Source organism: Polynucleobacter sp. MWH-Jannik1A5, assembly GCF_018881795.1.
Lineage (GTDB): Bacteria > Pseudomonadota > Gammaproteobacteria > Burkholderiales > Burkholderiaceae > Polynucleobacter.
The window spans coordinates 1710963-1768633 of the sequence record NZ_JACVPQ010000001.1; the positions used below are offsets into that span (position 1 = coordinate 1710963).

37 protein-coding genes, 2 tRNA genes and 1 riboswitch (1 of these 40 only partly in view) are annotated in these 57671 nt (G+C 45.7%); of the genes, 16 read left to right on the top strand and 23 right to left on the bottom strand.

Annotated elements, in window-relative coordinates; all coding sequences use genetic code 11:
• Positions 1-90: 90 nt before the first annotated feature.
• Genes ICN23_RS08760 through ICN23_RS08770 form a run of 3 tightly spaced genes read left to right on the top strand, consistent with a single transcriptional unit; the run spans position 91 to position 19072 of the window.
• Entirely contained in the window at positions 91-18198 is an 18108-nt protein-coding gene (locus ICN23_RS08760; protein ID WP_216231761.1) for a YDG domain-containing protein, read from the top strand.
• Positions 18199-18215: 17 nt separating this feature from the next.
• The gene (locus tag ICN23_RS08765; RefSeq protein WP_216231762.1) at positions 18216-18512 is read left to right on the top strand and encodes a RodZ family helix-turn-helix domain-containing protein; all 297 of its coding nucleotides are present in this window, start codon (positions 18216-18218) and stop codon (positions 18510-18512) included.
• The gene (locus ICN23_RS08770) at positions 18512-19072 is read left to right on the top strand and encodes a hypothetical protein (RefSeq protein ID WP_216231763.1); all 561 of its coding nucleotides are present in this window, start codon (positions 18512-18514) and stop codon (positions 19070-19072) included. Before ICN23_RS08765 ends, ICN23_RS08770 begins: the two co-directional genes overlap by 1 nt.
• Before the next feature lie 10 nt (positions 19073-19082).
• On the opposite strand, the gene ICN23_RS08775 is transcribed toward ICN23_RS08770, so the two are convergent.
• Both ICN23_RS08775 and ICN23_RS08780 read right to left on the bottom strand, forming a co-directional pair.
• Complete coding sequence (locus ICN23_RS08775) at positions 19083-19913, bottom strand: peptidylprolyl isomerase (RefSeq protein ID WP_216231764.1); 831 nt, start codon at positions 19911-19913, stop codon at positions 19083-19085.
• Between the two features lie 347 nt (positions 19914-20260).
• Positions 20261-21748, bottom strand: coding sequence for a DUF2075 domain-containing protein (locus tag ICN23_RS08780; RefSeq protein ID WP_216231765.1), 1488 nt, complete (start codon positions 21746-21748; stop codon positions 20261-20263).
• A 642-nt stretch (positions 21749-22390) separates the two neighbouring features.
• On the opposite strand from ICN23_RS08780, the gene ICN23_RS08785 reads away from it, so the two are divergent.
• The gene (locus tag ICN23_RS08785) at positions 22391-23170 is read left to right on the top strand and encodes a DUF3800 domain-containing protein (RefSeq protein WP_216231766.1); all 780 of its coding nucleotides are present in this window, start codon (positions 22391-22393) and stop codon (positions 23168-23170) included.
• Positions 23171-23544: 374 nt separating this feature from the next.
• Here ICN23_RS08785 and ICN23_RS08790 read toward each other — a convergent pair whose 3' ends face one another.
• The 7 genes from ICN23_RS08790 to ICN23_RS08820 all read right to left on the bottom strand — a co-directional run bounded on the left by ICN23_RS08790 (position 23545) and on the right by ICN23_RS08820 (position 29827).
• On the bottom strand, positions 23545-23925 hold the full coding sequence (locus tag ICN23_RS08790) for a hypothetical protein (RefSeq protein ID WP_216231767.1): 381 nt from the start codon (positions 23923-23925) through the stop codon (positions 23545-23547).
• A complete protein-coding gene (locus tag ICN23_RS08795) occupies positions 23922-24530 on the bottom strand; it encodes a hypothetical protein (protein ID WP_216231768.1) in 609 nt (202 codons plus the stop codon). The genes ICN23_RS08790 and ICN23_RS08795 overlap by 4 nt, the downstream gene beginning before the upstream one ends.
• A 221-nt stretch (positions 24531-24751) precedes the next feature.
• The gene (locus ICN23_RS08800; protein WP_216231769.1) at positions 24752-26245 is read right to left on the bottom strand and encodes a DUF5906 domain-containing protein; all 1494 of its coding nucleotides are present in this window, start codon (positions 26243-26245) and stop codon (positions 24752-24754) included.
• Positions 26232-27263, bottom strand: a complete 1032-nt coding sequence (locus ICN23_RS08805; RefSeq protein WP_216231770.1) for a DNA-primase RepB domain-containing protein — start codon at positions 27261-27263, stop codon at positions 26232-26234. Before ICN23_RS08805 ends, ICN23_RS08800 begins: the two co-directional genes overlap by 14 nt.
• A gap of 186 nt (positions 27264-27449) precedes the next feature.
• Positions 27450-28091, bottom strand: a complete 642-nt coding sequence (locus ICN23_RS08810; RefSeq protein ID WP_216231771.1) for a hypothetical protein — start codon at positions 28089-28091, stop codon at positions 27450-27452.
• 186 nt (positions 28092-28277) lie between these two features.
• Positions 28278-29525, bottom strand: a complete 1248-nt coding sequence (locus ICN23_RS08815) for an integrase family protein (protein WP_216231772.1) — start codon at positions 29523-29525, stop codon at positions 28278-28280.
• Positions 29526-29751: 226 nt separating this feature from the next.
• Positions 29752-29827 (bottom strand) — tRNA-Asn (locus ICN23_RS08820).
• 21 nt (positions 29828-29848) lie between these two features.
• Here ICN23_RS08820 and thiD point away from each other — a divergent pair.
• Positions 29849-30733 (top strand): bifunctional hydroxymethylpyrimidine kinase/phosphomethylpyrimidine kinase, encoded by an 885-nt coding sequence (thiD, locus tag ICN23_RS08825; RefSeq protein WP_216231773.1) that lies wholly within the window; start codon positions 29849-29851, stop codon positions 30731-30733.
• 25 nt (positions 30734-30758) lie between these two features.
• Here thiD and thiE read toward each other — a convergent pair whose 3' ends face one another.
• The 9 genes from thiE to ICN23_RS08870 form a co-directional block, all read right to left on the bottom strand.
• Complete coding sequence (gene thiE / locus ICN23_RS08830; protein WP_216231774.1) at positions 30759-31685, bottom strand: thiamine phosphate synthase; 927 nt, start codon at positions 31683-31685, stop codon at positions 30759-30761.
• Positions 31686-31707: 22 nt separating this feature from the next.
• Positions 31708-32526: a thiazole synthase gene (locus ICN23_RS08835; RefSeq protein WP_216231775.1), complete on the bottom strand. Its 819-nt coding sequence runs from the start codon at positions 32524-32526 to the stop codon at positions 31708-31710.
• Positions 32527-32548: 22 nt separating this feature from the next.
• The gene (thiS, locus tag ICN23_RS08840) at positions 32549-32746 is read right to left on the bottom strand and encodes a sulfur carrier protein ThiS (RefSeq protein WP_216231776.1); all 198 of its coding nucleotides are present in this window, start codon (positions 32744-32746) and stop codon (positions 32549-32551) included.
• Positions 32737-33888, bottom strand: a complete 1152-nt coding sequence (locus ICN23_RS08845; RefSeq protein ID WP_216231777.1) for an FAD-dependent oxidoreductase — start codon at positions 33886-33888, stop codon at positions 32737-32739. The genes thiS and ICN23_RS08845 overlap by 10 nt, the downstream gene beginning before the upstream one ends.
• A gap of 15 nt (positions 33889-33903) precedes the next feature.
• The gene (thiC, locus tag ICN23_RS08850; protein WP_255532740.1) at positions 33904-35844 is read right to left on the bottom strand and encodes a phosphomethylpyrimidine synthase ThiC; all 1941 of its coding nucleotides are present in this window, start codon (positions 35842-35844) and stop codon (positions 33904-33906) included.
• Positions 35845-35881: 37 nt separating this feature from the next.
• Positions 35882-35989: riboswitch (TPP riboswitch) on the bottom strand.
• Positions 35990-36074: 85 nt separating this feature from the next.
• Complete coding sequence (locus tag ICN23_RS08855) at positions 36075-36908, bottom strand: NUDIX hydrolase family protein (protein ID WP_216231778.1); 834 nt, start codon at positions 36906-36908, stop codon at positions 36075-36077.
• A gap of 201 nt (positions 36909-37109) precedes the next feature.
• A tRNA-Arg gene (locus ICN23_RS08860) sits at positions 37110-37184 on the bottom strand.
• A 191-nt stretch (positions 37185-37375) separates the two neighbouring features.
• On the bottom strand, positions 37376-38608 hold the full coding sequence (locus tag ICN23_RS08865) for an MFS transporter (RefSeq protein ID WP_216231779.1): 1233 nt from the start codon (positions 38606-38608) through the stop codon (positions 37376-37378).
• Positions 38609-38613: 5 nt separating this feature from the next.
• Positions 38614-39834, bottom strand: a complete 1221-nt coding sequence (locus ICN23_RS08870) for a CaiB/BaiF CoA-transferase family protein (protein WP_216231780.1) — start codon at positions 39832-39834, stop codon at positions 38614-38616.
• A gap of 79 nt (positions 39835-39913) precedes the next feature.
• Here ICN23_RS08870 and ICN23_RS08875 point away from each other — a divergent pair, with 79 nt between their 5' ends.
• Both ICN23_RS08875 and parC read left to right on the top strand, forming a co-directional pair.
• Positions 39914-41902 carry a DNA topoisomerase IV subunit B gene (locus ICN23_RS08875; RefSeq protein ID WP_216231781.1) on the top strand — a complete coding sequence of 663 codons (1989 nt, stop codon included), beginning with the start codon at positions 39914-39916 and terminating at the stop codon, positions 41900-41902.
• 71 nt (positions 41903-41973) lie between these two features.
• Complete coding sequence (gene parC, locus ICN23_RS08880) at positions 41974-44349, top strand: DNA topoisomerase IV subunit A (RefSeq protein WP_216231987.1); 2376 nt, start codon at positions 41974-41976, stop codon at positions 44347-44349.
• A 4-nt stretch (positions 44350-44353) separates the two neighbouring features.
• On the opposite strand, the gene ICN23_RS08885 is transcribed toward parC, so the two are convergent.
• Positions 44354-45313: an XdhC family protein gene (locus ICN23_RS08885; RefSeq protein WP_216231782.1), complete on the bottom strand. Its 960-nt coding sequence runs from the start codon at positions 45311-45313 to the stop codon at positions 44354-44356.
• 87 nt (positions 45314-45400) lie between these two features.
• Between ICN23_RS08885 and ICN23_RS08890 the strand changes: the two genes are divergently transcribed.
• Positions 45401-46018 carry an NTP transferase domain-containing protein gene (locus ICN23_RS08890; protein ID WP_255532741.1) on the top strand — a complete coding sequence of 206 codons (618 nt, stop codon included), beginning with the start codon at positions 45401-45403 and terminating at the stop codon, positions 46016-46018.
• An 11-nt stretch (positions 46019-46029) separates the two neighbouring features.
• On the opposite strand, the gene ICN23_RS08895 is transcribed toward ICN23_RS08890, so the two are convergent.
• Genes ICN23_RS08895 through ICN23_RS08905 form a run of 3 tightly spaced genes read right to left on the bottom strand, consistent with a single transcriptional unit; the run spans position 46030 to position 48616 of the window.
• Positions 46030-46488 (bottom strand): RidA family protein, encoded by a 459-nt coding sequence (locus ICN23_RS08895; RefSeq protein WP_370624771.1) that lies wholly within the window; start codon positions 46486-46488, stop codon positions 46030-46032.
• Positions 46489-46543: 55 nt separating this feature from the next.
• Positions 46544-47719 (bottom strand): VWA domain-containing protein, encoded by a 1176-nt coding sequence (locus ICN23_RS08900; RefSeq protein ID WP_216231785.1) that lies wholly within the window; start codon positions 47717-47719, stop codon positions 46544-46546.
• 27 nt (positions 47720-47746) lie between these two features.
• Complete coding sequence (locus ICN23_RS08905; RefSeq protein WP_216231786.1) at positions 47747-48616, bottom strand: MoxR family ATPase; 870 nt, start codon at positions 48614-48616, stop codon at positions 47747-47749.
• 161 nt (positions 48617-48777) lie between these two features.
• Between ICN23_RS08905 and ICN23_RS08910 the strand changes: the two genes are divergently transcribed.
• Both ICN23_RS08910 and ICN23_RS08915 read left to right on the top strand, forming a co-directional pair.
• A complete protein-coding gene (locus tag ICN23_RS08910) occupies positions 48778-49143 on the top strand; it encodes a cytochrome c (RefSeq protein ID WP_251374473.1) in 366 nt (121 codons plus the stop codon).
• Positions 49144-49175: 32 nt separating this feature from the next.
• Positions 49176-49529: a cytochrome c gene (locus ICN23_RS08915; protein ID WP_216231787.1), complete on the top strand. Its 354-nt coding sequence runs from the start codon at positions 49176-49178 to the stop codon at positions 49527-49529.
• Positions 49530-49607: 78 nt separating this feature from the next.
• On the opposite strand, the gene ICN23_RS08920 is transcribed toward ICN23_RS08915, so the two are convergent.
• Positions 49608-50246: a GntR family transcriptional regulator gene (locus ICN23_RS08920; RefSeq protein WP_216231788.1), complete on the bottom strand. Its 639-nt coding sequence runs from the start codon at positions 50244-50246 to the stop codon at positions 49608-49610.
• A gap of 94 nt (positions 50247-50340) precedes the next feature.
• On the opposite strand from ICN23_RS08920, the gene scpA reads away from it, so the two are divergent.
• The 6 genes in view from scpA to tsaB are tightly spaced (at most 33 nt apart) and all read left to right on the top strand, a layout consistent with a single transcriptional unit that may run on beyond the window.
• Entirely contained in the window at positions 50341-52515 is a 2175-nt protein-coding gene (scpA, locus tag ICN23_RS08925; RefSeq protein WP_216231789.1) for a methylmalonyl-CoA mutase, read from the top strand.
• Between the two features lie 14 nt (positions 52516-52529).
• Positions 52530-53555: a methylmalonyl Co-A mutase-associated GTPase MeaB gene (gene meaB / locus ICN23_RS08930; RefSeq protein ID WP_216231790.1), complete on the top strand. Its 1026-nt coding sequence runs from the start codon at positions 52530-52532 to the stop codon at positions 53553-53555.
• Between the two features lie 10 nt (positions 53556-53565).
• The gene (locus ICN23_RS08935; RefSeq protein ID WP_216231791.1) at positions 53566-55098 is read left to right on the top strand and encodes an acyl-CoA carboxylase subunit beta; all 1533 of its coding nucleotides are present in this window, start codon (positions 53566-53568) and stop codon (positions 55096-55098) included.
• 27 nt (positions 55099-55125) lie between these two features.
• Positions 55126-57150, top strand: coding sequence for an acetyl-CoA carboxylase biotin carboxylase subunit (gene accC / locus ICN23_RS08940; RefSeq protein ID WP_216231988.1), 2025 nt, complete (start codon positions 55126-55128; stop codon positions 57148-57150).
• A gap of 14 nt (positions 57151-57164) precedes the next feature.
• Positions 57165-57632 (top strand): VOC family protein, encoded by a 468-nt coding sequence (locus ICN23_RS08945; protein WP_216231792.1) that lies wholly within the window; start codon positions 57165-57167, stop codon positions 57630-57632.
• Positions 57633-57665: 33 nt separating this feature from the next.
• Positions 57666-57671, top strand: the beginning of a protein-coding gene (gene tsaB / locus ICN23_RS08950) for a tRNA (adenosine(37)-N6)-threonylcarbamoyltransferase complex dimerization subunit type 1 TsaB (RefSeq protein WP_216231793.1). It continues 699 nt past the right edge of the window; only the first 6 of its 705 coding nucleotides appear in the window; the start codon lies at positions 57666-57668; the stop codon falls past the right edge of the window.

Consider the following 57671-nt stretch of genomic DNA (forward strand, 5'->3'; position numbering starts at 1 on the left):
GGTGGTCACATCGAGACTAGCTCTAAGGGCAATGTTGCTATTGCAGCAAGCGCTGCTGTGGATACCTCTGCTCCTAAAGGCAGAAGCGGTATGTGGGTTATAGACCCAATAACGTTGATCATCGATAGTGCAGCAGCATCCGCTATTAGCAATGCATTGAACACCACTAGCGTTACCTTAGATGCTACTGGTAGTGCCTGCGCATTTGGTTCTTGCACTAATAGCCAGTCTGCATTGATTCGTATCATGGCTGGTGCCGACATCTATTCAAGCAATACAGCAACCTCATTGAACTTGATTGCTACTGGTGGCCAGATTGATATCCATAGCAACATCACTGCTGGATCTGTTTACGCAGTTGCGCAATCAATCAATGTGTATGGTTCTGTAAATACGAATGGTGGATCTAATTCCAATATCTATTTAGCTGGTGCGATTATTAATATTCTTGGAAATATTAATTCCAATGGTAATAATCAAAATAATTCCAGCTCAAGCAATTTAAATTCTGCAAATACTATTACTGGTGCAAATCGTCGCAATGGCCAAAATGGATTAACTGCAGATTCAAATACATATTCAAGCAATGGTGGATTAATTAACATTCTTGCAACAGGCGATATTACCGTTGATACAAATAGTTATATTTCTAGCAACGGTGTAAATGGTGGAGTAGTTACGATTACTTCAACAGCCGGTAAAGTAACTATTAACGGTATTGTTGATTCAATCGGAAAATCAAATACTGCTGGCAATATCATGATTGCTGGCAAAACTGAAACCAATCTCATTGGTTCATTAATTAGTGTAGAAGGTTTGAATGTTGGCGGCATGATCAATCTTGGTCAGATCAACAACCTCGGTAACGGCACAATCCTCGCGCCACCTGCAACTGCACCTCCAGCACTTATTACTTTTGTACATGATTCAGTAGCAGCAGCAACAAGCAACAACGCAACAAGTATCACTAGCAGCAACATCAATATTGATAGCCAAACTGGCATCAACGCACCAAACGGCAACATCGTCGTATTCGGTGACCAAATTCAAGTAAACAATTCCAGTATCACAGCGACAAATGGCACGATTGCTATTGGCCGTGAGGCATATTCAGCTGGTGCATTAGCAGCGCTTGCTGTAGTGAGCAATTCCACATTGATTGCTAATCGAGTGGAAACATCTGGTGCTTGGTTGGGTACGGAAAACAACACGATTCGAGCGCTTGAGTGGTTATTAGATCCAAATAACGTCACCATTACAGCGGCGGCGACTACTGGCGGTACATTGCCAAACTACAACGCATCACTCACCACGTCAAACGTTAATACTGTTCAAATTCAAAATGCCATTAATGCTGGCACTAGCGTCACCATTGTTGCTAACGGAACCATCACACAGTCTGCGGCATTAGCATTCGCACCAGCAACTGGCGTAAGCGCTACTTTGACCTTGGATAACAGAACATCTGCAGCCTCGGTAATGACCATCAGTGCGGCCACGACCAATTCTGGAGCGGGCACTGTAAGCCTCGTTTACTTGAGTAGCGGCGCTATTACTTTGGGCGCAATCACCTCAACAAACGGCAAGATTAATGTAACGGCGCAAAGTACTAAGCAAATTGCAGTTTCGTCCAATATCAATGTGAACGGCAATATCACTACCCGTGGAGGCGATATTGTTCTGGATGGTACTGGTGGAACTATTAATGGAACCACTATTACTCGCGCTCCAAATCTTCCTAGTGGTGCGAGCGGTGCTGGCGGTGGAGTGGTTTTTGATTCAACCGCTACGGTTGCTGTCACTATCAACACAACGACAGATGGTGGTGCTGTAGGCGCAGCAACAACTGGTGGCGTTTTAAATATTGCATCGTCAGGCACACTTGGTATGAACTTAGCTACGCTGAATATTGGCGGTAGCGTGGATATGAATATTGTTGGTGGTAACAATGGTACAACCGGTGCTTATGGCTTCTTGTCTGATGTAAATACATCGCCCATGATCGCTAAGGGCAATATCAATATCTACCTCAATTCGATCAACGTAAATACCAATTTCTGGGCACGTTCACCAATTACCTCCTATTCAGGTAGCGTCACAATCTACGCAACTGAAATCCAGGCAGGAAATCCTAGTATTAACTTGGAGGGCGCAATCAGCGGGTATGCCGGTGTAAGTCTTACCTCCGTAGCTGGAGCATTAACGGCTAAGGCCATTATCACAACCGCCCTAGGCACGCTCACCAGCGCAACCGGAACGGTCACGGTGTCTGGCACTACCCAACAAGTGGCAAATAATCAATATGCCGTCAATCTCGGGGGTGCAATAAGCGCCCCGAAGGTAGTCATTACGGGTGCGAATACCAGTACAGCTGGTAAGGCAGTTAATAGCACCGCACCAATTACGATCACAGCTGATCCAAGTATCTCCTTCCTGACAACGCCTGGTGATGCGCTCACTATTACAGGTAACGTCGCAACAACAGGTATCGCTGGTGGCATCAATCTTTCTGCTGCAGCAACCATTACAAATAATTCCAATGGTGGCAATGTAACGATGGTGACTGCCGGTGATCTCACTGCCTTGGGCGCTGTGAATTTTGCTACCGCCAACACAACCAATCATTCTCAAACTATTACGTATGACACTAGAACAGGTAATACAACTAGCCTAATCACTACCGGCGCATTTACTTACAATGCGACTGGCGCAACAGAGAAGGTTAACTATGTAGTTGAATCCAATGGCTCAAATCTTACTGTTGGCGCAACTGCAGTATCTGGTTATATCAATATCGATAACACTTGCCCATCTTGCATAACACCATTAACCCCCGCATCAGCTGCAGCCTCAATGACGACATCCGCTGCGATCACTGTAAGCGGGGCGCTGAGTTCTGGCGACTATATTTACTTAAATGGATTGAATAACAGTGCAACACTGAATGCAGTAGTTTTAGGTGCAAGTACTCTTACTATTACCAGTGCATCAACAGCAACAGACGCAATTACAGTCATCGGTAATCACAATGCCGCAAATAAGGGAAATGTTGGCATCGCTTCATCTGGGGCAATTGTTAATCAATCATCTGCTGGTGGAAATATATCTTTTACCTCTAACGGTGACATTACTCAATCGGGCGCTCTAACTCTCTCAGCCAATAACTCTGGCCATTCACAGACGGTTACTTACGATACAACCACTGGAAACTTAAATAGTTCGATTACAGCTGGCGTGCTCACGGCAGCCACTGGAACATCGCCATTAAATTACATAGAAAGATCTAGTGGTTCTGGCATTACTGCTGGGGCGCTAACAATTTCTGGCTTTGTAAATTTAGACAATACCTACGGCTGTGCTGGTGTGGGGTGTACCCCAGTTAGTGGATATATCAACACAAATACCGAGGCATCTACATTGGCAGTTCAAGCTGAAAATGGAATTTATATTAGTGGATCTATTAGTGCTGATAGTTTTACGGCAAACGCCATCAACTATCCAACAAGCACAAGCGTTACATACCCTGCATTTGCGTTGGGCAAACTCGGGAATACAACGCCTGTAATTACCACTGTAGGTGATATCTTAATCACGGGAATTGGTGCTGGCACATCTTTGAATTCGGGTGTCGATATTCGTGGTGGGATGATTTCGACCGCAGGTGACATTACTTTAACCGGTACCAATTACAGCCCGATTTACGGTTCACTTAACATATGGAATGGTCCAATAAGAGCTGCCGGCGCTTTAACTATGACGGCTAACGCTTACAATACCAGTAACTTCCCCCTCTACATTGATGGAAAGAGTACAAGCGCTATACAAGGCGCCTCTGTCACCTTGACTGCGAATGAATATTCAACCGCAGCAAATGCTTCAACTACTGCTGGAGCAATCTTCTCTGCAAATGCCATCCAGCCAATTATTGCTACAAATGGTGATATTACTATCACGACAAACGTTGCCAATAAGGCAAACGACGGCATTAATTTATCTGGCCCAATCATTCAAAATACAAGTGGTGGAGATATCACGTTCTCCGCAAATTCAACGATCTCTCAGACTGGACCAGTTACCCTGGTAGGCAATACGAGCGGTGCAGTATCAAGCGTTACGTACGACACAACTAGGGGTAATAATGTTTCAACTATTACTTCTGGACCCCTAACGGTTAATAGCGCATCTACTGATGCTATTAACTTTATTGAAAAGTCTACTGGAGCTGCATTAACTGTTGGTGCAATTTCTATTCCCGGTTACATTTCTCTAGACAATACTTACGGCGGAACTGCTGGTGCAGGCGGTACTCCGACCTCTGGATTTATTACTTACGCCAATGCGTCAACCTTAGCTACCGTAGCCACTGGTATCTCTATTAATGGCGCACTTTCTACCGGCGCGTTCTCGGGTCCACAGGCTATTACTGTATTTGGTGTTTCTGCTGGCCCAACCGTTACTAACGGTGTGTCGGTTGGCGCCACTACCAATACTAGCGCTTCACTGACAGCTGCTACAGGCAGTATTAATGTGACGGGTATTACTAAAACTGGCGATAAAGGCATTGTTGCTTACGCCCCAATGACCGCGACCAACGGCAATATTAATTTGATTGGTATTACTGGTTCCACTTCCACAACTGCTGCCCTTGCAGAGGGCGTGGCTATCATGCCGGCTGCAAACTTGACAGCTAGTGGAGTGGGGGCTGGAAATATCACGATTGCTGGTAGCGTGCTTTCTACAGCTAACACAGGTAACGGTATTCGTGTCGACGGTTTAGCTACTGGCGGACCAACCATCATTAATGCAAGTGGTACTTTGACCTTTGCCGGTTACGATGCAGCTACTGGTGCTACTGCAGCTCACTCAGTCTATATCGCTCGAGCATCTAAGGTTTATCTCAAGTCTGGTCTTGACACTATTATTGCCGGCTCCATTCCAGGTGGTACAGGCGGCTCTACTGGCGCGAACATCTCCTTGGGCGTTAATTCTGGAACAATCGGTGTTGTTATCAATGCTGGCCGCGATTTAATTATTGAAGGCGCTGTTTTAACAACGCAGACCAATTCTTCAGGAGCAAGCATTCCGAACGTGGCTACTCCTTCAGCTAACTCAGCTGCTTTAGCAGGCGCAACTGGTGGCATTGCAATTGAAATCCTTAATCAACAGTCTTATGTTGATGGGGGAGTGAACTATACAGGCTTTAATGCGGTTCGTAATATTTGGATGCATGGTATTGGTGGTGAGGGTGGTATTGCGGATAACGGCGTACCACTAACATCCACCACTGGAAACATCACCTTGCTCGGTACGGCGCAAGTTACCTCAAAAACAGCCATCAAAATATCCTCTAGCGGTTCTCCTGCTGGAACTGGCGCAATTTTAGCCAAAGACGGTGTTGTTACTATCACTGGTAACTCTATTGCCGGTGCCAGTGGTTACGCCGTATGGGATGCAGCCCCTATTACTGGTAACGCAATTATTGTTACTGGCAACGCATCAGGATTACCTACAACTATCGTTAGCTTGGGTGTAATGACTATCAATGCTTGCGCGGCAGGGGTTGATTGCACATCACATGATCTAGAGGTATATGCGTGGGGTGGTGGCGCTCAGACTTCTGTTACAAACACAGGCAGTACGACTGGTATTACGCAAACTGGAGCAATTGCTGCCAACGCTAACGGTGGAAGCATTCTTTTCAAATCCAATAACGTCATTACTCAAGGTGGGGCAATTACGATTGCTCAAAATACCAGCGGGACTGATTCTTTAATTAGTTACGACACCACATTTGGCACACGTTTATCGTCCATTGATACAGGCCCACTGACCTTTAATGGCACATCAACTAATTACATCAACTACAACAATATTGCGAGCGGTGCGCCGATTATCGTTAATGCTGCCTTGACTGTGCCCGGCTCAATCACTTTTGACAATACCTACCTCAATGGGGTGCAGGGCGGCATCAATACCAATAATGCATGGCAGTATGCAACGATTGCACCAGCAGCCAAAGGGATTTACGTCAGTGCCAGTTTGACAGCTAGTGATGGCATCTACATTCGTGGAGCTATTGGAGCAAGTACGGCATTAGTAGCATCTTGCTGTAATGCAGTTTCATTGGATGGCACATTCACATTGCAAACTGTAGGTAGCTTTGCTACTGGTAATACAGAAAGTGCTATTGAAATTATTGGTATTCAGCCTATAGCGAATATGACTGCGACAACAATTCAAAATGCAATTGAATTGCGCTCTAACGTCAGCCTTATTAACAACTCAATTAACGGAAAAATCAATATTGTGGCCATCTCTGGTCACTATAAGGATATTGTCTCTATTACGAGCGCATCAACTGCTGGTTCTATTGATGTCAGCGCTATTGGCCTAAATGCTCAGGTTTATACAGTTGCTGGAACATTGTTTACGCAAAATTCTAACGCTGGTATTTTTATTGCCACCTCTGAAAACGGTAACGTTTTGCCGCCCAAGATTGTCAATAATGGAACGGGTCCTGTGGTTATTGCGGCCGGTACATATTTTCCAGTAGGTACAGTGAATACTTCCTGTTCTGTCGGCGGACCAGGGTCTTGCGGTCAGATTTACACAGTTAGCGGAAACAACATTACTTCACCTAACGGCAATGTATTTCTGTATGCGGGCTCGCCTGGAACGGGAACTATTAACTCCCTAACATCGCAGTCGATGTTGTCTTATTTAGATAGCAGATTAGGTAACTTAACTTTTGCCAATACCTTATTCGGTCAAGCTTATGCGGTAGGCAATGTGCCGGCAACATTAATTCCGATTGATGCCATTGCAGCCCTTAATACAGCCAATGCTGCACCGGGTACGGGCTATACAAGCTATACAACTTCAGCTACAACGTCAACCAATGGCGGTCCAGTTATTCAATTCCGTATTCAACCATCTGTTCAAGCGAACTTGAGTGGAAACGTAACCAAGGTTTATGGAGCGGATGACCCATTAGCCACCTCTGGTAACTTAGCTACCGTAGGCTCATTGGATTACCAGTTAAATGCACTCTTCGTTAAAAATGCTACCGTTAATCCAGGGTATGTAGCCAATGGTGCAACTGGTTGCTTGAATCAACCATCTGGTTGCATGAAGACAACCGTAAACGGCTTGAATTTCTTCCTGCCAATGGATGATTTCATTAATTCATTGCAAGCAACTTTGCCAACTCCACGCGCTTCATATGGCACTGTTCCTGGTGAGCAGGTGAACGGTACAAGTTCTACTGCCTTCACTTCAAGCTATGCCTATAACCTTTCCAGTACGCATGGCGTCATGGTAAGTTCTGGAATCTCCGTTAACTTACAGCCGGCTAGCGGTTCAGTCGGCCTGGTAATTACTCCTGCACCATTAACGATTACTGCGTCTAACCAAACGATCCAAGCGGGTGATGCCTTTACTGCTGGAACTACTGCATTCACAACAAGTGGATTGGCACTAGCGCCAAACGGAGTTGTGTTGGCCGACGCGATTTCCGGCGTAACTTTAGCTGCCCCAACTTACACCGGGCAAACAACAGCTGGCGCTTATGCAATTAATGCAAGCGCCCCGGTATTTAGTACTGGCTCTGCAAGTAACTACACCATTACCTATGCGCCTGGTACTTTAACAACGACAACCAATCTCATTATTACGATTACTGCATTGGCTGAATCAAAGATCTACGGATCAAGCGCTATTAGCTCACCATCCTCAATTACATACAACGGATCCGGCGTAGCAGTTGTCAGTGGGCCAGCGTCTGCTCTTTATACGATTACAGGATTGCCGGTAGGTGGTACTTACACCATTGATAGTTTGACATTCACGAGCGCCGGCGGAATTGCCTCTGCCAGTGTTGGAGGTAGTCCTTACACTGTTACACCATCTGCAGTATCTATTACAACTGCAAGTGGCTCACCTTCAATAGCTGGCGCAAGCTATATTTATCAGCCCGGCCTAATGACGGTGACTCCTCGTCCGATCACGATTACCGCAACACCAGTTACTACTACTTACGGTAGCGCTACACCAATTACTCAAACTGGCTATACCGCATCTAACAACTTGGTAGCAGGGGACACGATTACAGGCGCAACTGTAAATTATGTTGGTGCATCTACTTCTACGACTGTTCCTGGTACATTGGGTGCTGGTACTTACAGCTCTGCAATTGTGCCAAGCGCTGCAACTGGTACTGGTGGATTTAACTCAACTAACTATGCGATTACCTATGCTCCAGCTGATTTAGTTGTCAATAAATTGGCCGTGATAGTTACTGCTAATGCGCAATCTACTGTTTACGGTACTGCTTTAGCTCTTGGCACAACAGCTTTTACTAATAGCATTGGCACATTACCGAATGGCGATGCTATTACTGCTGCAACACTTCAATACAATGGCTTACCTAGTGTCCCAGCCACGACCAATGCTGGTAGCTACACCATCGCGGCAAGCGCAGCTACCGGAACGGGTGGTTTTGGCAGCGCCAATTACGATGTTACCTACGCAACAGGTCCGCTGACTGTTACACCTGCCCCTATAACCATTAGCGCGACAGCACCTACACAGTCTGTTGTCTACAGTGGTTCTGCTCAAACCTTCAATGCAGCAACTGGATTGACTATCAGCGGCCTGAAAAATGGAGAAACTGCGGTTTTAGGAACCACTGGCTTGGGTTCTGGAACCAACGTAGGCGTGTATACAAACACGGTTGATGCCAATTTAATTACCAGCATTACTGGTGGCAATGCGCTTCTATCAAATTACACGGTTACTTATTCTGGTGCACAAGCAGCATTGAATATTATTCCAGCGCCGTTGTCGATTACTGGCGCATTTACATCGGCTGTATATGATGCTGCCGCCCATACTAATGCTGCTCCTACTGTTAGCGGCTTAAAGGGTAGTGACGCAGTTGCATTGCCAATGGGCGTTCTTGGCATGGGCACTAATGCTGGTACATATGCGGATGTATTAGCCCCAGTATTTACTACTGGGTCAGCAAATAACTACACCATCACCACTACTAATGGTGCTTTAACAATTACTCCAAAAGCCGCAACCGTTACCGGTAATACAATCGTTAATCAATATAGCGGGGCTTTACAAACCAACACGTACACCACTACCGGAATTATTACTGGGGATGCTGTGACAGTGGGTGGGGTAGCTACCGCCACTCACGTATCACAAGGTACTGTCCCTGATGTCTTTACTGTTAGTGGTCCTTCCGCTGGTAACTACACTTTCACTTATGCTCCGGGCTCAATCACCATTACGCCTGCGCCATTAACTGTGACTGGCGCCATTACGACGGCCGTTTACAACAAGACTACACAAACTAATACTGCCGCAAACGTTACTGGATTACTGGGATCCGATACAGCCACCATTGGCGGTACATATGGTTCTGGTATCAATGCAGGTGTTTATACAGATAGCCTCTCTGTAGGCCTGTCAAACCCAAGCGACTATTCCGTCAGCATCACCAACGGTACCCATACGATTACTCCAGCAATTATTACCGTTAATGGTATTACTGCCCAGAACAAGGTGTATGACGCCACTACAGCAGCCACTCTGAATGTAGGCACTATTACTACAACTGGTGTATTGCCAGGTGATACTGTCACACTCCAAACCAGCACTTTATCTGGTGTGTTTACAGATAAGAATGTCGGTAATGGCAAAACCGTACTTATTAGTGGTGTTGTTTTAGCCGGCACAGATTCTGCAAACTATCAGCTATCTGGAGGTGCTAACACCGCAACGACTGCGAACATTACTCCAGCACCATTGACTATTACTGGAGCGGATTTAACAACCACTTATAACGCTTCAGTACAGTCTTTGGCGGCGCCTACCGTTGCTGGGTTGATTGCTGGCGATAACGTCACTGTCGCTGGGAATGCTACCGGCACTAATGTAGGTAGCTATTCTGCTACTTATACAGCGAGTGGTGTCGATGCAGGTAATTACACCGTTACAGCTAATACGCCAGTGTTGACGATTAATAAAGCCAATTTGGTAGTAACAGCAAATAACGCAGGTAAGTTCTATGGACAAGCAGATCCAGCATTTACTGCGACTATTGCTGGATTGCAGGGATCTGATACGGCTACAGTTAACGCTGTAACTAGTAGCGTTACTGGAACTACTGCAGCAACAGGTACATACCCAACAGCAATTAATGCAAGTGGGGTCACTAGCACTAATTTGGCAAATTACAACGTAACTTATGTTCCAGGTGCATATACAATCACACCAGCAGGTGTTCTTGTAATCACCATGAACGCGGCAACAACGACCTATGGAACTGCAGCATCGCCAACTGTTGCTACTATCCAATTTGCTACTGGTACAGGTATAAATACAACCGTAGTGACTTTGACTAAGTCTGGGGATACTTATACTGATGGCGCATACTCAATTACCGTTACTCCAGCGATTACCGACCAGGGCGTAACGCCAGTAGTTACTGGCGCAAGTACTACATGGAATGTAGGTGCATACACGAATGCTGTAAGCAATACAAATAATTACAACCAAACTGGTAGTCCATTTACTGGTGTAACAACTATTACCAACACCTTAACGATTACGCCAGCACCACTAGCGATCATTGTTGCAAGCACATCAAAAACTTATAACGCTAGCGCATTTACAGCTGCACAAGCATCTCTGTCTTCCGTTACCGGTTTGTTAAATGGCGATACGATATCTGGATATTCAGGGGTTACAGCTGGTAATTTGGGTGGTGTAACTTTTAGTGGTTCGTCCATTGGAGCCATTAATGCAAGTGCTACAACATATCCAATTAATGGATCTGTAGGATCAGGATTCTCAAACTACAACGTCACAATCACTAACGGTGCTTTAACTATTAACCAAGCTCCGTTGGTTGTTAATGGCGCAGTAACAACTACACAATATAACGGTGCCACTCAAACCAATGCTGCTGCAACCGTAACTGGCTTGCAGGGTAGTGATAGCGTAGTAGTTTCTGGTTATGCGACTGCAACGCATGTGAGCCAAGGTATTGTTCCTGATGTGTTAGTGGCTAGCGGGGCGTCTGCAAGCAATTACAGTATCACTTATAACAATGGCTCAATTGCCATTACACCTGCCTCCCTTTTGGTAACAGGTGTAGCCAATCAGTATGCCTATAACGGCGCATTGCAAACCAATACAGGTGCATCCGTAAGCGGTCTTAAAGGAACTGATACTGCAACCGTTGCGGGTTATGCGACAGCAACTCATGTGAGCCAAGGTATTGTTCCGGATGCGTTAGTAGCTACCTTGCAGTCCGCTAATACAGCTGATTACACAGTGACATATGTCCAGGGTAGCCTGCAAATTACACCTATCGTTATTACTGCAGTAGTAAATTCCGCCACCGTAATGTACAACGCCAATTCACAAACCACTGGCTTTGTTGTAACTGGCCTGAAGGGTAGCGATATTGCAGCTGCAGCTTCTGGTACGGCTACTGGTACCAACGCAGGTACTTACACTAGCAACTTGGTATTGACCACCTCTAGTGACTATACCGTTGGCGCTATTACTAACGGCACTTTGACTATTACCCCAGCACCACTAACCATCAGCGCTGGCTTGACAGCCAACAACAAGGTATATGACACCACTACAGCAGCAACCATTGCAGTAACTGGTAATCAAGTGCTCGAGGGTGTTCTAGGTGTTGATGCTGTAACTGTGTCTTCAACCGGTCCTTATACAGGCGCAACATTTAGCCAATCTAACGTAGGCTCAGGTTTAACAGTAACCCCAGGTACTTCATCTACCGTGATTAATGGTGTGACTTACACCACTATGGCTGGCGTAACTTTGACTGGCGCTGCAGCGGGTAACTACTATGTTGCTGGAGTAGGGCCACAGACTTTAACTGGCAACATTACGCCTAGGCCAATTACGATTGCTACTGGTTTGACTGCTAGCGATAAGGTGTACGACGCAACAACTGCAGCGACAATTACATCTGCAACACAAACATTGTCTGGCGTACTGCCATCTGATTCTGCTAATGTTTCTGTAAGCTCAAACGGCCCTTATACTGGGACCTTTAGCCAGTCAAACGTGGGCGCTGGTTTGACGGTCACCCCAACGTCTACAGCAACAACTATCGCGGGTGCTAGCTATGATGCAATGACTGGCGTAACTTTAAGTGGATCAGCAGCGGGTAACTATTACGTAACTGGAACAACTTCACCAATCACAGCAAGCATTACGCCTTACATCATCAACTTTGGTGCGGGTGGTACAGGCCCTAATATCACCGCAGTAGCAAATAACAAGGTCTATACATCCACGACTTCTGCCAATGGAACCTTGGCGATGGTGAACTTATTCGGAACTGATTCTGTGGACGTTACATTCACAAGTGCATCTTTTGCCAATCCGAATGTTGCCAATAGCATTCCAGTAACCTTCAGTGGCGTTACATTGTCAGGTGCTTCTGCGGGCAACTATGCACTTGGTAATACTCCGATAACCTCCAGTGCAAATATCACCCAAGCACCGCTTACGATTACGGCTATTGATAAGGCATCTTTCTATACCCAAGCTACCGCTGATTTAACCCAGGCTTATGCACCAGCAGTTGGTCTCTTGGGTGCTGATGTCGTAACTGGAGCAACCGTCACAACAACTGCTACAAATACATCCGCAGTGGGCACCTATCCAATCTCTATTGGTTCAGCTACAGGTACAGGCCTATCGAATTACTCAATTACATATGTACCAGCAACATATACGATTGTTGGCCCAGGTGGATTGTTGATTTCCACTACTGGAGTAACAACACCTTACGGTACCGGTACCTCTGGAAATATCATTGCGCCAGCATTGCCAACAGCATCCTATATTCTCGGCGGCTCAAACAGCTCTTTAACATATGTCAGCTCGTCAACGACTGGCAATGTCACTAGATATGTATTCAAGGATGTGGCAAACGTAACCGTTACTTTTGACCTTACGCCATCTAATACGTCTACTAGTGGTTCTGGCAATATCAATATTGGTAGCTACCCATATGCAACATCGAATTTATCTGCTGGCAGTACCGGTTTAACTTCGGCAATTCCATCTGGTAACTTCACTGTTACTCCGCTAGCTATTACCATTACAGCATCTCCAGAAACCCACGCATACAACGGTAGCGTGCAAATCCAGGCTTCTGCTACATCCTCACCAGCGATCAAAACGAATGACATAGTCACCATTACTGGCTCGGCTTTGGGTAAAAATGTTGGTACCTACGGCTCAAGTCTATCGGCAACTGGCGCTGATATTGCTAACTACAGCATTACTTATGTCAATGCTGATCTAACTATCACACCATATATCTTGGGCTCCGGCGGGGCGGGTACGCCAGCTATTACAGCAACAGCCAATAACAAGGTATACGAGACAACTACAGTGGCTACCGGCAGCTTGGCAATGGCCAATCTATTCGCGGGTGATACCGTAGCAGCGAATTATGCAAACGCTAACTTTGCCACTCCAAACGTTGCTAACGGTCTGACCGTAACCTTTGGTGGTGTAACTCTATCTGGCCCGGATGCCGCAAACTACGCCGTAGGATCTTCACCGATTACCGCAACTGCCAACATTACCCCAGCACCACTAACCATCAGCGCTGGCTTGACAGCCAACAACAAGGTATATGACACCACTACAGCAGCAACCATTGCAGTAACTGGTAATCAAGTGCTCGAGGGTGTTCTAGGTGTTGATGCTGTAACTGTGTCTTCAACCGGTCCTTATACAGGCGCAACATTTAGCCAATCTAACGTAGGCTCAGGTTTAACAGTAACCCCAGGTACTTCATCTACCGTGATTAATGGTGTGACTTACACCACTATGGCTGGCGTAACTTTGACTGGCGCTGCAGCGGGTAACTACTATGTTGCTGGAGTAGGGCCACAGACTTTAACTGCGAACATTACGCCTGCACCTCTGACAATCAGCGCTGGATTAACTGCTAACAATAAGGCCTATGACGGCACTACTGCCGCAACCATAACTGCTGTTGCCGGAGCTCAAACACTCGTTGGTCTGGTGGGAAGTGATATCAGCACAACCAATGTAGTAGTGAGCTCTTCCGGAGCCTATACAGGCAACTTTAGCCAGTCTAATGTTGGCAATAATTTGGTGGTAACGCCAACGACTACTGCAACTGTGATTGCTGGCGCTAGTTATAACGCTATGGCGGATGTCACTTTATCTGGCATCTCTGCTGGCAACTATTACGTTACAGGCACCACATCCCCAATTAGAGCTAACATCACGCCATATATCATCGTGCCTGGCGTTACAACCGGCCCTGCTATTACTGCGGTAGCAAATAACAAGGTTTACACCTCTACCGATGGAGCCAATGGCACATTGGCAATGGTGAACTTATTTGGTACGGATTCAGTGTCGATAAGCTATACCGGCGCTACATTTGCAAGTCCTAACGTAGCCAATGGCATTACAGTGACATTTACTGGTGCCGCATTGTCTGGACCGTCTGCAGCAAACTACTCCATAGGTGCTGGCGCTATTACTGCAACAGCTAACATCACGCCTGCACCTCTAACAGTGACTGCCAATGACCAGGCATCCCTGTATACACAGCCATTAGTTACATTGTCAGTGGCTTCTGCTATCGGATTATTAGGCGGACAACAAGTCACTGGCGCAACCTTAGCAACTACGGCAGCCACTAGTGGTCCGAATTCTTCTGCTGGTGCATACCCAATTTCAATTAGCGCTGCAACTGGAGCAAGTGGATTTATTGCCAATAACTACACCATTAGCTATGTTCCAGCTACCTACACCATTGTTCCGGCAGGGCAGCTATTGGTATCTACCTCTGGATTGACCACTATTTACGGTAGCACTGTGGTTTCTGGAAATATTGTTACACCATCAATAAACCCAACACTTTCTTACTTAACTACTGGCGGTGCTGTGATTAGCAACCTGACCTATGTAAGCAAGACGGTTACAGGCAATGTAGTTACTTATAACTATGTAGATGGCTCAAGCCATACAGTCAGCTTTAACCTGACCCCAACTGGCACAAGCACCAGCACATCAGGAAATATTAATGTTGGTTCTTACTCCTACGCAGCAACCAATGTATCTGCTCCTGGTACAGGTTTAAGCTCAACATCAGGTGTAGCTACCGGTGATTTAGTGGTGACACCTTTGGCTTTGACAATTACTGCGCCAATTACAGGCCCATTAACTTATAACGGCACGAATCAAAATCAAGGAGCTGTTACCTATTCAACACCAATTCTGTCGACTACTGGCGTTGGTACAGATCAAGTCAATGTAAGCGGTTTAGCATCTGGCAAGAATGTCGGTATCTATGGTTCTAATCTAGCTGTGAGTGGGGCAGATACCTCTAACTACGCAATCACATTGGTTAACAACAATCTGACAATCACTCCGTTTGTCATAACCCCTGGATCAACTTCACCTACTGATCCACGTTTAACAACCGCAGCTAACAACAAGGTATACGACACCACTACTGCAGCAACAGGTAGCTTGGCGATGATTAATCTGTTTGCTGGTGATTCTGTTGCCGTAAATTACGCCAGCGCCGCTTTTGCTAGCGCCAATGTCAATTCACCATCAAGTCCTCAAACCGTTACATTTAGTGGCGTTACCTTGTCGGGGGCATCGGCGAATAACTACACCATTGGTAGTGGGGCGATTACTGCCACTGCAAACATTACACCAGCGCCTGTAACTATTAGTGGTTTAGTAGCGCAAAACAAGGTTTACACCTCCACTAGCAATGCTGTAATTACTGGCACCCCAATTGTGACTGGCCTCTTGGGTTCTGATGCCTCAACAGCTACTGGCACTGCTGTAGGAACATTCGTATCGCCCAATGTTGCCAATAGTATTTCAGTAGCAGCTGATTTAAGTGGAATGACATTAAGTAATCCTAACTATGTGATTACAGGTTTGACAGCGCCTTTAGCGGCTAATATCACCCCAGCACCATTGACGATTAGCTCTGGTTTGTTTGCTCAGAATAAGGTGTACGACATCACAACTGTGGCAACGATTGCAGCAATTGGCGCACAAACATTGGAAGGTGTCCTTGGCTCTGATGCAGCGAATTTAGCCGTAAGCTCATCCGGTCCATACACGGGTAGCTTTAGTCAGGCAAACGTTGGCAACGGATTAACAGTTTCTCAAGCTACAGCCACAGCTGTTATCAACGGCAAAAGTTATACGACCATGGCAGGCGCAACCTTGTCTGGTTCAGCTGCAGGTAATTACTATGTGACTGGCCCAACCAGTGCATTAACAGCAAATATCACAAAAGCGCCGTTAACCATTACCGCCATTAATCAAGCTTCATTTGTAACTCAGCCAATTGGCGCTTTAACATATGCATCTATTGGCTTGTTAGGTAGTGATGCGATTTCTGCTGTAACTCTGGCAACGGCTGCATCAAATACCCAACCAGCGGGCCAATATGCTATTACCGCCTCTAATGCAACTGGAGCGGCAATTGGTAACTACCAAGTAACCTACGTGCCAGGCACTTACACTATTGTTCCTGCTGGTCAACTTCTGATTCATAGCAGTGGGGCGGTGACGCCTTATACAACTGCACCTACTTTTGCTAATCCAACAGTGGCTTATGCAACCTCTGGTGGCGCCATTATTAACAATCTTTACCTCACTGCAAGTAGTACTGTGAATGGCATTACAACTTACACCTATTCTGATGGGGCAGGCGCAAGCTTGATCTTTAACTTTGCGCCGACTAATCCAGTCATGAGTGGTTCAAATAACGTGAGCGTTGGGACCTATGGCCTATCGGCTGCTAACTTTGCCATTACTGGTAATAACATTACTAATATTTCACCAGTGGTTACTGGTGACTTAACGGTAACCCCACGTGCAATCACAATTACTGCAACACCTGCCACTTATGTATACAACGGTACTGTTAGAGTGTTAGCTAATACCACTTCTACGCCAGGGATTGTTGCTGGAGATTTGGTAACAGTCGTGGATACAACGGCCGGTAAGAATGTCGGTAATTATTTCTCCGCATTGGCTACGACTGGGGCAGATTCTATAAACTATCAAACAAGCTTTATCAACGCAAATCTGTCGATTACTCCATACGTATTGGGATCCATTGTGGGTGGCCCAGCAATCAGCCCTTCTGCAAATAATAGGGTCTACAACACGACTACTGGCGCAACAGGTAGCTTGGCGATGACTGGTTTATTCCCCGGTGATGTTGTTACGGCCGATTTCACAAATGCATCATTTGCTAGTCCTAATGCTAATAACGGCATAACAGTGACCTTTAATAGTGTGACCTTGTCTGGTGCTGCAGCAGCAAACTATGTCTTAGGGGCGGCACCGGTATCAACGACAGCCAACATTACTAAAGCGCCCGTGACGATTAGCGGTTTGCTTGCTCAGAATAAGGTATTTGATGGCACTCCGGCGGCCGTCATCACTGGTAACCCTGTAATTGCAGGGCTATTGGGATCTGATGTTTCTACTCTATCGGGAGCTGTGCTTGCTGGTTTGTTTGCTAGTTCGAATCCGGCGGATAGAATTTTGGTTAAAGCGATCTTAGATGCCTTAATTTTAGGTAACCCTAACTATTACATTGCGGGTGTGACTTTCCCATTAGTCGCGGATATTACGTCCCCACCACAAACCATCAATAATATGGCGATTGTGCAGCAGCAAGTTGCTCAAGATTTTGTGCAAGATCGTCCAACAGATCACATCAAAAAAGGCGAGTTGATCTATGTTCGCGATAAAGACAACTTGCCTGAGTACCTGCAAGCGATTGAAGTTCCCTCAACTGGTGCTTTCAAATTCCCGGTACCAGATTCAATTATTCAAGACTTGATTAACCTGTCAGGTGAGAATGCTGAATTGGCTAAACAGGCTGGTAGCTATAAGTTGCTATTGCTGCCTAAGGGAAGTAAATTGGTTGTAACCCTGCCAGATGGCGCAGCATTACCGGCCGGCATTATGTACGATACGGGAACTAACACTTTTGTAGTGCCCAAGCTTGGCAACATTACATTACCACTATCGGTAAAAGTAACCTTGATGCGCGGTAAACAGACGTTGAGCCAGAAGATCATGGTGGTTACTAAGTAACCATCCGGCGTGATTTCATGGTTTCAGTTAACACCCCGAAGCATGGACGCAATCTAGGTAGACTGCTCAAAGAAGCCCGAGAATCTCAAGGTCATAACTTAGCCATACTTGCTAGGCAATGCGATCTTTCAGTTGTGCAATTAACAGCGATAGAGCGCGGTGACACATTGGCTTTTGCGCGCTCACAATCCAATCTCCTTGTGGCAATTCAAACTTATGCCCAAGTGCTGGGGGTTAGCTTTGAGCATATTGAGGGGCTTAATAATAGTCCGGATGACGATATCTACATTCCTGAATTTCTGAGAAAGAAGTAATGAAGTCTTTCTTAAGAAGGCTTTATCTTGCCTTTCTACTGACTTTCTTTAGTGGATATCTATGGGCAATTGAGAGGGTAGTTATCGGCAATTGGATTGTTCAAACCTCCCCTGGGTCTATTGAGGCCTCAACAAGTGCGGGCTCAACCTCTTTTGGAATTTACTGTCAGGCAGACCAGTGCATGTTCTACCTTCATGACAGCTTAAGATGCCATCCGGGGAGTAAATCGCCTATCTTGATGAGTGGGTTGGGTAATGCAGCGTCTCTTAATATGCAGTGCGCTCAAATAAACGGGGTACTCTTTCAGATCCTCGAACCATTTAATGTGGTACTAGATGAGGTTAAGCGCGGTGGTTTGGTGAGCTTTGCAGTACCGCTTCAAAACGGTTCTTTTGGCGTCTCTCGCTATAGCTTGAATGGCGGCTTTGAGGCGGTGAGGAAAGCATTGCAAGAAGCGGGCAACGCAAAAAGGACGCTACCAAAACCGGTAGATCCTTTGCCGGCACAGCCGCTTCAGCCTGTGCCAGGATCAAGACGTCTTCAGGACATCATGATCTAGGCTATCTTGTTTACTGGGTAATTCTAGCGCGTCCACGAAGGTCTTTAACAGTCTCAACTAAGTATTGCTGTACAAAGGCTTGACGTAATTGAGGTTTGGATTCTTCATACCCTGGTAGCTTGAAGTTGCGCTTATCGTCTAGTTTGATGATAGCCCAGCCACCTTGTACTTGAATAGGGGCGCCATAGATTGCCCCTTTATTCAATTTGGATACTAGCTGCTGCAGTTCCGGGCTAAGTTGTCCTGGGAATAGCCAACCCAATTGTCCACCATTACTCTTAGCGCCATCGGCAATAGAGTATTGCTGGGCTAATTTACCAAAAAGTTCACTCTTATTGATGCGATTGATAAGGTCTATAGCATCGGATTCATTAACAACAATGATCTGGCTAACTCGGTATTGAAAACCAGTAGTGGCATCGCCAGTTAATTTTCGTTGGCGGTCGTATTCTTCGCGTAACTGGGCGTCGGTAATAGGGGACTTCTTAAAGTGCGCTTCCACTAATGCCTGAATGAGTAGGGTTTGGCGTAATTGGGTGTATTGATCATCTAAATCAATGCCTTTTTCCAGATCCATGCGCTCAGCCTGTTGGGCTAAAAGCTCACGATTAATTAACTCATCTTTTAAGGTTTTTTGGAGCTCGGGAGTATTTTTCTGGCCCTGTGCAACAGCTGCTTTGATATTGAGATCCAGCAAGCCTTTTGTGAGCATGGTGCTATTCACTGTAGCAAAGAAGTTGATATTTGAGGCGCTGGAGCTACTAGCTTCTGGGGCGGCAATGACGCCGTAGGAAATGCTTAATAGAGTAGAGAAGAGGAGTGCAAAAACATGTTTTTTCATCTTCCAATTATAAAGCGTGAAACCTTTAAATCTCCATGGAGTTTCTGGTATGGGAGCCTCTAGAACGTCTATCAAGTTGACAAAAATTAAAACTGTTTAAATTGTGGGGGGTATCAAAATTCGCACAGCCCGTTGACTCGACATAACATGGAGGGCTATTTTTGGATGCTCGGCAAATCATCAATCTACTGGATAGATCTGCGAGCAATGGACTATAGATCCGATGAAAATACTTGCATCTAGAGGCACTTGAAATCGAATTCAAAAATTTCTAAACCGTTCATATATCAGGCTGCTCGGAAATCGGATACCCCCCACGTCGGTTTGATACCCCCTGGGGTCTATAGCTATAACTCTTTTATTCCGCACGCCTTTAAATAGTTAAAGGTCTCATCGTAGAATTCGGGAGGTCGCGTATGGTCCGATACCTCGCCTTTAGGCACATATATGGCAATCCCTTGCCGTGCTCGAGTTAAAAGCACTCTATATGCATTCTTGAGGTACAGCTTGCGCTGCATCTTATGCACACCTTGCCAGCTTGTTCCTCTAAAGTTGTAATGATTCCATGCGTTATTCTTATAGCGGAAATCAGCGTCCCAGCCGACAATAATCCAATCCAACTCCAGCCCTTGAACGTCAAACTCAGTTGCAACTTCTTCCAAATAAAACGATGTTCGTATATCTGATTGGTCATTCAGGAACCATACTGAAGCATCAATCTTGTCTTTTACGTTGATACCATCGGGCCGAAGTCTTATAGCCCCTGAAGAGGCAACTAAACCATATCTCTCCGTACCCCTTGCTTGGGATTGCACCCACGTTTTTGCTGCGCCCATATCCCTGGTTAATACGATAGGGTACCGATCAGCAATACGCAAATAGGCTTCTTTTGCTCTCTCGGGTTGATTCTCAATTACATGGCTAGCAAACTCAGAAAGAGCATCCGCTCTAAACGAGCGCATTGAAACAGATAGATGTAATTCTGGTTCATATTGACAAGCGATTTTGGAGATCGATTCACTGAGTTCAGGATCCCAGAAGTAATCTCTATCATTTAGTCTATTGGATACATATATATCCCAGTCCTTATATTGTTCTTTAAGGGCGATTAACCATTCGGAGATACCGGCTTCCCCTGTATTGATTTCTTGACCGCCACCAATAAGGCAAACAATGGTGCACCAGTCGTGATGCCTATCCATTGCGCCTATGAGAAATGCGGGTTCAGACATATTGAAATCAGGATACCCACGTTTTTGTTGCATAAATTTACTGGCTTGTTCTTTGCCCCAGGCTCTTTGTGCCTCGTCAAAAATAACTACTTTTTCATATGGGGCAAGCTCCGACTTGAGGGCCTCATCACGAAAGTGATGGATATTTTGAATAAAACTCGCAACCTTACGATGCGCATCTTTCTTGGGGATACCCTCTCTTATGGATTCATCTCTAGCTAGAGCCTCTCTTAACACTTCAACTAAAGGGCCATTTCCAGACAAGAAGACTGCATGTTCGTCGTTGTGTTCCTTGGCGCGCACTGTCGCTATATTGAGCCCGGCAAGTGTTTTCCCTGCCCCTGGAACTCCCGTAACAAAGCAAATTGATTTTTTATTGTTTTTCTTTGAGACTTCAATAATTTGGGAAATCTTATTTGTAGTAACCGTTAGATTATGTGCGCTAGCATCTGATCTAGTGATTTCTTCCACTTGATGGTCTCGATATAGCGCCTGCGCAGCTTCAATAATGGTGGGTGTAGGGTGGTAACCTGACTGTGACCATTTGTCTGGATCGATTTCAGTGCGAGGGAGCACTTGTAGGGCGCTTGAAATAAACTCCATTAACTCATTTGACGTTAGGCATATCGGGGTGGCAACCAAATCATTAGCTAATTTAATAGACGGCAATCCCTTAGGAGTTGAGTTGGTAGCAATGAGGATGGGGATGACGTAAGTGCTGTGTGACCCTTTATGAAAGTTTTTCAGATCCAAAGCATAGTCATGAACTTGGTCTATGGCAGCTCTATCATGCTCGGATGCCCCAACCTTAAACTCAATGACAAAAATAACTCCCGAGATAATTAGGACAACATCAGCCCTTTTCCCATGCGCGGGGTTGAGAATTCGAAGTAAATTGACCCCACTTCGAGGTCCCGAAGTGAATGCTTAAGAAGTCTAATTTGCTCTTGCCAGGCAACTCTTTGTTGGATCTCTAATGCAAACCCATGCTTTTCAGTTAATTGCCCAAGGATCTCTGCTGCATTAGTTGAGCAGAAGTGAGGGATAGGGGAGCTGTAGTAGGCAATATGAACATGTATTAATTATGACTTAATGTCATTTTTACCAACCCTTTTTTTGATAGCCAAATTACCAACGGTGCGCCACTCCGATGGTTGATGATGATTCAATCTTAAGATAAATAATCTTTGCTTTGTTGTAAGTGAATTCATGAATTATTATTGACTGAATATATAAAGGGTATCAATGAGTCTAAGTGAATACATGGTTTTTGTTGATGAGAGCGGCTCTCCATCTATGGGTAATATAGACCCCAATTACCCACTCTTTGTACTTGCATTTCTAATTGTTAAAAAAGATGAATATGTCAGCTCATTGACACCAGCAATACAGAGGTTCAAATTCAAACACTTTGGTCATGACCAAGTTATCTTGCATGAGCGTGATATTCGTAAGGATATTGGCGCCTTTTCAGGTCTTAAAAATCCTGCTATCAAAGTATCATTCTTGGATGAATTGACCACAATTATTGCTGGACTTCCATTTCATTTGGCATGCGTCGTAATTGATAAAGATGGGCATAAAAAGAGGTATTCTTCTCCCATAAACCCCTATCATTTAGGCCTTGAATTTGGGCTTGAAAGGGTAAGAAACTTTCTGATTCAACAAAAAGAATGGATTGAGCCAAGTGTTGCCGTTCATCTTGGTCAGGTTGAGCATTTCAATCCAAAATTACATGTCATTGTTGAAAAAAGAGGCAAAGCTGAGGATGATGACCTGGAGTTAGAATTTCGCCGAATCTGTGATGGTTCAAATTTCCATGGTGAGAAATTTAATTTTGAAGTTGTGTTCTCGGATAAAAAGTCTAATGCCGCTGGATTGCAAATTGCTGATTTAGTCGCAAGACCAATTGGAATATCTGTACTCAGGCCTGGTCAATCTAACAGAGCTGTAGATGTTTTGCAGTCGAAGCTACTTAAGAAGAATGGGAAGACTGATGGTTACGGTCTTAAGAAATTTCCGTAGACCATAAAAACAAAAAGCCCCGGTAAACCGGAGCTAGTTGTCGACCGAGAATCCCCAGTCCTTGTCGTTATTCTATCAGGTCTTAAACCAACCCTCAAGCAGTTGCTTTACCCTTAAATTTACTATGTTTAGTGCATTTTGAGGCCTAGTTACGATATTTAATAGGGCGCGAATCAGGGCTGCCAACGGTTTGGTTATCCGTTTAGCATACAGAATTATTTAAATCAGACTCCTCTTATCAGGCTGACATCACTTTGAGGCTTAGTGCTTTTATAGTAGTACTCTTGCGGATTTTGTACCTAATCTTGTACACGATAAGCCCGGGTATCATCTTTACCCTCATGTATATGCCTTTAGGGCTCTCAACCTACGGATTACAAATCCGTAGGTGCTAATTCTCTCCATTCCTTGAATGCTGCATTCAGTGCGGGGCTAAACCTGTAAAGGCAACCTTCTGGCTTGTCGATTCCCTCAGACTTGTACCATTTCCATCCAGGGACATTTCTATCTGATTCCGGTGTTGATACTAGGATGATGTCACTTCTTCCTTCAGGTGACCTATGAAAAGTAATGAGGGTCTCCGTAGCGCTAAAGTTTTGAGCTGCGAGCATTTGTACCAATTCGCATTTAGAGGGCCTAGGACCGAAGATGGGGATAAAAACTAGGGCTGTTTTAAACGACCCTCCTTGAGCCTGTTGCAGGGCTGCCTGCATCGAATCTAGCAGCTTAGTAAGCTCCTCAAGTTTCGAGCTCATGGGAGCGTGCTCACGATGTCAATTTGAGCGATGTTGTTCTGTGCCTCTCTCGAAGAAATTTCTTCAATTTGCTTTTGGAGTGAGTATATGCGGTCTACTATCGCACCGCTTAGAGATACAGAGCCAGCTTTTTCAAGCAGAGCCATAGCTTTTGAGGCACCATCAGCATCCATTTGGCCTGTTGCAGCAGCCGTAACAATTGAGTGAGCTGTTTGATCGACGGTAGGTTGGATGCTAAATTTTAGGAGTTGCTTTCTCTCGGGAAGGAATCGATTTATTAAAAGTTGAGAGGCTTGAATATCCCCACTGAGAGCTTTATCAACAAGGGCTTGCGTAATCCCTTCAGCATTATTAATTACGATTTCTAGAGCTCTTTGAGCCTTTGAGTGGGCATTTTCTAGTGCCGATTCAGGTAAGTCTTTGGGAGCGATGCTCTTTAGCTGATATACAAGCGCTTCTTGAGCAATTTCAGTCGCCACAGATTCAAAGCGTTTCCGCTCCTGAAATGCACGTGTTCTTAAGGTACTCTCACCTAGGGGCTGTCCGTCTGCCTTTCTTTTTCGCCCACCTTTTTTCTTCGGTGGCGGCAGGGTAGTTGGTTGCATTGTTCGATACCGTTCTATTCAGATGCTTTAACTATATGGAATACGCACCACATTTGGAAGTAATAATCGGTACACAAGTACACGTGTGTACTGAAGTTTTATAGAAAGTATTTATTCAATTTTTAAGAAAAAGATAGTCCCTAAAAACAAGTGTCCCCATGTGTACTGGTGTCCCGATCATCATCCTGCAGATAAAAAAAGGGGGGGGTGGACCCCCCCATCTATTCACCATTTGTTTCAATAGATTTTTCACCTAGACTCTCTTTATCAGCGACATACAAGTCAAGCTTTTCACGGCTATTAATTTTGCGTTTGATATCTTGGAGTCGGTCCAATTCAGTTTTGAGTTCAAAGGGCCTGCGACCATTCCATTTTTCATGTTCTCTAATTACGTAAACGGTTACAGCTTCTCTTTCTGACACCTTAACCCTTTTTAAATATCTTCTGATATTGGCTCGATGAAGCGAGTGATGCTGCGCTGCAGTTGGCCTCCCGTTATCCTCATACCCCGAAAAAATCGTTTTGATGTCTTTGACGTCGATGAGGTCGCTAGGCCAATGCTCTGCTATGAGACGAGCATACTCATCGGAATCAGAGAGACTGACCTCGATTGCTTGCTGTTTTGCATCGGTCATGGAAGCCTTTTGACCTGGATTGAAATCCTTAATTTCGCGCATCCGAAGATAGTGCCCGACACTTCTTATAAAAAGTGGATCCTCCAAGGCCTTATAAAGAGCAATATAGTACTGAGCTTCTTTAGGCTCCTTTTCCGTATAGACCACCTCAAACCTCCTGTCACCTTGGTCAATAGGAATGGCAGCAATATGGTTGCTAAACATCAGCCATCTACATGAGTTGTACTCAATTGATTGGCGCCCATATTTTGGGTTTATAACCCGAGTTTCTTCTGTAATGAGAGATTTCATTTTCTCGGCATGCCGCCATCTAGCCTCTCCACCTCCTTCCCGAATTTCGTCGACGATAGCCAATATCTTTCTCGAAAGGTGACCGTTGTAGCCGCTATTAAGTAGGGCAGGCAAGTCAACGTTAGCGGCAACATTGCCTTTCCACAGTCTAACTAGAACAGATGCCACCCAGTTTCTCCCCAATCCGAACGATCGAGAGATATGGAGCCAGGCTGTATGGGGCAAAATTTCTGGTTGTTGCTCGATATGAGCCAACCAGTCCAGAAATCTTGGCGCCTGTGAGTCAAAGAGAAAGTTTATATGCTCAAGAAAAATCTGGATCCGCGCTTCCCAATCACTAGGATTGTCCTCTCTCCATGGCATTCGCCAGGAATTCAGAGCGGGTCGCCCCTGAGGGTCGTTTATGAAAACCGGACCTCCTGCTTTAAATGAGTGCGTTTGAACAGTCTTTCTCTCTGGTGAAAAAAGCCATAGCTTAGAGATCTGAACAACATCAAATTGAGACACATTCCGCTTGGAGGGTACTTCATCACTTGATGCCAGCATTGCATTAACCCAATCCTGTTTGCTAGTAACAAAATTTGGGGAATTTAAATCTCCTATGAAAGACCCATCCGAAATGAAGACAAATCGCCTTAGTGCCTCCTCAAGATCGATCAACTCAGCCAAGGGTACTACGTCCCCCTCGCCGATAAGCTGATTCTCAAGTTTTTGATCTGATCTGCGTTTAGCCTTCAATGCCTTTGTAATTTCAGCTGCTTGTTCTTCGAGGTTGTCATTTGCAGGCATTTATGCCTCCTTGACCTATAAATGCAAAAAGATCCTTGAGATTCTTATCCCGGCATGACCTGTGGAAGCAGTGAAAAGCGCCAATCCAGCCATTACGTATATTTGGAGAAGCTAGCCCAGCTATTCGTGCGGCTTTGTCAGTGTGATTTTCTGACCATGGGCATTCGACTGTTATCCATTCGTTGTTTAAATTTACACCTTCGATAAGATTTTTTGATTCAACTTTTGAAAGTAAGTTTTCCCAATATTGATCTACATCTTGTTTTAACTGAACCCCGATATCTATCTGTTTTATCCGGCGATTTCCAAATGGTCTCAAGCTCAAGTTGTAATGGGAGATCAATTCATCCAGGGCATAAATCTTTTTTGGCTCCCAGTGAATAAGTCTCGTTTGAAAATATTGACCATTTTTTTCAGTAAGATGTTTTTTACTATTCGAGCCCACGGGAAGTCTCATGAATCGATTTAAGCCCTTAGCTCCACCATCGGTAAGGCCTGCATCGGCTAGACCATTTATTACCTTCTCACACTTCGTTCTGTTGTATGTGTCGTCACCAGCGAGAAAGTAGTGGGCCTGATAGTTTCCAGGGCTTGTTTCGATAATCGCCGAAGGAGGAAGGGTAACTGAATTTAAATTAACTTTTTTCCCAAGGTCATCCAGCGAGATACATTTCATTTGATGGAAAAACTCACTTTTTCTGCTCCAAAGTGCTGTTTTATGCTCCAGGCCGTCAATACCGACAATTTTGCTCATTTCGCTCGGCAAAAACGAGCTAATGCAGAAATAGTTATTTGAATCTGGAGAAGAGGGAATCTGGGATAAATTGCTAATGGGGATACCCCGAATCCCGGCTGCCTTCACTCTGGCTTCAAAACTCCCCAGGACTTTCCCGCAAATCATTCTGGCAGGGTACTTTCCCATCGGGAATTTATCGCCACATACGGCGCTTAAAAAGTCAGCATTACTAACTCCCATGCTACTTTTTGTTTGTGATGCTTCAATTATTTTTTTTAACATATCGGTTCCTAAATAAAAGTTATGGAACCATCACCATTTGTCACGCAGCTTGTGCGTCGAGATGGGTGTCGAATTTACTAACCGGGGGTGCTAATTACATCTGTGGCTTCGACGGTATGTGGTCTAGTCTGTCAAGTCGGTCAAGTTGGGCATATGTTTTTATTTCCAGCTGAAATAAAAGGGTGGCTACAAATCGTTATATAGATAGAGTTCCTCCTCCTCGGATTTTGGTTGAGTTGAGGTTGGATCGTATAGAGCCACTATTTTTTTCCTGTATATCGGTATTGCCTCCATAGTTTCTTTCATAACAGCTGCTTTTGCATGAATGAGCGTGGGAAATTTATGAGGCAAGAATCCGCTAGGATTACGAGCCCAAAATAGTTTGGAGCTCCCTTTATAAGGACCCACGTTATAAAAGCCGCCTTCAATATTTACCCATTCAGATTTTCTTGAATAGCTTTCGGTCCAAATTTCACCCGATAAAAGGCCCGAACTTTGCTTGTCGATTCTATTCAACATGTAACTCACTTCTTCATTCGGAAATTTACATAATGGGATGGCGCAGCCAAAACACATGTTCATGTAAACGTACCTTACTTCTCCGATGCTCCTTTTGTATTTTTGGCCGATCGACATCAGCCCCTCACCAGTTTTCTTGCACTTCTCGCATAAATATTTAGAGGTATAGCCAGAAATGCCAAATGGACTCATCCGATCATAAATACTCACCCATTCGCGAGAATCTTTTTCAATTTTCGGAATTAATCCATTTTCAAAATCATCCGATGAATATCTTTTAAAACCGCAGCCGTGGTTCCAGTTGATCATTTGGAGATCCTCCGTTTTGATACCCAAGAAATAACATCGCTCCTTAAGTAGACGGGGGTCCTTTTGTCAATCCAAGAGCATGGTATTGGGTCCATGCTCACTCTGTTGCGATCTACCCATCTCTTGGTTTTGCCGAGCATGGACCCAACTTCATGCGAACGCATGGGTTGGTCAGTTAAGTTAACTTCAGTTTTCATCTTTACTACCTTTCATAGGTGTTGTCTGATCCGCAATTTCTTCAACAAGATTTGCTAGGGTTTGCCATGCTTCGGCTACGGATTCAGGATCTACCGAATAATGGCGGTCCATTGTTGAAGTCTGTGAGTGGTCCAGCATTGCTTGGACCAAATGGGAGGGGATGTTCTTATAACGAGCAATCGACGCTGAGCATTTCCGCATATCTTTTGGTCTATATGCGTATTCACCTTCGCGTCCAAGCTCTTTATTGATCTGAGTAAGTACAACCCGCCCCTCGTTTACTTGGAATATCTTTTCAGTTGGACTCCTGCCAGCACATTGCTCTTGAATGATTGCTAATGCTTGTTTGGACAAATAAATTACGTGAGGCGTCCTAGATTTCATTTCCCTAATGGTTAATGTTTTCATTTTGGGATTGAAGTCAGATACCGTAGGGCGAAGTGGCTCTTCAGATCTTTTCGCCGTCAATAGCAAGAACTTTATGTAATTAACAGCGTCTCGGTATTGATCTTTAAGTCCGTTAAGCTGCGCCCAAAATTCAGGTAGTCCAGATCTCCATAGCCGGCCTTCATCCGAGGAAGACTTGTTAAGGGTCACATAGCTTTCATGACCTTTTACGAATATATTTTTGGCTATGGGAAATTTGGAGTTAGATAGCACAGCCTTTAACCATGCTGCATCAGACGCAGATCTTATTGGGGCTTTATTTGAATAGTCCTTGTACCATTCAAGTAGCTCTTGTGCGCCGAGGTCCTTAAGTTTCGTATTGGTGAATTCAAATAGAGGGCCGGGTTTTCTTGCCTTTTTGGCATTTCCAAATGCTGCTCGGGACTGATCAGCTGTAATGCCTGGGGCAATCAAGCCCAATATTTGTTTTTTAGAGCGGTCTGAAAGGTTAAGCACTTCACCTTTTCTATTTTTTCTGGTGTGCTCATTTGCATAACGCTTAAAGGCTTCTCCAAGCGTAATGCCAAGTTTGGCATCTTCTTGATTGTTGGCGGTGAAATCTAAGCCCTCAACCTCGTTACCAAGCTCTAGATTTGCATTGATTCGCTTTACCCAGCTCCTAGCTTCTGTAATGGGGTGTGCATCTGGATTAAGCCCCGATGTTAGAAAGCAGGCCTTACCTTTGAAGGTTCTTCTGTATACCCACGATTTAGCGCCACTCTTCAGGGAGCGGAGAAAGAGGTGAGGCTCCTTATCGTCTTTTCTATATTGGCTAGATTGTGGGTTCATTGATGTGCCTTTTTGGTAAGCACATCCGATAGTATGGAATTCGGGGTCGATTTCCAAGAAATAGTCGTAGATAGCCAGATTTGGACTAACGACCTATGCGTTTGATTCATTCATTTCTCCTTGTACAAAAATTGGACAAAGAGGTAGAACAAAAGACTTTTTAGGCTGGGCAGGGTGCCCACCAAAGAAAAAACCCTGTAGCTATTAGGCATACAGGGTTTTAATTTGGCTCCTCGACCTGGGCTCGAACCAGGGACCTACGGATTAACAGTCCGGCGCTCTACCGACTGAGCTATCGAGGAATAAGCCGATATTATAGCAAGATGAAATCACTTCTTCCCACTTCTGTGCAGATCCCCAAAGTACTGACGATTGCTGGGTCTGATAGCGGCGGCGGGGCGGGGCTCCAAGCCGATCTCAAGGTCATCACTGCCCTTGGTGGCTATGGCATGTCGGTGATAACCGCAATTACTGCTCAAAACACCTTGGGTGTCACGCGTATTCAGGATATTGATCTAGATATTGTTGAGGCTCAGATTGATGCAGTTTTATTGGATATTGGGGCTGATATTGTCAAAATTGGCATGTTGGCCAGCCCAGAAATAGTCAAGATCGTAGCTAAATCTTTACGCAAGCACGGCGTGAAACGTATTGTTCTTGATCCTGTATTGCGAGCGACTTCTGGTGCAAGTTTGGGTGGTGATGACACTGCGCAGGCCATGATTTCTGAATTGTTTCCAATTGCAACATTGATTACGCCCAATTTAGATGAGGCTTCTTTATTGCTAGGTCGTGAGATTCGCGGGCCCAATGATTTCAAACTGGCCGCCGAAGAATTGCTTGATATGGGACCACAGGCAGTGCTGATTAAAGGCGGACATCTTGATAGCACGCATACCCAAATTACAGACTACCTAATGTGGCGCACCATCGAAGATGGTTTGGAAGTAGTGCAGACAAAAGAATTCAAACACTATCGTGTAAATACGGTAAATACCCATGGCACTGGATGTTCATTAGCCTCTGCAATCGCTACATACCTTGCTGATGGTCATGACCTCAGCCACGCAGTAGCTAAGGCAATTGCCTATGTAGAGGCAGGTCTTGAGGCGGGTCGTTTCTTAAGTATTGGTGAGGGTCCTGGGCCTTTATGGCACATGCACGACTTTTATCCAACCGCGCTTTTGGATGAGAAAGATAAGTACTAAAAAATATTGTTAAAGCTATTTTTACTTAAGCTTGCATTAATTCTTGCAAGTGTTTGACCGAAGCCTTTGGATCTTTGGCTTGTGTAATGGCTCTGACTACAGCTACTGAGCCCACACCACTTCTAGCGACCGCATGAATACTGTCTTGATCAATGCCGCCAATAGCCACTAGCGGGTAGTGACTCATGAGCTTGGCATATTGATATAGACGACCAAGACCTTGTGGTGCTGTAGGCATCTTCTTTAAGTTCGTCGGAAATACTGCGCCCATGGCGATATAGCTTGGGCAGAAACGATCTGCATAGGCAAGCTCCGCATATCCATGGGTACTTAAGCCTAAGCGCAAACCTGCCGCACGAATCTCATCTAAGTCAGCCACTTCCATATCCTCTTGACCTAAATGCACGCCATATGCGCCCGCATCAATTGCTTCTTGCCAATAGTCGTTAATAAATAGCAGTGTTTTACTATCTTTAACTGCGGCAACAGATTCTTTGATTTGTTTTCGAATCTTGGACTTATCTTCGGATTTAAATCGTAATTGCACTGTCGGAATTTCTGCATCGACCATGCGCTTCACCCAATCAGCATCTGGCATCACGCCATATAAGCCTAAGCGTTTTGGACACTCCTTAAACGCATTGGGATTCATATTGCGAGTCCAAGGGAGCAAATCAAAATGTTCTGGTCTGCTGGGCCACTTAAATGGATTAAAGCCCCCATCCTGCAAAGTCATGCGTGACCAAGCTTTACCAAGAACTTTGGCATCCGCTTCGATAAAGCCCATGTCAATGGCAGCTAAGGCGCCAGCCAATTCGTAATGATCAACTGCCGCCTCGTTATCTATCTGTGGTGGTGGCGTGTTTAAGCTGAAGGTCGGAATCGGAATGCATAGATCCGCATTGCGATGCGCTGCAACGATTTGGTCGGCAAGATCACGTATTAAGCTCATCAGTTCAGTGTACTGAAGTTCACTACGATTGATGCCAAAAAGGCGTTCCCACCAAAGGCGTGCTGGCTTGAGCTGATGCTTGGGGTTTCATGGCGCCCGATAAATAGGCTGCACGTCCTGCATCTACCGCCATTGCAAAGGCTTTGGCCATGACTACAGGATCGTCGGCCAATGCCACTGCGGTATTGAGGAGTACACCATCAAAACCCCATTCCATCACGGTACATGCGTGCGAAGGAAGGCCTAAGCCCGCATCGACTAAGAGCGGCACTTTCAAACGATCGCGCAAGAGTTTCATGGCATATGGATTCAAAGGTCCTTGGCCTGTACCAATCGGTGCTGCCCATGGCATTACTGCTTGGCAACCCACATCGACTAAACGTTGGCACAAAATCAGATCCTCAGTGCAATATGGCAAGACCTTAAAGCCATCTTTAATTAAAGTCTCAGCAGTTTGTACTAAGCGCAAAACATCGGGTTGCAAAGTGTAGTCATCACCAATGAGTTCTAACTTAATCCAATCCGTTTCAAAAACTTCACGGGCCATTTGTGCAGTGGTAATGACTTCTTGCGGACTATGGCAGCCAGCTGTATTAGGTAGTACAGGTACGGCCATCTTTTTGAGTAATTCCCAGAAGCCACTATGCGATTCAGCGGTGGAAGTGCCTTGACGACGCAAGCTCACGGTAATCATGGCTGGATTAGATGCCTGCACAGCATTTTCTAAAACCTGAGGAGAGGGGTAACGTGAAGTTCCCAATAGCAAGCGACTAGCGAAACTCTCGCCATATAGAACGAGGGTATCAGCGCTACTGAGATTGCTAGGTAATGGGGCGTTCATATTAAGTCAGTTCGTTATTGCATCACCCGCCAGTAACGGGGGCGATCACTTCAATTTGGTCATTCTCATTCAAGACAAACTCTTGATGCTTTGTCTTGGGTACAAAATTCAGATTCACAGCAACAGCATAGGGCGGTTTAGCGTTAATCAGCGCTAGCGCATCGCTCACCAGACTTTGACTTGGTAAGTCGTACTCCACTTGATTCACGATTACGCGCATATGGCCTCAACTTGATTGTCATCTTGCGTCATGCTTAAACCCAATTCCAATGCGGTCTTGCTAGAACCTTCTGCCAGCAACTGCAAAGCGCAATCCAAAACTGCCGGAGCAATCATAAAACCATGGCGGTATAGGCCGTTGATCATGATCAAATCCACCAACCCTTTTTCTTTTCTCACCCGAATTTCTGGAAGATTATTTTTTAAAGTAGGGCGACACTGCGTTGCCATTTCTAAAATACGGGCTTCTGCAAAGCCGCTATGGATGGTATAGACCGCACTCAGTAGCTCCATCGCAGAGCGCACACTCATCTCTGAGAGGTCGTCGGATTCAATCTCGGTAGCGCCCACCACGTAGATATCGTTTTCCTTGGGGGCAATATAGATTGGGTAGCGTGGGTGAATCAATCTTGTGGGGCGGCGCAGTTTAACTTCGGGCGCATAAAGTCGCACCACCTCACCACGAACACCACGCAAGGTATTAGGCTTGTCACCAGAAGACCAGGACTCTTTTGCGCCAGTGCCGCGACAGTCAATGACCGCTTTGTAGCTAGACTGCCGACGTAGCTCTTGCGGGTCAACTTCCGTGTGCCAATGGCAATTCACCTTCAATAGCTTGAGCTCACTAGCAAGTGCATTGAGTAATTGGCGATTATCTAGCTGACCTTCATTAGGTAAGTACATGCCTTGAGTAAAGCGATCGGCAACACCTGGTTCTAAATCACGTAAAGCATCACTATTTAACTTTTGTGGTGCGCTTAAATCCGAGTTAGAGCGGCAGTTTTTTTCTAGATGCGCTGCAAAACGCTCAGCTTCACTAGCGTCTTGTCGATGCCAGAGGATAAGCGTCCCATCTTGCTGAAAGTAAACTGAATCAGACAACTCAGAAATGAGCTCCTTCCACCGAGGCAGGCTATGCAAGCCCATACGGACAACAGAGTCCTCCGTAATTGCCGATTCCGCTAATGGCGCCAGCATTGCCGCCGCAATTCGTGCTGCAGCATGTGCCCCCTCAGCACCACCCTTATCGAATAACTCAACCTGAGCACCGCTCCTAGCAAGGGCAACTGCCAGCAAGCGACCCATGAGGCCGCCACCGACAATTGCATACTTACTTTGAGAGAGGTTCAAGCTGTTTGCCATCGTATAAATCAGTAGTTACTGATAAATCTCACTACCGCGTTTGCGGAACTCCGCAGACATTTCTTCCATGCCTTTAGACGCATCCGCTACTTCAGTAATCGGAATGACCTTCGCTTTAGGATTGCCATCCGCATCTAATGTTGCTGCATAGTCACGAACTTCTTGAGTGATCTTCATGGAGCAGAACTTCGGACCGCACATCGAGCAGAAGTGCGCAATCTTCGCGCCTTCTGCTGGCAAAGTAGCATCGTGATATTCACGCGCACGTTCAGGATCTAAGCCGAGATTGAACTGATCTTCCCAGCGGAATTCAAAGCGGGCTTTAGATAAAGCGTTATCCCGTACTTGAGCACCCGGTAAGCCTTTAGCCAAGTCAGCACCATGAGCCGCAATCTTGTAGGTGATGATGCCTTCGCGGACATCTTCTTTGTCTGGCAAGCCTAAATGCTCCTTTGGTGTGACATAGCAAAGCATGGCCGTGCCGTACCAACCAATTTGGGCTGCACCAATACCGCTAGTGATGTGGTCGTAACCTGGGGCAATATCTGTGATCAATGGTCCAAGCGTGTAGAAAGGCGCTTCTAAGCAATGCTTGAGCTCTTCTGTCATGTTTTCTTCAATGCGCTGCATTGGTACGTGGCCAGGACCTTCAATCATGACTTGTACATCATGCTTCCATGCTTTGGCAGTTAACTCGCCTAAGGTATGAAGTTCACCAAACTGTGCGGCATCATTGGAGTCAGCAATACAGCCGGGACGTAAGCCATCGCCCAAGCTAAATGACACGTCATAGGCTTTCATGATTTCGCAAATCTCATCAAACTTGGTATATAGGAAGTTTTCTTTGTGGTGAGCCAAGCACCATTTAGCCATGATCGAACCGCCACGAGAAACAATACCGGTAATACGATCAGCCGTTAGTGGAACATAGCGAAGCAATACACCCGCATGAATAGTGAAGTAATCCACGCCTTGTTCAGCCTGTTCAATCAAAGTATCGCGGAACATTTCCCAAGTGAGATCTTCTGCAATACCACCAGTTTTATCTAAAGCCTGATAAATAGGAACGGTACCAATTGGAACTGGAGAGTTACGAATAATCCACTCACGGGTTTCATGAATATGTTTACCAGTAGAAAGATCCATGATGGTGTCTGCACCCCAACGAATAGACCAGACCATCTTTTCCACTTCTTCATTGATAGATGAGGTAACAGCAGAGTTACCCAAGTTGCCGTTAATCTTTACACGGAAGTTGCGACCAATAATCATTGGCTCTAATTCAGGGTGATTAATGTTAGCCGGAATAATCGCGCGACCAGCAGCAATCTCAGAACGCACAAATTCACCGGTAATGATCTCAGGTAGGTTGGCACCATAACCTTTGCCAGGATGTTGCTTAAGGAGTTGCTTGTAAGCAGGGTCCTTGCGGAGTTGCTCAAGGCCCATGGATTCACGCAGCGCAATGTATTCCATTTCTGGAGTGATGATGCCTTGGCGGGCGTAGTACATCTGGCTCACATTGTGACCAGGCTTGGCGACACGTGGCGCGCTGATGTGAGAGAAGCGTAAATTTTGTGTAGCTTCATCTTGAGAGCGGGCTACACCGTATTCAGAACTAGGGCCAGCCAATTGAATCGTGTCATTACGCTCTGCAATCCATGCGTCACGCAGTCTTGGCAAACCTTTTTCAAGATTGATCACAATATCCGGATCACTGTATGGTCCAGAGGTGTCATAAACAGGAACAGGGGGATTTGCTAATAATTCTTCGCCTACACGAGTGGGGAGTTGCTCAATCATGCGGATTGGCGCTTTGATATCTGCTCTTGAGCCTTGTAGGTAAGTTTTTGTTGAGGCGGGATAGGCAAACTTTTGCCCAAAGTCGCGCTCCAAGCTTTTTAAGCTCGGAATCTCGTGTTTAGCGTTTTTAGTTGAAGTCTTGCCTGTACTCATGTCCATCTCCTAGCTGTTTTAGATGGACGAAACCGGGTGTCGGTCTGATGTAACTCCCCACGCCAGCATTACCTGGATCGGGTTAAAGGGTCTTTCTCAGCGCCTTCAGACTAAAAACCTCTGAAGGGCACCCCTGTTTCATCCTTAATCAGGATTTAACCACGAATTAGGGTCTTGATGCATGACTTCGGTCAAGCAGGTCTTTCAAGGAGTGATTGGGGCTTAGGATCTTACTTATTGCGACGCAATATGAAGTCAGCTGTCACAAAGGCGGCATCCGAAGTAAATTCATCAGCCAAGATTCTGGCAGCAGCTTCGCCCAGGGAAATCTCTATAAAGCCGCTCACTTCGCCATCATGGTTTGTTGGCACAAAGTTATCGGCTAATTCTAGGTCGTAAATATAGAGCTGCTCATCATGAAAGCCTCGACCTAAAGAGGGGCGACGCATATGAATACGACCTACGGGCTCAATTTGATCCGCAATTTGCTCGGGTACGCCAGCTTCTTCCCAAAGCTCACGACGTGCGCTAACCCAAGGAGTTTCATCTGCAGTGATGCCGCCAGCAGATAAGTTATCTAACTTACCGGGATCAGTCGGTTTTGTTTCACTACGCCTGCCCAACCAAATCGTATTGCTTTGGGTATAGCCATTGATATGTGTTGCCATACTCCGAAAGCCAAAGGTACGAAACGCAGCACGCTCCATGCGAAAGTACTTGTGACCATTTTGATCGACCCAAGCAAAATCCTCATTACGCCAACCAGGAATAAATCCAGCTACGCGCATGCGATTGGCTAACTGATAAAGACTGTTCGATAAATCTCTTGGTTTACTTAATTGAATCGTGAGCTTGTCATGACCCATGGAAATGTACGGAACAGATTCCTTTTGCAAAGATTCCTGCAAATAGGGAATGAATTCAGGATTGAGATGACCAATCAACTGCTCGTCTATTGCGCTGCGAGATAAATAGATTGGCAAATAATCAGCAGGGGCAGAACGCGCCGTGTTTTGGAGCATTTCCTCAAGGGCTGCTAGCGTGCTGGTTGAAAGACTGGTCATGGCCCTAAGTGTAAGGGAACTTGGCTCCTTAACACATAACTGCAGCAGCACTGACTTAAATATTGGTCAGTAATTGCGCAAAGAAGGGGAATCAAGTCTGCACACAATTTAGGCAAGCTAGGTCAGCCTATACAAATCTGTGACTTACGAAAACTTTTGCTGATTTATCCACAAAGCCTGTGGATAAGTATGATGAATTTCTGGTCCCGCCGACAGGAATCGAACCTGTATCCCACGCTTAGGAGGCATGTGCACTATCCATTGTGCTACGGCGAGATGCGATAAAAATAAAAGTGTGTTATGCGAATTCTAATGAATGATCAGCCACAAATTACCAACCACACAAAGCCCATACTTGATTTGTGATGGCCACCATCATATCGGGTGCAAAGTACATTGAAAAAATAAACAACAAAATCAATAAAGCAAACCCATAGGAAGTGATTTTCCAAAATGCGGACTTCTTCTTAAGCATTAGCTACTCTATGAATGGCACGCTCTTTTACTGGAAGATTGACTAGGAAGGCAAAGACGCCCAATCCAATCGCAATTTCCCAAACGATTAAATACGAACCTGTTTGATCAAATAAATATCCACCCAGGAATGCACCACAGAAGCTGCCTAATTGATGCGAGAAAAATACCAACCCTGAAAGCATTGTTAAATACTTAACACCAAAAATTTGTGCAACGATGCCGTTAGTTAAGGGAATGGTAGATAACCACAAGAAACCCATCACCGCTGCAAAGATATAAGTGCTCAAGGGCGTTGGTGGCAGCAATAAGAAAGCGGTAATGGCTATTGAGCGACCCAAATAGATTGCAGAAAGTAAATAGCGCTTTGGAAAGCGTTGAGCCAGGATTCCAGAGCTATAGGTGCCAAAAATATTAAAGAGCCCAATCAAGGCTAGAGCGGTAGTGGCAACTACTGGGGCGCCAACCGCTGGATAGTTAGTAGATAGTTCTTTGAGATAGGGTGCCAAATGAACCGCAATAAATACCACCTGAAAACCGCAAACAAAGTAGCCTAAGGTGAGGTAACGAAAGCTGGGATTATTAATCGCTTCTTTCAATGCCTCCTTGATTGTTTGATCACCCAAATTGTGAGAGTGGGTGAAATTCTTCTCACGCAGCATAAATGCAGTTGGAATCATTAGGCTGGCCATGAGTGCCAACATGAGAAGTGCATCTTGGGCGCCAAAGGCGCTTAACAATCCTTGCTCAGCTGGAATCATTAGGAACTGACCAAAGGATCCTGCTGCTGCAGCAATACCCATTGCCCAAACCCGTTTTTCTGCAGGAACGTTGCGACCCAAGATGCCGTACACCACACTGTAAGTGGTAGCTGTTTGCGCCAAACCAATCAGCAAGCCACCAGCCAAAGTGAAGTTCATGACATCGCTAGATAGGGCCATGCCCGCTAAGCCCAAGGCATACAAGATGCCACCCGCAACCATAATTTTAAATGCGCCGTAACGATCCGCCAAGGCGCCAGTAATTGGTTGTACTGCACCCCAAATGAGATTTTGCAGTGCAATCGTTAAAGCAAAAGTTTCACGGCCCCAACCATTGGCTGAGGTAATCGGTAGGTTAAAAAGACCAAAGCCATGACGAATACCCATAGACATGGTGACCATGAGTCCACCATAAATGAGGACTTGTTTCATTGAAAGTCCTGCGTTGCTGATTGGCTTAGTCATACGCTTTAGATAATGCCCTTGTTGCGCAAATCTTCAATAGCCTTATCGTCGAGCTTGAGACGCTCATGCAAGATTTCTTCGGTATGCTGCCCAAGTGTGGGCGGCGCCATCCGAACTTCAGTAGGCGTTTTAGATAGCCGCATGGGGCTAGCAACCAATTTCATGCTGCCAACCGTCGGGTGTGGAGCCTCGATCTGCACGCCGCGATGAATGACCTGTTCGTTTTCAAAGACTTCTTTGAAGTTATTAATGGGTCCGCAGGGAACTTTAGCTTTTTCTAGTAGCGCAATCCATTCGCCCTTAGTTTTTTTGCGCGTCATTTGCTCTAAGAGCGGAATGAGTTGCTTGCGATGTTCTACGCGTAAGGGGTTTGAGGAATATAGAGGGTTATCAGCTAAATGCGCTTCTCCACCTGCGCTCACAAAATGCCGAAATTGCCCATCATTACCAGCGCCCACAATCATCCAGCCATCAGATGTCGGAAAGGTTTGATAGGGAACGATGATGGGAGAAGCATTACCCCAGCGTTTTGGCACTTCGCCAGAGGTGAGGTATGCACTGGATACATTGGCCATCACTGCTACTTGGGTATCGAGCAAGGACATGTCGATGTATTGACCTTCGCCGGTGTGGTCGCGATGAACAATGGCAGCCAAAATTGCGGTGCTGGCGTACATACCAGTAAAGATATCGGCGATTGCAACACCGGATTTTTGTGGACTGGCACCTTCAAAGTCATGGGCTTCGCCTGTGACGCTCATAAAGCCACCCATTCCTTGAATAATGAAGTCGTATCCAGGGCGGTGTGCGTAAGGTCCAGTTTGGCCAAAGCCGGTGATGGAGCAATAAATGAGATCAGACTTCACTTTTTTGAGGCTGTCATAGTCAAGGCCGTATTTAGCTAGATCGCCCACCTTGTAATTTTCAATGACGACATCTGATTCAGCGGCGAGCTGGCGAATGAGTTCTTGGCCCTCGGGCTTGGCAATATCAACGGTGATAGAGCGCTTATTGCGGTTGATGCAAATAAAATAGGCAGATTCTTCAGTTTCCTTGCCGCTGGCATCTTTGGCAAAAGGAGGACCCCAATGACGGGTATCGTCCCCAGAGCCAGGTCTTTCAACTTTAATGACATCCGCACCCAAATCCGCCAGGTTCTGAGCGCACCAAGGACCAGCCAAGACTCGGCTAAGGTCTAAAACGCGAATATGACTTAAGGCTCCCATTCCCCGATTTTGGCATGGATGACAGGGTAATACCTGAAAAATTCGGTCTGGATCTCAGACATGACTACAATTTGCGCGCATGGCTACTCGTAAAACTTCTGAATACAGCGAATCGTCGATTCAGGTCCTAAAAGGACTAGAACCAGTCCGTCAACGGCCTGGAATGTACACCCGCACCGATAACCCACTCCATATCATTCAAGAGGTCCTTGATAACGCATCGGATGAGGCCTTAGGTGGATTCGGCAAGCAAATCATTGTCACCATGCATACCGATGGCAGTGTGAGTGTCGAAGATGACGGACGAGGTATTCCTGTCGGAATGCATCCAACTGAGAAATTGCCGGTAGTGGAAATCGTTTTTACACAGCTGCATGCAGGTGGTAAGTTTGAAAAGGGCACTGGTGGTGCTTATGCTTTCTCAGGTGGTTTACATGGCGTAGGTGTTTCAGTAACCAATGCTTTATCCAAAAGATTAGAAGTGACTGTTTGGCGTGATGGCCAAATGTCAACATTGACCTTTGCTGACGGCAAGGTAATAGAAAAACTTAAATCAAGACCATCCTCAAAAGAAGATAAATCCCACGGCACACGCGTTCGTGCCTGGCCAGATGGTAAGTATTTTGATAGCTCGGCTATTCCAATGCCAGAGCTTATTCGTCTCTTGCGATCTAAGGCGGTTCTGTTGCCTGGTGTAAAGGTCACGCTGATTCAAGAAAAAACCGGCGATACCCAGACTTGGCAATATGCACAAGGCTTACGCGGCTATTTAAATGAAGCGATTGCACAGGCAGGACATGGTGCAGAAGTCATTCCGCCATTCGAGGGCGAGCAATACGCGACTGGTAATGGTGATGATGATTCCTTTGCCGAAGGTGAAGGCGCAGCTTGGGTGGTTTGCTGGACTGAAGATGGCGCACCTGTGCGTGAGAGTTATGTGAACTTGATTCCTACTCCCGCAGGCGGAACCCATGAAAGTGGTTTGCGTGAAGGCTTATTTAATGCTGTAAAAGGCTTTATTGAAATGCATGCATTGCAACCAAAAGGCGTGAAGCTCATGCCTGAAGACGTATTTGCACGCGCATCCTTTATTTTGTCTGCCAAAGTATTAGATCCACAATTTCAAGGACAGATTAAAGAGCGTCTCAATTCTCGTGATGCAGTGCGCTTGGTTTCTGGATACGTGAAATCAGCTCTAGAGTTATGGTTAAACCAGCACGTGGATTACGGCCGCAAGCTAGCCGATTTAGTAATCAAGCAGGCTCAAGCGAGAACCCGCGCAGGACAAAAAGTCGAGAAGAAGAAATCTTCTGGCGTGGCTGTGCTGCCTGGCAAGCTGACTGATTGTGAGAGCCAAGACATTGGCATGAATGAAATCTTTCTGGTCGAGGGTGACTCTGCTGGCGGCTCGGCCAAAATGGGCCGTAATAAGGAATATCAAGCGATTCTGCCATTGCGCGGCAAGGTGTTAAATACCTGGGAAGCTGAGCGCGACCGCTTGTTTGCCAATAATGAAGTGCACGATATCGCTGTTGCGATTGGTGTTGATCCTCACGGACCAAATGACAATCCTGATTTATCCAATTTACGCTATGGCAAGGTTTGCATTTTGTCTGATGCGGACGTCGATGGTGCGCATATTCAAGTTTTACTCTTAACGCTGTTCTATAAACATTTCCCGAAATTGATTGAGTTGGGTCATGTGCATATTTCACGTCCACCACTATTCAGGGTAGATGCACCAGCGCGTGGCAAGAAGCCTGCGCAAAAGATATATGCATTAGACGCTAGCGAACTTCAAGCTATTGAAGATAAGTTGCGTAAAGATGGTGTGAAAGAAACTGCATGGCAGATTTCGCGCTTTAAAGGTCTGGGAGAGATGAGTGCTGAGCAACTTTGGGATACGACTCTCAACCCAGATACACGCCGCTTGCTCCCGGTTACGCTAGGCACCTGGACCGAAGACGAAACCTTTAAAACAATGGATATGCTGATGGGTAAATCTGAGTCTGGAGCACGTCGCGATTGGCTTGAAGAGCGCGGCAACGAAGTGGAGGCAGATATCTAATGGCAACTAAAAAGACTCCTGGAAAAAATAATCCAGCGGATCAGGCGGATTTATTCTCCAACCCAATCGAAATGGATATTGTTGAAGTCGATGAGGCGCCAGCAGTTGCTGCTTCTTCTGGCGGTGGCTCCAGTAATCATGATCCTAAGACTGTCGACTTAAACGAAGATGGTAAAGACAGCTTAACTTTAGCGGTTTATGCAGAGCGTGCCTATTTAGACTACGCCATTAGCGTCGTTAAAGGGCGCGCATTACCAGATGTAGCTGATGGTCAAAAGCCAGTACAGCGTCGCATATTGTTCTCGATGAGCGAGATGGGATTGCGAGCAGATGCGAAGCCAGTAAAGAGTGCCCGTGTAGTTGGCGATGTACTTGGTAAATTCCATCCGCATGGTGACCAATCAGCCTACGATGCCTTGGTTCGTTTGGCGCAAAGCTTCTCATTGCGTTATCCCTTAATTGATGGTCAAGGAAATTTTGGTTCACGCGATGGCGATGGCGCAGCAGCAATGCGTTACACCGAAGCTCGTTTAACCAAGATTGCTAGTTTGCTCTTAAGCGAAATTGACGAAGGTACTGTAGATTTCGCGCCAAACTATGACGGTTCATTCCAGGAACCTAAGCTATTACCAGCACGTCTTCCATTTGTATTACTCAATGGCGCATCCGGTATTGCTGTCGGTATGGCCACGGAGATTCCTTCTCATAACTTACGTGAAGTCGCCTCTGCTGCAGTTGCTTTAATGAAGTCTCCGAAGATGAGTACTGCAGAGTTGCTAGAGATCATGCCTGGCCCTGACTATCCAGGTGGTGGGCAAATCATTTCGTCTGCTGCAGAAATTGCACAGATATATGAGGCAGGGCGCGGCAGTATTAAAGTGCGCGCACGCTGGTCAATCGAAGAGTTGGCTCGCGGCCAATGGCAGATTGTGGTCAATGAATTGCCACCAGCAACATCCTCACAACGTGTCTTGCAAGAGATCGAGGAGATTACCAATCCTAAAGTGAAGGTTGGTAAAAAGACCTTAACACCCGAGCAAAATAATCTCAAATCAACCATTCTGAATGTGCTCGATGGTGTGCGCGACGAGTCTAGTAAAGACGCAGCAGTCCGTTTGGTATTTGAGCCTAAGAGCAAAAATATTGATGTGAATGAGTTTGTGAACCTATTGCTTGCACATACCTCATTAGAGTCCAATGCGCCAATGAACTTGGTGATGATTGGTAATGATGGTCGTCCACGTCAAAAAGGCTTAAAAGAAATCATTTCTGAGTGGATTGCGTTCAGGGTCGCTACGGTTACCCGTAGAACACAACATCGCTTGGGTAAAGTTAAAGATCGTATGCATATTTTGGAAGGGCGTTTAATCGTTCTTCTTAATATTGATAAGGTGATCAAGATCATTCGCAATAGCGATGAGCCAAAAGCGGATTTGATTAAAGAGTTCAAGTTAAGCGATCGTCAAGCAGAAGATATTCTGGACATTCGTTTGCGTCAGTTGGCTCGCTTGGAGGGTATCAAGATCGAGCAAGAGCTTAAAGAACTCAAAGCGGAGCGCGATGACTTAGAGGGATTGCTGCAAAGCGATACCGTTTTGCGTAAACGCATCATCAAAGAAATCGAATCCGATATGAAGGATTTTGGTGATGATCGTCGCACCCTCATTCAGGAAGATAAGCGTGCCGTAGCGGAAACTAAGGTGATTGATGAGCCGGTAACGGTAATTGTTTCTCAAAAGGGTTGGGTCCGCGTTCGTCAAGGGCATGAGCATGATGCAACGCAATTTAGCTTCAAAGCAGGCGATGCTTTATATGCCACTTTTGAGGTGAGAACAGTTGATGTCATTCAAGGATTTGGTAGTGATGGTCGCGTGTATACCGTACCCGTTAGTGAATTACCCGGCGCAAGAGGTGATGGTTCGCCATTGACCAGCTTTGTTAATTTAGCTGCAGGCTCACAAATGGTTGCCTACTATGCAGGCCAGGCTGATGATTTGGTATTGCTTTCTACTAAAGCAGGCTTTGGTTTCTTGGCCAATGTTGCCGATATGACTACTCGCAATAAAGCGGGTAAATCATTCTTGAGTATGGATGCCAAGGTTCCAGGTGATGCACCTTTGGGTGCGGCAAAAGTCAAAGTAGGTATGAAGCAAGTTGCCTGCTTATCAGAAGCCTCTAAATTGCTAGTCTTCCCATTGGATGAGCTCAAACGCTTGCCCACTGGCGGCAAAGGAGTGATCTTGATGGGCTTAGACGATAAAGAGTTCTTGGCCTCAGCAATTGCTGTAGGCCCTGATGGCGCAACTTACTCCGGAGCGGGACGCGCTGGCAAGCCAACCGAACTGAGCTTGGACGCAAAAACCTTGAAATCGTTTGCGGGTAACCGTGCACGTAAAGGTCACTTTGTAGAGCCACGCTTAAAAGATGGCAAGCTCACAGCTAACTAAGACCTTACGTTTTCTTGGGAACGCTAATCCCGTATTTGACGGCAATCACTTCGGCCAGAATCGATACCGCGATCTCTGGTGGAGTGAGGGCCCCAATATAAAGCCCAACGGGGCCATGTAATTTTTCCAGTTGCTCCTGGCTCACATCAAATTCAAGTAAGCGTTCTTTGCGTTTCTGAGTATTTTTGCGGCTTCCTAGTGCGCCCACATAAAAAGCGGTCGATTTCAGCGCCTCCATTAAGGCCATATCATCCAACTTAGGGTCATGTGTCAGGGCTACGACAGCTGTATGAGAATCTACGCCGATTTCTAACAAGACGTCATCAGGCATGCCTTTAAAAAAAGTAATGTCCGTGCGATTGAGGCCTTCTGCGTATTCCTCGCGGGGATCAATCACGATGACTTCAAAGTCAGAAGCCAAAGCAAAATCAGCCGTGTATAGAGAGAGCTGTCCTGCGCCAATAATGACCATGCGCCAACGCGGACCATAGGTAGTTTGCATGAGCTCTTCGGTGCAAGCAAACTCGTCGCTACGATCACCAGTGCTGAGGGTAGATTTGCCAGTGCGGAAGTTCACTGAGCGACGGGTAATTTGATGTGAAGAAATATTCTCCAGCAACTTTTCTAAAATAAACAGTTCTGGTTTGGGTTCAACTAATAAACGAAGGGTGCCACCACAGGGAAGTCCAAAACGTGCTGCCTCTTGTTGGGTTACACCATAAACGACCATTTCTGGGATATCGCGTGTCAGTATTTCAGTTTGCACTCGGCGGATAAGGTCGTCTTCTACACATCCACCTGAAACTGAACCCGCTACCTGTCCATCGGCACGTATCGCCAGCCAAGAGCCAACGGGTCGTGGAGCAGAGCCCCATGTTTGGACTACAGTGGCAATCGCTACAGATTGGCCCGATTGGAGCCATTCCACGGCAGATTTAAGGACGCTGAGATCAGTGCTGTTCATGCTTTTTTACTTTTGACATTACTTTATAGATAACTATTTATTATCACTCTAATGACTATTTTTAGTGAATCTTCCAAAAACCCAAATATGCGTCTAGCCATTTTGTTGTTGGCTGCAGGCGAGGGGAGTCGTTTGGGTGGATTTCCTAAGGCGCTACTGAAAAAAGAAGGTGACACCTTATTGAAACGCTTTATCACTTCAGTCCAGTCTCTCCAGCCGATAGAAACCCTGGTTGTTACTGGTTTTTATTCTGCAGAAGTTGAACAAGAAGTTCAAAGTCTGAAAAGTGCTTGCCCATATTCGCTGTCTACTGTCAAAAATCTAATGCCTGAATCAGGGCAACCCTCTTCAGTGAGGTTAGGCTTAGAGTCACTACAGTCTGACTATGATGTTTTGATAATTGCATTGTGCGATCAACCGAATATCAGCAGCCCAGAGATTGAGGCTTTGGTATTGCAATTTAAACAAGCGGGTTCGGGAAAAGAGATCGTATTGCCCATGGTGCATGAAAAGCGCGGCAACCCAGTGCTATTTTCGAGAAGGGTGATTGATCAAATTCTCTTAATACCGGGAATGGTCTGTAGACCCTTTATGGATCAGCATCCAGAGCTTGTCAAAACATTTGTAAGCAATAACCCAGCTTATCTAATGGATGTCGACTCCCAGGCCGACATCCAAAAACTAGGGCTTGATCCTATTAAATGAATGTAATTGAATTAAATCTCAGCGATGAGTTCAATTTCAACACAAGCACCCAGCGGAATTTGCGCAACACCAAAAGCGCTACGTGCATGCTTGCCGGCATCACCAAACACTTCAAAAAGTAACTCAGAGCAGCCATTCACCACTAAGTGTTGCTCAGTATAGGTGTCGGTTGAGTTCACTAAGCCCATTACCTTAACAATGCGTTTTACCTTATCTAAAGAGCCTAAGTGATTTTGCAAAGTCGAGATTAAATCAATTGCGATAGAGCGCGCAGCTGCCTTGCCCGTATCGGTATCCATGTCTTTACCAAGCTTTCCTACCCAAGGTTTGCCATCGCGTTTAGCAATATGCCCGGATAAGAAAACGGTGTTGCCAGTGGTTGCTGCCATGACATAGGCTGCAGCTGGAGGTCCTGGAGGCGGCAAATCAATACCAAGAGTTTTAAGGCGTTCGCTAATGTTTGTAGTCATGGTCAATATGTTGATTTCAATTAAAGAGAGAGTTTAAAGACTGAATATCCAAATCTTACTTGGAAAGTTGACGCATGGCACTCTCAAGGCCATTTAAGGTCACTGGATACATCCGATCCTTCATGAGGTTTTGCATGATGTCAATTGACTGACGATATTGCCAAATAGATTCTGGCTCAGGGTTAAGCCAAGCAAAATGGGGAAAGTGATCAATTAATCGATTGATCCAAACGGCACCAGCTTCTTTATTGTTGTATTCCACCGAGCCATTGGGACTCAGAATCTCATAAGGAGACATTGTTGCATCGCCAACGAATATCAGCTTGTAGTCTGGACCATATTTATTGATGATGTCTTGGGTTGGCGTTGCTTGATCGCGTCTGCGACGATTGCTTTGCCAGAGGTTTTCATAAACACAGTTATGAAAGTAATAATGCTCTAGATGTTTAAATTCGGCTTTAGCGGCAGAGAATAATTCAGCAATACGCTGAATATGATCGTCCATCGAGCCGCCAACATCCATGAGAAGCAATACTTTTACTTGATTGTGGCGCTCGGGACGCATTTTGATATCAAGCATTCCCGCATTCGCTGCGGTGGAATGAATCGTTTTATCTAAATCAAGCTCTAGGGTAGAGCCTTCTCTAGCAAAGCGACGTAAACGACGTAGAGCTACCTTGATATTGCGTGTGCCTAAAGCCAAATCACTGTCATAGTCTTTAAACTCACGCGCTTCCCAAACCTTGATTGCTTTTCTATTGCCAGCGCTCTCGCCGCCAATTCGAATGCCTTCTGGGTGATAGCCGCTATGGCCAAAAGGTGAGGAGCCGCCAGCACCAATCCATTTATTGCCGCCACCATGCCACTCTTTTTGTTCTTTTAGGAGCTCTTCAAGTCTCTTTTTAAGTGCATCAGGCCCACCTAGTTTCTGAAGTGCTGCTTTTTCTTCATCCGTCAGTACGCGCTGAAGCTTTTTCTCTAGCCAGTCCAAGGGAATATCTGGGGAAAGTGCAATGATTTGTTCAATACCGTTGAAGTAGCTGCCAAACACTTGATCAAAACGATCAAAGTGTTGCTCGTCTTTCACCAAAGTCATACGAGCAAGCTGATAAAACTCATCAATCGATGGATTGATGACGCCAGATTTCAAAGCTTCCAGAAGAGTTAAAAACTCTCTCACTGAAACAGGCACTTTGGCCTCTTTCAGATTTAAGAAGAATTGAATCAACATAGACGCAGAGCGTTATCGTTAAATGCTTTAGCGATGATTGCGATTCATCATCACCAAGCGCTCAAATAGGTGAATATCTTGCTCATTCTTAAGTAAGGCGCCATGTAATGGTGGTACGACAATCTTTTCATCGTTGCTATACAAAGCTTCCGGTGGAATATCCTCGGCCAACAAGAGCTTGAGCCAGTCAATTAACTCCGATGTAGAAGGCTTCTTTTTAAGACCCGGTAGGGAGCGTATTTGATAAAAGGCCTTGAGGGCTGCATCCAATAGATCTTGTTTGATATTGGGGTGATGGACATCGACAATGCTTTGCATAGTGCCAGCATCTGGAAAAGTGATGTAGTGGAAAAAGCAGCGACGCAAGAATGCGTCAGGCAATTCTTTTTCGTTATTTGAGGTGATGATAACTAGAGGGCGGTGTTTTGCTTTGATTAATTCCCGAGTTTCATAAACATAAAATTCCATACGATCAATTTCGCGCAATAAGTCATTGGGAAACTCAATATCCGCTTTATCAATTTCATCAATCAATAAAACGGTCGGCTCATTGGCTTCAAAAGCTTGCCAGAGGACCCCCTTCACAATGTAGTTCCGAATATCTTTGACTTTCTCGTCGCCTAACTGAGAATCACGTAAGCGACTTACGGCATCGTATTCATAAAGACCTTGTTGAGCTTTGGTGGTGGACTTAATATGCCATTGCATGAGCGGCATGTTGAGGGCGGCCGCAACTTCTTCGGCCAGCATGGTTTTGCCCGTACCTGGCTCACCCTTTATTAGCAGAGGACGTTGCAGCGCAATGGTGGCATTTACAGCTAATTTAAGGTCTTCAGTGGCAACGTAGCTTTGGCTGCCTGAAAAGCGGTTTTGGGATGATGGGGTCGATTTGCTCATGGCCTGCCTAAGGAGTGCTTGTTTAAGCGTTCAAGTATAGGTAAATGAGGCAAAATTTTCAGTGTTTCTACTGATTTTGGCCTCCAGAATGGCGAGAAGGGCGGCTGTCCGCTATACTCTTCCCAAATTGATCTAAATCAAACTCATTAATAATGATTTCTATGAAAAAACTCTCCATTCTTCCTCAATTGGCCGTAACTGCAGCTTTGGTTTTTGCTGGCTCTGTTGCTCAGGCTGATGAAGTTAAAGGTAATGCTGCTGCAGGTAACGGCAAGGTTTGGCTTTGTGTTGGTTGCCACTCAATTCCTGAATATCGTGCAGATTACCCATTGGTTTACAAGGTGCCTATGATTGGTGGTCAAAATGCCGCCTACATCGCTAGTGCGTTGGCTGCTTACAAAAAAGGCGAAAGAAAGCATCCTACGATGCGTTCTATTGCTGCCAGCTTGTCTGATCAAGACATGGCCGATATTGGCGAGTATTACGCTGCGCAAACTGCCAGCTCACCTAACAACCCATTGAAGTAATTCATTCAATAAAGATACATAGAGATACTTTTATGAAATTTGCCCTCATTACTGCAGTTTTGCTATCGAGCATTGGTTTAGTAAACGTAGCAAATGCTGCTAACAAAGAAAAAGGTCAGGCATTAGTAGAGAAGGCTAATTGCGCTTCTTGCCATGGTGCTGGTCTTAATGCGCCAATCCTGCCTGCTTACCCAAAACTAGCTGGTCAATACGCTGACTACCTATACTACGCTTTGAAGGCCTATAAAGTAGGTAACGGAAATGCCCAGTTTGGTCGCAATAACGCGGTAATGGGTTCTCAAGTGCAAAACTTTAGCGATGCAGACTTACAAGATATGGCTGCTTATATTGCTTCTTTACCCGGTAACTTTGTAGTGAAAAAGTAATTCTTAGTAGCTCTGGCTACTTACAAAAAAGGCTTAGATTGATCATCTAAGCCTTTGTTTTTTATCGGTTATATGAAATTAACGAAGCGCTTCAAGGCCTCTTTCTAGATGCTTGCGCATCGTTTGCTCTGCTGCATGTTCATCTCGCTTCAGAATGGATCTCAGAATCTCCCGATGCTCCACTAAAGAGTTTTGCAATCTTCCGGTGCTGGTAAGCGAATCTCTGCGGTGAAGCTTAAGCACTTTACGCAGATCAGCAATAACGCCATTCATCCATCGATTTCCAGCAATTTCTTGTATTAACTCATGAAATTTGCCATTAATCTCGAAAAATTGCTCTATATCCCGATCAGCTGCAGCTTTTTCCAGGCGATGATGCAGGTGATCCAGAAGGTTTAACTCTGCCTCGGTTGCTTTGACTGCTGTTTCTTTGGCTGCTTGACCCTCTAGTAGGGCCAGAATGGTAAAAATCTGCTCCAAGTCTTTGCGGATAACCTCGGTAACGTAGGCTCCCCGACGCATTTTGATGGTTACCAGGCCTTCAGAAGCTAGAACCTTAATCGCTTCACGCATTGGTGTGCGGCTAATGCCAAACTGATCCGCCAAGGATTGCTCATCCAACCAGCTTCCAGGAGCTAATTGCTTGCTAAAGATCTGTTCGCGAAGCCTGTCAGCGACGTCTTCGTATAGGGGTCTATTATTCAGTTTTGTATTCATAATTATGAATACATTATGTAGACAAATTGAAAATTGTCAAGCAGAATGTAAGGACATTTCGATGCAATGCAACAAAAATTAAACGGGAGTTTTTGTGAGTTCTAAAGAAAACAATTCATGGCCACCATTTCCAGATACCAATCTCGATGCCTGGAAGAAGTCAGCCCAGAAATCAGCCCCTAATGGTGACGTTGATTCTTTGGGTTGGAAGACACCTGATGGAATTCACTTAAAAGCTTTGTACACATCATCGGATATTGAGGGGCTCAATTACACCGATACTTTGCCCGGTTTTGAACCATTTGTACGCGGACCACAAGCGACGATGTACTCAGTGCGTCCTTGGACTATTCGTCAGTACGCAGGCTTTTCTACTGCTGAAGAATCGAACGCCTTTTATCGCAAAGCATTAGATGCGGGTGGTCAAGGTGTATCCGTTGCGTTTGACCTAGCAACCCATCGTGGTTACGACTCCGATCATCCTCGTGTTACCGGTGACGTTGGTAAGGCTGGTGTTGCGATTGATTCCGTAGAAGATATGAAGATCTTGTTTGATGGCATTCCGCTAGACAAGGTATCTGTTTCAATGACGATGAACGGCGCTGTATTACCTGTTTTGGCTGGCTACATCGTGGCCGGTGAAGAGCAAGGCGTGAAGCAAGAGCAGTTATCTGGAACGATTCAGAACGATATTCTGAAAGAGTTCATGGTGCGTAATACTTATATTTATCCGCCAGAGCCATCCATGCGCATCATCGGTGACATTATTGAGTACACCGCTAAGCACATGCCTAAGTTCAACTCGATTTCAATCTCGGGCTACCACATGCAAGAAGCTGGCGCCAATCAAGTATTGGAATTGGCGTTTACATTGGCAGACGGTAAAGAGTATGTCAAAACTGCTTTAGCAAAAGGATTGGATGTAGATGGCTTCGCTGGACGCCTTTCATTCTTCTTTGCGATTGGCATGAATTTTTATTTAGAGGTTGCTAAGTTACGTGCTGCTCGTTTGTTATGGTGGCGGATCATGAAATCCTTCGAGCCAAAGAATCCAAAGTCTTTGATGCTTCGTACGCATTGCCAAACTTCTGGCTGGTCTCTGACTGAGCAAGACCCATACAACAACGTTGTAAGAACTACTGTTGAAGCGATGGCTGCCGTATTTGGCGGCACACAGTCATTGCATACCAACTCATTGGATGAGGCGATTGCGCTTCCTTCAGAGTTTTCCAGTCGTATTGCCCGCAATACACAGTTAATTCTTCAAGAAGAGACTCATATTCCGAGCGTGATCGATCCATGGGCTGGCTCTTACATGATGGAAAATCTCACGCAAGAGATGGCTGATAAAGCTTGGGAAATCATTCAAGAAGTAGAAGCCATGGGTGGTATGACTAAGGCGGTTGAGAGTGGTTGGGCTAAGCTGAAAATTGAAGCAGCTGCCGCTGAAAAACAAGCGAAGATTGACTCAGGCTCTGATGTGATTGTTGGCGTTAACAAATACAAACTTGGTAAAGAAGATCTTGTTGATGTGTTGATGATTGATAACGACAAGGTGCGCGAAGGTCAGGTCGCACGTCTCAAAGACATTAAAGCAAAACGTGATACTCAAAAAGTACAGGCCGCATTAGAGGCTTTAACTAAGGCTGCAGAAGATAACTCCGGTAACTTATTAGAGTTGTCGGTAAACGCTATTCGTTTGCGTGCAACCGTTGGTGAAGTTTCAGATGCATTAGAAAAAGTTTACGGGCGCCATCGCGCCGATACTCAAAAGGTGACCGGTGTGTATGCAGCCGCTTATGACTCAGCTGAGGGCTGGGCAAAACTCCAAACAGAAATCGCTGACTTTGCTAAAGATTTCGGACGTCGTCCGCGGGTAATGATTGCTAAGTTAGGCCAGGATGGACATGACCGCGGCGCGAAAGTGGTTGCCACTGCCTATGCTGACTTAGGCTTTGACGTAGACATCGGACCTTTATTCCAAACCCCTGAAGAGTGTGCTCGTCAAGCGATTGAGAATGACGTACATGCCTTAGGGGTTTCTACTTTGGCGGCCGGCCATAAGACATTAGTTCCGGCCATCATTGCTGAATTGAAAAAACAAGGCTCAGACGACATCATTGTGTTTGTTGGTGGCGTGATTCCAAGACAAGATTACGAATTCCTCTATGAGGCAGGTGTAAAAGGAATTTACGGTCCTGGCACTCCTATTCCGGCATCAGCCAAGGATGTGCTTGAGCAAATTCGCAAGTCTGTTAAACCCGCTTAATACGGATCACAGGCATGCTCGAAGCTGCTGATCAGGATCTAGTGAATGATCTCACTGGTGCGCCATCGCTTAAACAGCGACGCGCACTGGCGAAGATCATTACTTTGCTTGAGTCAACACGCCTAGATCACCGTCATCGCGCTGATGACGTACTCAATTCTTTATTGCCTAAAACGGGCAAATCATTCCGTCTCGGTATTTCCGGGGTGCCAGGCGTTGGTAAGTCAACCTTAATTGAATCTTTGGGCCTTTACCTCATAGAAAAAGGCCATCGGGTAGCCGTTTTGGCAATCGATCCTTCATCTAGTTTGTCCGGGGGATCAATTCTCGGCGATAAGACCCGCATGGAACGTTTATCTGTTTTAGAAAATGCATTCATACGTCCAAGTCCATCCTCATGCACCTTAGGCGGTGTAGCCGAGAAGACGCGTGAAGCCATGTTGGTCGCTGAAGCGGCAGGGTTTGACGTCATCATTGTGGAAACGGTTGGTGTAGGGCAGAGCGAAATCGCGGTTGCTGGTATGACCGATATGTTCTTGTTATTGCAGTTGCCGAACGCCGGTGATGATCTCCAAGCAATCAAAAAAGGGGTGATGGAAATCGCCGACCTGATTGTGATTAATAAGGTTGATATAGATCCAGATGCTGCAATGCGTGCCCAGCTCTTTATTACCAGTTCATTGCGATTATTGGGATTCCAAGGCAATCCCGATCATGCATCGCACGACAAAGAGTTTTGGCACCCTCAAGTGATGACCTTAAGTGCCTTGGAAGGCAAGGGCGTCCCAGAGCTATGGGATAAGGTTTCTCACTTCCAAAAACTTCAAAAGGCGAACGGTAAATTTGATTCCCGTCGCCAACATCAAGCAGGCGCATGGATGTGGGATCGCATCGATGCCGGACTCAAGAATGCATTTCGTAGCAATGTGGCGGTGCAAGAACTTCTACCAAGTTTGGTTGCACAAGTAAATCAAGGAACTATGGCGGCCTCAGTAGCAGCAAGAAGACTACTGGAGTCCATGGGGCATGAATTTTTCTAAGGAGCAGGAAATGAAGGAAATCATTCAACAACTGGAAGCCAAGCGTGAGCTTGCCCGATTGGGTGGCGGGCAAAAGCGTATTCAGGCTCAGCATTCCAAGGGCAAATTAACCGCTCGCGAGCGTATTGAGCTCTTGCTAGATGCTGGCACTTTCGAAGAATGGGATATGTTTGTTGAGCATCGTTGCCATGACTTTGGTATGGGCGATCAAACAGTTCCAGGCGACGGTGTGGTTACTGGTTATGGAATGATCAACGGACGTTTGGTATTTGTGTTTTCACAAGATTTCACCGTGCTAGGCGGCTCCTTATCAGAAGCGCATGCTGAAAAGATTTGCAAGATCATGGACCAAGCTCTCAAAGTTGGCGCACCTGTGATTGGTTTAAATGACTCTGGTGGCGCACGTATTCAAGAGGGTGTCGCATCACTCGGTGGCTATGCTGAAATTTTCCAGCGCAATGTGACTGCGTCTGGCGTGATTCCACAGATCTCTCTGATCATGGGTCCGTCAGCTGGTGGCGCGGTTTACTCACCAGCCTTGACCGACTTCATTTTCATGGTCAAAGATAGCTCATACATGTTCGTGACTGGTCCTGAAGTGGTTAAGACTGTTACTCATGAAGACGTCACTGCCGAAGAGTTAGGCGGTGCTGTAACGCACTCCACAGTGTCGGGCGTATGTGATCTCGCATTTGATAACGATGTTGACGCAATCATGATGTTGCGTCGTTTCTTCAACTACTTGCCGCTCTCAAATCGTGAAAAACCGCCTTTGATTAAAGGTGCTAATCGTACTGAAGAGCCTGATTTCTCCTTGGATACCTTGGTTCCATCAAACCCAAATCAACCTTACGATATGAAAGAGTTGATTGAGAAGATTGTGGATGATGGCGAATTCTTCGAATTACAGCCTGACTACGCAAAGAATATTGTGATTGGTTTTGCACGCATCGAAGGACGCTCAATCGGTATTGTCGCTAACCAACCTTTGGTTCTTGCTGGTTGCTTGGATATCAAGGCATCTATTAAGGCAGCTCGTTTTGTGCGCTTCTGTGATGCCTTCAATATTCCAGTAGTGACTTTGGTTGACGTTCCAGGCTTTATGCCTGGCACCGCTCAAGAATACGGCGGCATCATTAAGCATGGTGCGAAATTACTCTATGCGTACGCAGATTGCACGGTACCTAAAGTAACCTTGATTACACGTAAGGCCTATGGTGGCGCTTATGACGTGATGGCTTCCAAGCATCTACGAGGTGACGTGAACTTTGCTTGGCCTTCAGCAGAGATTGCTGTGATGGGCCCTAAAGGGGCTGTTGAAATTATTTTCCGGGAAGAGAAATCGGATCCTGAAAAAATCGCAGCACGTGAGGCCGAGTACAAATCCAAGTTTGCTAACCCGTTTGTAGCGGGTCGTCGTGGCTATATTGACGATGTCATTCTGCCGCACGAGACTCGTAAACGTATTGCACGTTCACTAGCAATGCTCAAAGACAAAGACTTGAAGAATCCTGCGCGTAAACACGGCAACATTCCTCTGTAAAGGCGCTGACAAATTATGACTACGAAAATGTTTAAGAAAATATTGATTGCTAACCGCGGTGAGATTGCTTGCCGTGTTATGGCTACCGCTAAAAAGATGGGCATCAAGACTGTTGCTGTTTATTCAGAGGCGGATAAAGAGGCACGTCACGTTCAGTTGGCTGATGAGGCAGTATGTATTGGGCCGGCACCTTCTCGTGAATCCTACTTGGTAATGGACAGAATTATTCAGGCTTGCAAAGATACTGGCGCTGAGGCGGTGCATCCTGGTTATGGCTTCTTATCCGAGAACGAGCAGTTTGCAAAGCGTTGTGAGGAAGAAGGTATTGTCTTTATCGGTCCCAAGTATCAATCTATTGCTGCAATGGGTGACAAGATTGCCTCTAAGAAGCTTGCGCTAGAAGCCAAGGTCAATACCATTCCTGGTTACAACGAAGCAATTGATACCAATGAAGAGGCAGTCAAGATTGCTCAAGGTATCGGTTATCCCGTCATGATTAAGGCCTCAGCAGGCGGTGGCGGTAAAGGTCTGCGCGTTGCCTTTAATGACAAAGAAGCTGCTGAAGGTTTTGCAGCCTGTAAAACCGAGGCAATGAATAGCTTTGGTGATGACCGTATCTTTATTGAGAAGTTTGTAGAAGGCCCACGTCATATTGAGATTCAGGTTTTGGGTGATTCTCATGGCAATGTGGTTTACCTTAACGAGCGTGATTGCTCGATTCAACGTCGTCATCAAAAGGTAATCGAAGAGGCGCCATCACCTTTTATTGATCCAGCCACACGTAAGGCTATGGGTGAGCAAGCGGTTGCGTTAGCTAAAGCAGTTAACTACCAATCAGCGGGTACTGTTGAATTCGTAGTTGGTAAAGATAAGTCTTTTTACTTCCTCGAAATGAATACTCGCCTGCAAGTTGAGCATCCAGTTACTGAAAGCATTACTGGTCTTGACTTGGTTGAGCAAATGATTCGGGTTGCTGCAGGAGAGAAGCTTTCATTTAAGCAAGAAGACGTGAAGCTCGATGGCTGGTCCATGGAGTGCCGTATTAATGCCGACGATCCATTCCGCAACTTCCTGCCTTCTACAGGCCGCCTGGTTAAATACCGTCCACCAGAGTCAGTGAATGGTGTGCGTGTAGATACCGGGGTCTATGAAGGCGGTGAGATCCCGATGTACTACGACTCTATGATTGCAAAGTTAATTGTGCATGGTAAGGATCGCACAGAAGCCATTGAGAAGATGCGCGCCGCATTAAATGATTTCGTGATTCGCGGAATTCACTCCAATATTCCATTTCAGGCTGCATTGCTTCAACATCCGCGCTTTGTAAATGGCGACTTTACGACTGGCTTTATTGCAGAAGAGTATCCAGAGGGCTTTAAAAAGGATTCTGTTCAGCCTGTGGATGCTAAGCGCTTGGCTGCACTAGCTGCATTTATGCGCTACCGCTATCTTGAGCATATTCAAATGATTGATGGTCAGTTAGCTGGCCATGAAATGATCATTGGCAAGAAGTTTGTGGTGGTCACCGGCAAAAAATCGGGTTCCATGAATGACCCGCATGAGGTACCAATTCGTGTTGAGCTTAAAGATGGGGTTTATTCCGTTTATATCGATGAGGTAGACGGTGTAAGCCGCTATGACATCGTGAGCGATTGGCGTCCTGGACAAATTTGCCTGAACGCCACCATTAATGGCACTCACAAGATTACTGCACAGGTTGAGCGCCGTGGTGTGCGCTATGTATTGATTCTTGATGGTGTTCATTACGAGTGCATGGTGCTAAGCCTATTAGGTGCCGAGCTCCAGCGTCGCATGCCAGTGAAGTTGCCACCAGATACTTCCAAATTGGTGATGTCTCCAATGCCAGGTTTGCTAACGAAAATTGCTGTCAAAGTTGGCGAAGCTGTCACTGCCGGTCAGAAGTTGGCCTCTATTGAAGCAATGAAAATGGAAAATACACTATCAGCCGTACAAGATGGTGTGGTTGCTGAAATTTGCGCAAAAGAGGGCGATAGCTTAGCGGTTGATCAGTTAATCATTCGCTTCGAATAAAAAGGTTGATGACTATGAGCGCTAAGCCATTCAAAATTTTAGGCATTCAGCAAATTGCTATTGGTGGTGAGAACAAAGATCGACTCAAGAAATTATGGGTTGATATGCTGGGCTTTGAATACAAGAGCACTTTTGTCTCTGAGCGTGAAAACGTGGATGAAGATATCTGTGCAATCGGTAAGGGTGCCCATGAGATTGAAGTGGATCTGATGCAGCCATTTGATATTGAAAAGAAGCCAGCGGTACATCAAACCCCGTTGAATCACATTGGTTTATGGGTAGATGACCTACCTAAGGCGGTTGAATGGCTGTCTGCCAATGGCTTGCGTTTTGCGCCTGGTGGAATCCGCAAGGGTGCGGCTGGCTATGACATCACTTTCGTACACCCAAAAGGAAATGACGAGTTTCCAATTAGTGGCGAAGGCGTGCTTATTGAGCTGGTTCAAGCCCCTCCCGAAGTGATTGCCGAATTAAGTAGATAATTTGATTTTGTAAGTAAATTAACAGGACTTAAATTGGCA

Bases quoted from the DNA above. Each gene is read 5' to 3' on its own strand.
- ICN23_RS08760 (WP_216231761.1), top strand. From the start codon at position 91: ATGTGGGTTATAGACCCAATAACGTTGATCATCGATAGTGCAGCAGCA.
- ICN23_RS08765 (WP_216231762.1), top strand. From the start codon at position 18,216: ATGGTTTCAGTTAACACCCCGAAGCATGGACGCAATCTAGGTAGACTG.
- ICN23_RS08770 (WP_216231763.1), top strand. From the start codon at position 18,512: ATGAAGTCTTTCTTAAGAAGGCTTTATCTTGCCTTTCTACTGACTTTC.
- ICN23_RS08775 (WP_216231764.1), bottom strand. From the start codon at position 19,913: ATGAAAAAACATGTTTTTGCACTCCTCTTCTCTACTCTATTAAGCATT.
- ICN23_RS08780 (WP_216231765.1), bottom strand. From the start codon at position 21,748: ATGGAGTTTATTTCAAGCGCCCTACAAGTGCTCCCTCGCACTGAAATC.
- ICN23_RS08785 (WP_216231766.1), top strand. From the start codon at position 22,391: ATGAGTCTAAGTGAATACATGGTTTTTGTTGATGAGAGCGGCTCTCCA.
- ICN23_RS08790 (WP_216231767.1), bottom strand. From the start codon at position 23,925: ATGAGCTCGAAACTTGAGGAGCTTACTAAGCTGCTAGATTCGATGCAG.
- ICN23_RS08795 (WP_216231768.1), bottom strand. From the start codon at position 24,530: ATGCAACCAACTACCCTGCCGCCACCGAAGAAAAAAGGTGGGCGAAAA.
- ICN23_RS08800 (WP_216231769.1), bottom strand. From the start codon at position 26,245: ATGCCTGCAAATGACAACCTCGAAGAACAAGCAGCTGAAATTACAAAG.
- ICN23_RS08805 (WP_216231770.1), bottom strand. From the start codon at position 27,263: ATGTTAAAAAAAATAATTGAAGCATCACAAACAAAAAGTAGCATGGGA.
- ICN23_RS08810 (WP_216231771.1), bottom strand. From the start codon at position 28,091: ATGATCAACTGGAACCACGGCTGCGGTTTTAAAAGATATTCATCGGAT.
- ICN23_RS08815 (WP_216231772.1), bottom strand. From the start codon at position 29,525: ATGAACCCACAATCTAGCCAATATAGAAAAGACGATAAGGAGCCTCAC.
- thiD (WP_216231773.1), top strand. From the start codon at position 29,849: ATGAAATCACTTCTTCCCACTTCTGTGCAGATCCCCAAAGTACTGACG.
- thiE (WP_216231774.1), bottom strand. From the start codon at position 31,685: ATGAGCTTAATACGTGATCTTGCCGACCAAATCGTTGCAGCGCATCGC.
- ICN23_RS08835 (WP_216231775.1), bottom strand. From the start codon at position 32,526: ATGAACGCCCCATTACCTAGCAATCTCAGTAGCGCTGATACCCTCGTT.
- thiS (WP_216231776.1), bottom strand. From the start codon at position 32,746: ATGCGCGTAATCGTGAATCAAGTGGAGTACGACTTACCAAGTCAAAGT.
- ICN23_RS08845 (WP_216231777.1), bottom strand. From the start codon at position 33,888: ATGGCAAACAGCTTGAACCTCTCTCAAAGTAAGTATGCAATTGTCGGT.
- thiC (WP_255532740.1), bottom strand. From the start codon at position 35,844: ATGAGTACAGGCAAGACTTCAACTAAAAACGCTAAACACGAGATTCCG.
- ICN23_RS08855 (WP_216231778.1), bottom strand. From the start codon at position 36,908: ATGACCAGTCTTTCAACCAGCACGCTAGCAGCCCTTGAGGAAATGCTC.
- ICN23_RS08865 (WP_216231779.1), bottom strand. From the start codon at position 38,608: ATGACTAAGCCAATCAGCAACGCAGGACTTTCAATGAAACAAGTCCTC.
- ICN23_RS08870 (WP_216231780.1), bottom strand. From the start codon at position 39,834: ATGGGAGCCTTAAGTCATATTCGCGTTTTAGACCTTAGCCGAGTCTTG.
- ICN23_RS08875 (WP_216231781.1), top strand. From the start codon at position 39,914: ATGGCTACTCGTAAAACTTCTGAATACAGCGAATCGTCGATTCAGGTC.
- parC (WP_216231987.1), top strand. From the start codon at position 41,974: ATGGATATTGTTGAAGTCGATGAGGCGCCAGCAGTTGCTGCTTCTTCT.
- ICN23_RS08885 (WP_216231782.1), bottom strand. From the start codon at position 45,313: ATGAACAGCACTGATCTCAGCGTCCTTAAATCTGCCGTGGAATGGCTC.
- ICN23_RS08890 (WP_255532741.1), top strand. From the start codon at position 45,401: ATGCGTCTAGCCATTTTGTTGTTGGCTGCAGGCGAGGGGAGTCGTTTG.
- ICN23_RS08895 (WP_370624771.1), bottom strand. From the start codon at position 46,488: ATGACTACAAACATTAGCGAACGCCTTAAAACTCTTGGTATTGATTTG.
- ICN23_RS08900 (WP_216231785.1), bottom strand. From the start codon at position 47,719: ATGTTGATTCAATTCTTCTTAAATCTGAAAGAGGCCAAAGTGCCTGTT.
- ICN23_RS08905 (WP_216231786.1), bottom strand. From the start codon at position 48,616: ATGAGCAAATCGACCCCATCATCCCAAAACCGCTTTTCAGGCAGCCAA.
- ICN23_RS08910 (WP_251374473.1), top strand. From the start codon at position 48,778: ATGAAAAAACTCTCCATTCTTCCTCAATTGGCCGTAACTGCAGCTTTG.
- ICN23_RS08915 (WP_216231787.1), top strand. From the start codon at position 49,176: ATGAAATTTGCCCTCATTACTGCAGTTTTGCTATCGAGCATTGGTTTA.
- ICN23_RS08920 (WP_216231788.1), bottom strand. From the start codon at position 50,246: ATGAATACAAAACTGAATAATAGACCCCTATACGAAGACGTCGCTGAC.
- meaB (WP_216231790.1), top strand. From the start codon at position 52,530: ATGCTCGAAGCTGCTGATCAGGATCTAGTGAATGATCTCACTGGTGCG.
- ICN23_RS08935 (WP_216231791.1), top strand. From the start codon at position 53,566: ATGAAGGAAATCATTCAACAACTGGAAGCCAAGCGTGAGCTTGCCCGA.
- accC (WP_216231988.1), top strand. From the start codon at position 55,126: ATGTTTAAGAAAATATTGATTGCTAACCGCGGTGAGATTGCTTGCCGT.
- ICN23_RS08945 (WP_216231792.1), top strand. From the start codon at position 57,165: ATGAGCGCTAAGCCATTCAAAATTTTAGGCATTCAGCAAATTGCTATT.